The sequence below is a fragment of the Streptomyces sp. NPDC002835 genome (assembly GCF_053591995.1).
The window spans coordinates 1-55,587 of sequence record NZ_JBSFUW010000042.1; the positions used below are offsets into that span (position 1 = coordinate 1).

The 55,587-nt window shown below is 72.5% G+C and carries 55 protein-coding genes and 1 riboswitch (1 of these 56 only partly in view); of the genes, 28 read left to right on the top strand and 27 right to left on the bottom strand.

Annotation, left to right across the window (positions count from 1 at the left end):
- Nucleotides 1-105: 105 nt before the first annotated feature.
- Nucleotides 106-717, top strand: coding sequence for a YdcF family protein (locus ACWD01_RS31490; protein ID WP_451166596.1), 612 nt, complete (start codon nucleotides 106-108; stop codon nucleotides 715-717).
- Here ACWD01_RS31490 and ACWD01_RS31495 read toward each other — a convergent pair.
- Nucleotides 704-1,744, bottom strand: coding sequence for a saccharopine dehydrogenase family protein (locus ACWD01_RS31495; RefSeq protein ID WP_451166597.1), 1,041 nt, complete (start codon nucleotides 1,742-1,744; stop codon nucleotides 704-706). The genes ACWD01_RS31490 and ACWD01_RS31495 overlap by 14 nt on opposite strands.
- Before the next feature lie 108 nt (nucleotides 1,745-1,852).
- On the opposite strand from ACWD01_RS31495, the gene ACWD01_RS31500 reads away from it, so the two are divergent.
- Entirely contained in the window at nucleotides 1,853-2,803 is a 951-nt protein-coding gene (locus ACWD01_RS31500) for a helix-turn-helix domain-containing protein (protein ID WP_451166598.1), read from the top strand.
- A gap of 166 nt (nucleotides 2,804-2,969) precedes the next feature.
- Nucleotides 2,970-3,716 (top strand): TVP38/TMEM64 family protein, encoded by a 747-nt coding sequence (locus ACWD01_RS31505; RefSeq protein ID WP_451166600.1) that lies wholly within the window; start codon nucleotides 2,970-2,972, stop codon nucleotides 3,714-3,716.
- Nucleotides 3,717-3,749: 33 nt separating this feature from the next.
- On the opposite strand, the gene ACWD01_RS31510 is transcribed toward ACWD01_RS31505, so the two are convergent.
- From ACWD01_RS31510 to ACWD01_RS31520, 3 genes are all read right to left on the bottom strand, one after another.
- Nucleotides 3,750-4,025 (bottom strand): anti-sigma factor family protein, encoded by a 276-nt coding sequence (locus ACWD01_RS31510; RefSeq protein WP_451166602.1) that lies wholly within the window; start codon nucleotides 4,023-4,025, stop codon nucleotides 3,750-3,752.
- A gap of 53 nt (nucleotides 4,026-4,078) precedes the next feature.
- Nucleotides 4,079-4,636, bottom strand: coding sequence for an RNA polymerase sigma factor (locus ACWD01_RS31515; RefSeq protein ID WP_451166603.1), 558 nt, complete (start codon nucleotides 4,634-4,636; stop codon nucleotides 4,079-4,081).
- Between the two features lie 136 nt (nucleotides 4,637-4,772).
- Nucleotides 4,773-5,528: a class I SAM-dependent methyltransferase gene (locus tag ACWD01_RS31520; RefSeq protein WP_451166605.1), complete on the bottom strand. Its 756-nt coding sequence runs from the start codon at nucleotides 5,526-5,528 to the stop codon at nucleotides 4,773-4,775.
- 169 nt (nucleotides 5,529-5,697) lie between these two features.
- On the opposite strand from ACWD01_RS31520, the gene ACWD01_RS31525 reads away from it, so the two are divergent.
- Entirely contained in the window at nucleotides 5,698-5,916 is a 219-nt protein-coding gene (locus tag ACWD01_RS31525; protein ID WP_451166607.1) for an anti-sigma factor family protein, read from the top strand.
- Nucleotides 5,917-6,083: 167 nt separating this feature from the next.
- Here ACWD01_RS31525 and ACWD01_RS31530 read toward each other — a convergent pair whose 3' ends face one another.
- On the bottom strand, nucleotides 6,084-7,178 hold the full coding sequence (locus ACWD01_RS31530; RefSeq protein ID WP_451166609.1) for a methyltransferase domain-containing protein: 1,095 nt from the start codon (nucleotides 7,176-7,178) through the stop codon (nucleotides 6,084-6,086).
- Between the two features lie 274 nt (nucleotides 7,179-7,452).
- On the opposite strand from ACWD01_RS31530, the gene ACWD01_RS31535 reads away from it, so the two are divergent.
- From ACWD01_RS31535 to ACWD01_RS31565, 7 genes are all read left to right on the top strand, one after another.
- Complete coding sequence (locus ACWD01_RS31535; RefSeq protein WP_451166610.1) at nucleotides 7,453-8,871, top strand: dihydrolipoyl dehydrogenase family protein; 1,419 nt, start codon at nucleotides 7,453-7,455, stop codon at nucleotides 8,869-8,871.
- Nucleotides 8,872-8,915: 44 nt separating this feature from the next.
- Complete coding sequence (locus ACWD01_RS31540; protein ID WP_451166612.1) at nucleotides 8,916-10,364, top strand: radical SAM domain-containing protein; 1,449 nt, start codon at nucleotides 8,916-8,918, stop codon at nucleotides 10,362-10,364.
- A gap of 4 nt (nucleotides 10,365-10,368) precedes the next feature.
- Nucleotides 10,369-11,157 (top strand): MTAP family purine nucleoside phosphorylase, encoded by a 789-nt coding sequence (locus tag ACWD01_RS31545; protein ID WP_451166613.1) that lies wholly within the window; start codon nucleotides 10,369-10,371, stop codon nucleotides 11,155-11,157.
- Between the two features lie 115 nt (nucleotides 11,158-11,272).
- On the top strand, nucleotides 11,273-12,004 hold the full coding sequence (locus ACWD01_RS31550; RefSeq protein ID WP_451166615.1) for a TIGR04283 family arsenosugar biosynthesis glycosyltransferase: 732 nt from the start codon (nucleotides 11,273-11,275) through the stop codon (nucleotides 12,002-12,004).
- Nucleotides 12,005-12,044: 40 nt separating this feature from the next.
- Nucleotides 12,045-13,748: a radical SAM protein gene (locus ACWD01_RS31555; RefSeq protein ID WP_451166617.1), complete on the top strand. Its 1,704-nt coding sequence runs from the start codon at nucleotides 12,045-12,047 to the stop codon at nucleotides 13,746-13,748.
- Nucleotides 13,749-13,771: 23 nt separating this feature from the next.
- Complete coding sequence (locus ACWD01_RS31560; protein ID WP_451166619.1) at nucleotides 13,772-14,941, top strand: hypothetical protein; 1,170 nt, start codon at nucleotides 13,772-13,774, stop codon at nucleotides 14,939-14,941.
- Between the two features lie 248 nt (nucleotides 14,942-15,189).
- Entirely contained in the window at nucleotides 15,190-17,085 is a 1,896-nt protein-coding gene (locus tag ACWD01_RS31565; protein WP_451166621.1) for an ATP-binding cassette domain-containing protein, read from the top strand.
- A 48-nt stretch (nucleotides 17,086-17,133) separates the two neighbouring features.
- Here ACWD01_RS31565 and nhaA read toward each other — a convergent pair whose 3' ends face one another.
- Complete coding sequence (gene nhaA, locus ACWD01_RS31570; protein ID WP_451166623.1) at nucleotides 17,134-18,456, bottom strand: Na+/H+ antiporter NhaA; 1,323 nt, start codon at nucleotides 18,454-18,456, stop codon at nucleotides 17,134-17,136.
- 333 nt (nucleotides 18,457-18,789) lie between these two features.
- Between nhaA and ACWD01_RS31575 the strand changes: the two genes are divergently transcribed.
- The 6 genes from ACWD01_RS31575 (at nucleotide 18,790) to ACWD01_RS31600 (ending at nucleotide 24,671) form a co-directional block, all read left to right on the top strand.
- On the top strand, nucleotides 18,790-19,278 hold the full coding sequence (locus tag ACWD01_RS31575; protein WP_451166624.1) for a hypothetical protein: 489 nt from the start codon (nucleotides 18,790-18,792) through the stop codon (nucleotides 19,276-19,278).
- Between the two features lie 335 nt (nucleotides 19,279-19,613).
- The gene (locus ACWD01_RS31580) at nucleotides 19,614-20,315 is read left to right on the top strand and encodes an urease subunit gamma (RefSeq protein WP_451166625.1); all 702 of its coding nucleotides are present in this window, start codon (nucleotides 19,614-19,616) and stop codon (nucleotides 20,313-20,315) included.
- 5 nt (nucleotides 20,316-20,320) lie between these two features.
- Nucleotides 20,321-22,264, top strand: a complete 1,944-nt coding sequence (ureC, locus tag ACWD01_RS31585) for an urease subunit alpha (RefSeq protein ID WP_451166680.1) — start codon at nucleotides 20,321-20,323, stop codon at nucleotides 22,262-22,264.
- A 19-nt stretch (nucleotides 22,265-22,283) separates the two neighbouring features.
- Complete coding sequence (locus ACWD01_RS31590) at nucleotides 22,284-22,958, top strand: urease accessory protein UreF (protein ID WP_451166627.1); 675 nt, start codon at nucleotides 22,284-22,286, stop codon at nucleotides 22,956-22,958.
- 199 nt (nucleotides 22,959-23,157) lie between these two features.
- The gene (gene ureG / locus ACWD01_RS31595; protein ID WP_451166629.1) at nucleotides 23,158-23,859 is read left to right on the top strand and encodes an urease accessory protein UreG; all 702 of its coding nucleotides are present in this window, start codon (nucleotides 23,158-23,160) and stop codon (nucleotides 23,857-23,859) included.
- On the top strand, nucleotides 23,856-24,671 hold the full coding sequence (locus ACWD01_RS31600) for an urease accessory protein UreD (RefSeq protein ID WP_451166631.1): 816 nt from the start codon (nucleotides 23,856-23,858) through the stop codon (nucleotides 24,669-24,671). Before ureG ends, ACWD01_RS31600 begins: the two co-directional genes overlap by 4 nt.
- Before the next feature lie 65 nt (nucleotides 24,672-24,736).
- Here the strand turns inward: ACWD01_RS31600 and ACWD01_RS31605 are convergent, their stop codons facing one another.
- Together ACWD01_RS31605 and ACWD01_RS31610 are read right to left on the bottom strand one after the other, a co-directional pair.
- Nucleotides 24,737-25,921 carry a GDSL-type esterase/lipase family protein gene (locus ACWD01_RS31605; protein WP_451166632.1) on the bottom strand — a complete coding sequence of 395 codons (1,185 nt, stop codon included), beginning with the start codon at nucleotides 25,919-25,921 and terminating at the stop codon, nucleotides 24,737-24,739.
- A gap of 157 nt (nucleotides 25,922-26,078) precedes the next feature.
- A complete protein-coding gene (locus tag ACWD01_RS31610; protein ID WP_451166634.1) occupies nucleotides 26,079-26,648 on the bottom strand; it encodes a TetR/AcrR family transcriptional regulator in 570 nt (189 codons plus the stop codon).
- Between the two features lie 154 nt (nucleotides 26,649-26,802).
- On the opposite strand from ACWD01_RS31610, the gene ACWD01_RS31615 reads away from it, so the two are divergent.
- The 3 genes from ACWD01_RS31615 (at nucleotide 26,803) to ACWD01_RS31625 (ending at nucleotide 29,627) form a co-directional block, all read left to right on the top strand.
- Nucleotides 26,803-28,014 (top strand): NAD(P)/FAD-dependent oxidoreductase, encoded by a 1,212-nt coding sequence (locus tag ACWD01_RS31615; RefSeq protein ID WP_451166636.1) that lies wholly within the window; start codon nucleotides 26,803-26,805, stop codon nucleotides 28,012-28,014.
- A 10-nt stretch (nucleotides 28,015-28,024) separates the two neighbouring features.
- Complete coding sequence (locus tag ACWD01_RS31620) at nucleotides 28,025-28,981, top strand: sigma-70 family RNA polymerase sigma factor (protein ID WP_451166638.1); 957 nt, start codon at nucleotides 28,025-28,027, stop codon at nucleotides 28,979-28,981.
- A 157-nt stretch (nucleotides 28,982-29,138) separates the two neighbouring features.
- Nucleotides 29,139-29,627: a Rieske (2Fe-2S) protein gene (locus ACWD01_RS31625; protein ID WP_451166640.1), complete on the top strand. Its 489-nt coding sequence runs from the start codon at nucleotides 29,139-29,141 to the stop codon at nucleotides 29,625-29,627.
- On the opposite strand, the gene ACWD01_RS31630 is transcribed toward ACWD01_RS31625, so the two are convergent.
- Nucleotides 29,614-30,264, bottom strand: coding sequence for a cysteine hydrolase (locus tag ACWD01_RS31630; protein WP_451166642.1), 651 nt, complete (start codon nucleotides 30,262-30,264; stop codon nucleotides 29,614-29,616). The two genes, ACWD01_RS31625 and ACWD01_RS31630, sit on opposite strands and share 14 nt — an antisense overlap.
- Nucleotides 30,265-30,404: 140 nt before the next feature.
- On the opposite strand from ACWD01_RS31630, the gene ACWD01_RS31635 reads away from it, so the two are divergent.
- Nucleotides 30,405-30,872 (top strand): pyridoxamine 5'-phosphate oxidase family protein, encoded by a 468-nt coding sequence (locus ACWD01_RS31635; protein ID WP_451166644.1) that lies wholly within the window; start codon nucleotides 30,405-30,407, stop codon nucleotides 30,870-30,872.
- 17 nt (nucleotides 30,873-30,889) lie between these two features.
- Here the strand turns inward: ACWD01_RS31635 and ACWD01_RS31640 are convergent, their stop codons facing one another.
- The gene (locus ACWD01_RS31640) at nucleotides 30,890-31,792 is read right to left on the bottom strand and encodes a LysR family transcriptional regulator (protein ID WP_451166645.1); all 903 of its coding nucleotides are present in this window, start codon (nucleotides 31,790-31,792) and stop codon (nucleotides 30,890-30,892) included.
- A gap of 73 nt (nucleotides 31,793-31,865) precedes the next feature.
- Between ACWD01_RS31640 and ACWD01_RS31645 the strand changes: the two genes are divergently transcribed.
- Nucleotides 31,866-32,909, top strand: a complete 1,044-nt coding sequence (locus tag ACWD01_RS31645; RefSeq protein ID WP_451166646.1) for a DMT family transporter — start codon at nucleotides 31,866-31,868, stop codon at nucleotides 32,907-32,909.
- On the opposite strand, the gene ACWD01_RS31650 is transcribed toward ACWD01_RS31645, so the two are convergent.
- Nucleotides 32,900-34,231, bottom strand: a complete 1,332-nt coding sequence (locus ACWD01_RS31650) for an aminotransferase class I/II-fold pyridoxal phosphate-dependent enzyme (protein ID WP_451166647.1) — start codon at nucleotides 34,229-34,231, stop codon at nucleotides 32,900-32,902. The genes ACWD01_RS31645 and ACWD01_RS31650 overlap by 10 nt on opposite strands.
- A 35-nt stretch (nucleotides 34,232-34,266) precedes the next feature.
- Between ACWD01_RS31650 and ACWD01_RS31655 the strand changes: the two genes are divergently transcribed.
- A complete protein-coding gene (locus ACWD01_RS31655; protein ID WP_451166648.1) occupies nucleotides 34,267-34,971 on the top strand; it encodes a pyridoxamine 5'-phosphate oxidase family protein in 705 nt (234 codons plus the stop codon).
- Between the two features lie 48 nt (nucleotides 34,972-35,019).
- On the opposite strand, the gene ACWD01_RS31660 is transcribed toward ACWD01_RS31655, so the two are convergent.
- From ACWD01_RS31660 to ACWD01_RS31670, 3 genes are all read right to left on the bottom strand, one after another.
- Nucleotides 35,020-36,009 carry a DMT family transporter gene (locus tag ACWD01_RS31660; protein ID WP_451166681.1) on the bottom strand — a complete coding sequence of 330 codons (990 nt, stop codon included), beginning with the start codon at nucleotides 36,007-36,009 and terminating at the stop codon, nucleotides 35,020-35,022.
- 219 nt (nucleotides 36,010-36,228) lie between these two features.
- Entirely contained in the window at nucleotides 36,229-37,239 is a 1,011-nt protein-coding gene (locus ACWD01_RS31665; protein WP_451166650.1) for an EamA family transporter, read from the bottom strand.
- A 31-nt stretch (nucleotides 37,240-37,270) separates the two neighbouring features.
- On the bottom strand, nucleotides 37,271-37,879 hold the full coding sequence (locus ACWD01_RS31670) for a Clp protease N-terminal domain-containing protein (protein ID WP_451166652.1): 609 nt from the start codon (nucleotides 37,877-37,879) through the stop codon (nucleotides 37,271-37,273).
- A 201-nt stretch (nucleotides 37,880-38,080) separates the two neighbouring features.
- Here ACWD01_RS31670 and ACWD01_RS31675 point away from each other — a divergent pair, with 201 nt between their 5' ends.
- Nucleotides 38,081-38,524: a type II toxin-antitoxin system Rv0910 family toxin gene (locus ACWD01_RS31675; protein ID WP_451166654.1), complete on the top strand. Its 444-nt coding sequence runs from the start codon at nucleotides 38,081-38,083 to the stop codon at nucleotides 38,522-38,524.
- Nucleotides 38,525-38,868: 344 nt separating this feature from the next.
- Here the strand turns inward: ACWD01_RS31675 and ACWD01_RS31680 are convergent, their stop codons facing one another.
- Nucleotides 38,869-39,483, bottom strand: coding sequence for a PadR family transcriptional regulator (locus ACWD01_RS31680; RefSeq protein ID WP_451166655.1), 615 nt, complete (start codon nucleotides 39,481-39,483; stop codon nucleotides 38,869-38,871).
- Between the two features lie 138 nt (nucleotides 39,484-39,621).
- Here ACWD01_RS31680 and ACWD01_RS31685 point away from each other — a divergent pair, with 138 nt between their 5' ends.
- Entirely contained in the window at nucleotides 39,622-40,443 is an 822-nt protein-coding gene (locus ACWD01_RS31685) for a PhzF family phenazine biosynthesis protein (protein WP_451166657.1), read from the top strand.
- Nucleotides 40,444-40,495: 52 nt separating this feature from the next.
- On the opposite strand, the gene ACWD01_RS31690 is transcribed toward ACWD01_RS31685, so the two are convergent.
- From ACWD01_RS31690 to ACWD01_RS31700, 3 genes are all read right to left on the bottom strand, one after another.
- Nucleotides 40,496-41,269, bottom strand: a complete 774-nt coding sequence (locus tag ACWD01_RS31690) for a hypothetical protein (protein ID WP_451166659.1) — start codon at nucleotides 41,267-41,269, stop codon at nucleotides 40,496-40,498.
- Nucleotides 41,270-41,339: 70 nt separating this feature from the next.
- Nucleotides 41,340-42,140: a CPBP family intramembrane glutamic endopeptidase gene (locus ACWD01_RS31695; protein ID WP_451166682.1), complete on the bottom strand. Its 801-nt coding sequence runs from the start codon at nucleotides 42,138-42,140 to the stop codon at nucleotides 41,340-41,342.
- A gap of 77 nt (nucleotides 42,141-42,217) precedes the next feature.
- Entirely contained in the window at nucleotides 42,218-43,729 is a 1,512-nt protein-coding gene (locus ACWD01_RS31700) for a glutamate-cysteine ligase family protein (RefSeq protein ID WP_451166661.1), read from the bottom strand.
- Nucleotides 43,730-44,202: 473 nt separating this feature from the next.
- Between ACWD01_RS31700 and ACWD01_RS31705 the strand changes: the two genes are divergently transcribed.
- Together ACWD01_RS31705 and ACWD01_RS31710 are read left to right on the top strand one after the other, a co-directional pair.
- Entirely contained in the window at nucleotides 44,203-44,805 is a 603-nt protein-coding gene (locus ACWD01_RS31705) for a hypothetical protein (RefSeq protein WP_451166663.1), read from the top strand.
- Nucleotides 44,806-45,131: 326 nt separating this feature from the next.
- Nucleotides 45,132-45,338 (top strand): DUF5999 family protein, encoded by a 207-nt coding sequence (locus tag ACWD01_RS31710; RefSeq protein WP_356897020.1) that lies wholly within the window; start codon nucleotides 45,132-45,134, stop codon nucleotides 45,336-45,338.
- 124 nt (nucleotides 45,339-45,462) lie between these two features.
- Here ACWD01_RS31710 and gcvP read toward each other — a convergent pair whose 3' ends face one another.
- Nucleotides 45,463-48,348: an aminomethyl-transferring glycine dehydrogenase gene (gene gcvP, locus ACWD01_RS31715; protein ID WP_451166665.1), complete on the bottom strand. Its 2,886-nt coding sequence runs from the start codon at nucleotides 48,346-48,348 to the stop codon at nucleotides 45,463-45,465.
- A 180-nt stretch (nucleotides 48,349-48,528) separates the two neighbouring features.
- Nucleotides 48,529-48,626: riboswitch (glycine riboswitch) on the bottom strand.
- A gap of 114 nt (nucleotides 48,627-48,740) precedes the next feature.
- Here gcvP and ACWD01_RS31720 point away from each other — a divergent pair.
- Nucleotides 48,741-49,124 (top strand): PRC-barrel domain-containing protein, encoded by a 384-nt coding sequence (locus ACWD01_RS31720; protein ID WP_451166666.1) that lies wholly within the window; start codon nucleotides 48,741-48,743, stop codon nucleotides 49,122-49,124.
- Between the two features lie 313 nt (nucleotides 49,125-49,437).
- Here ACWD01_RS31720 and ACWD01_RS31725 read toward each other — a convergent pair whose 3' ends face one another.
- The 8 genes from ACWD01_RS31725 to ACWD01_RS31760 all read right to left on the bottom strand — a co-directional run.
- Entirely contained in the window at nucleotides 49,438-51,084 is a 1,647-nt protein-coding gene (locus ACWD01_RS31725; RefSeq protein ID WP_451166668.1) for a DNA polymerase IV, read from the bottom strand.
- A 48-nt stretch (nucleotides 51,085-51,132) separates the two neighbouring features.
- Nucleotides 51,133-51,678 (bottom strand): MerR family transcriptional regulator, encoded by a 546-nt coding sequence (locus ACWD01_RS31730; protein ID WP_451166683.1) that lies wholly within the window; start codon nucleotides 51,676-51,678, stop codon nucleotides 51,133-51,135.
- Nucleotides 51,679-51,931: 253 nt separating this feature from the next.
- Nucleotides 51,932-52,405, bottom strand: a complete 474-nt coding sequence (locus ACWD01_RS31735) for a bifunctional nuclease family protein (RefSeq protein ID WP_389398824.1) — start codon at nucleotides 52,403-52,405, stop codon at nucleotides 51,932-51,934.
- Nucleotides 52,406-52,458: 53 nt separating this feature from the next.
- Complete coding sequence (gene ftsR / locus ACWD01_RS31740) at nucleotides 52,459-53,211, bottom strand: transcriptional regulator FtsR (protein ID WP_451166671.1); 753 nt, start codon at nucleotides 53,209-53,211, stop codon at nucleotides 52,459-52,461.
- A gap of 42 nt (nucleotides 53,212-53,253) precedes the next feature.
- Nucleotides 53,254-54,129: an FHA domain-containing protein gene (locus tag ACWD01_RS31745; RefSeq protein WP_451166684.1), complete on the bottom strand. Its 876-nt coding sequence runs from the start codon at nucleotides 54,127-54,129 to the stop codon at nucleotides 53,254-53,256.
- A gap of 148 nt (nucleotides 54,130-54,277) precedes the next feature.
- Nucleotides 54,278-55,135: a DUF881 domain-containing protein gene (locus ACWD01_RS31750; RefSeq protein WP_451166672.1), complete on the bottom strand. Its 858-nt coding sequence runs from the start codon at nucleotides 55,133-55,135 to the stop codon at nucleotides 54,278-54,280.
- Nucleotides 55,136-55,139: 4 nt separating this feature from the next.
- On the bottom strand, nucleotides 55,140-55,472 hold the full coding sequence (locus tag ACWD01_RS31755; RefSeq protein ID WP_003970459.1) for a small basic family protein: 333 nt from the start codon (nucleotides 55,470-55,472) through the stop codon (nucleotides 55,140-55,142).
- Nucleotides 55,469-55,587 carry the 3' end of a DUF881 domain-containing protein gene (locus tag ACWD01_RS31760; RefSeq protein WP_451166674.1) on the bottom strand. 808 nt of this gene lie beyond the right edge of the window, so 119 of the gene's 927 nt are visible here — the last part of the coding sequence; its start codon lies beyond the right edge, outside the window — the gene reads right to left on this strand; it ends in the stop codon at nucleotides 55,469-55,471. Before ACWD01_RS31760 ends, ACWD01_RS31755 begins: the two co-directional genes overlap by 4 nt.

Here is a 55,587-nt window from a genome sequence, read left to right on the forward strand (position 1 = left end):
CCGAAGGGCTACGGGGGAGTCGGCGACTGACGACAACGCAACGAGGTGCGGCACCAGGGCACGCGAGCCCGGCAAGATCCGAACGAGAGGCCCTAGAGTCGCCGCATGAGACGAAGGACAGGTGCGGCGATGGCCGGGGCGGCGGTCCTGGCCTGGGGCGAGTGGATGAACTGGCGCTGGTCGCGCGCGCTCGTGGGGCACAGTGAGGGCACTGCCGAGGCCGTGGTCGTGCTGGGATTCCGGAATCCGGGAGCGACGGCGAACCTCGTCAACCGCTGGCGAGTACGCGCCGGCATCCGCTCCGTCGCCGCCGACAAGGCGCGTGGTACTCGCGTGATCTTCAGCGGCGGAGCGGTCGGCGGTGGCGCTGCGGAGGCCCGGTTGATGGCCGACTACGCGAAGTCGGTGCTCGGGTTCGACGGCTCTGTGCTTCTCGAGGAGGAGAGCGGGACGACGTGGGAGAACATCACGAACGTGATCCCTCTGCTCGAGGACGTCGACCGCATCAAGATCGCCTCCCAGCCGGCTCATGCGCTCAAGGCCCGTGCTTACGTGCGGCGGCAGCGCCCCGATCTCGCCGAGAGGCTCGTCCGTGCGGACGACTACCGCCCCGGCGAGTGGATCCTCGTCAAACCGCTGCTGGCTCTGTACGGACTGTGGACGCTCCGCGGTCTCCGGGCCGGCGAACGCCAGAGCGGCGTGCTCACACCGCGGTGAGGACCGGGTCCAGGGAGATGTGCGGGGACAGGGCCCGGAGGAAGTCGGGCGCGTCGAACATCTCGCCTGCGGAGGCCACACCGGCCGTCCTGGTCTGCCCGGCGAGGATGCGGTGAACCGCTTCCACCGCGAGCGGCGCGGTGACGGCGTAGATGTCCTGCCCCTTCGCCGTGGCGCGCCGTTCGATGCCGCCGGAGCGCACGAGGACGTCGACGAGGAAGGTCTGCGCGGATCGTCCACGGTCGTCGACCGGGGCCGGCGCCGGTGTCTCCGGGGCGGCCACGTCCTTGCCCGCCTCGACCGTCATATAGGTGCGCACCTCGGGGATGGGCAGGTGGCTGGGGATGGTGACGACATCGGCCATCGTGAACTCCCCCAAGACCGCCCGGGTGCCCATCGGCTCTGGAAACGGCCAGTCCAGGACGGGCAGTTCGTCGGTGTGGTACTCCAACTGCCCCTTCGTGTAGCGGATCCGTCGGCCGTTGCGCCGCTCCTGGACGGCCTTGCCGGCGGCCCGCGTCCCCTCCGTGGGGTGCCAACTGCTCAGCGCGTACGCGATGTGGGCCTCGTCGGCCGTCGTCCAGTCACCCATCGCCGCGGTGGCCAGCAGGTCACCGAGGCCGCCGTAGAAGGCCATCGCGGGGACGACCGCCATTCCCGCGGCCCGGGCGCGGTCCTTGAACTGCGCGAACGTGTCGGCGTTGGCCTCGATCTCGGCCGCCACGTCCACGTACGGGATCCCGGCGCGCAGCGCCGCCTCGATCACGGGGGCGGCGGTCGTGGTGAAGGGCCCTGCGCAGTTGATCACGGCCGACGTGCCGGACAGCGCACGGTCGAGCGAGGCCGCGTCGTCGATCGACGCCGGCCGGGCGTCGAGGCCGGGGTACGCGGCCGCCAGCGCCCGGAGCTTGCCGGCGTCGCGACCGGAGAGAACCGGAACGAACCCGCGCTCCCGAAGCTGTGCCACCACGAACCGCCCGGTGTGCCCGTACGCGCCGAACACCGCGACCGTCTGCCCTGATCCCATGACGTCTCTCCCTGCCCGCTGCCTGGAATGATCTGCTGCGGCCATCCTGACGAGAGCGGGTACCCCTCCGTGAGTGTCCGGAACGACATGCCCCGTACAATTCCGGACATGGGTACTGTCGCGCTGGCCGTCACCGACGGGATGCTGCACTTCGAACTGTCCGTGGCCTGCGAGGTGTTCGGCTTCCCACCGGCGGGAGTGGCCGGACGCTGGTACGACCTCGCGCTGTGCGGGTCGGACGCCGTGCGGGTCGGCCGGTTCCTGCTGGAGCCCGACCGCGGGCTCCACGGGCTGCGGCACGCCGACACCGTGATCGTCCCCGGCTGGGCGGACATCGACGTGGACCCGCCCGCCGACCTGGTCGACGCGGTCCGTGCGGCCTACGAGGCGGGCGCGCGCGTGGCCTCGCTGTGCACGGGCGCGTTCGTGCTGGCCGCCGCCGGTCTGCTGGACGGGAAGCGTGCGACCACGCACTGGGCGCACACCGACGCCCTGGCCGCCCGCCACCCCGAGGTGGAGGTCGACCCGGACGTGCTCTACGTGGACAACGGCAGGGTCTCCACCTCCGCCGGCAAGGCCGCCGCGATGGACCTGTGCCTGCACCTCGTCCGCCTCGACCACGGCTCTTCGACGGCCAACGCCGTCGCCCGCCGCCTGGTCGTGCCACCCCACCGGGCGGGTGGCCAGGCCCAGTTCGTCACCGCGCCGGTGCCCGACCGGGACGACCACCCGCTCGCCACGCTGTTCCCCTGGGCGATCGAAAACCTCCACCGGCCGCTGACCGTGGAGGACCTGGCGCGCCGGGCGCTGATGAGTTCACGCAACCTGGGCCGCCATTTCAGGGCGGCTGCCGGCACCACCCCACTGCAGTGGCTGCTGACTCAACGGATCCGCCGCGCCCAGGAGTTGCTGGAAACCACCGACGAGAGTGTGGAGGCCATCGCGACGGCCACCGGCATGGGCACCGCCACGACCCTGCGCCGGCACTTCAACCGCACGGTCGGCGTGCCCCCGGACACCTACCGCCGTACCTTCCGCTCACGGGCCCTCCCCGGCTGAACGACAGCGCACAACGCCCCGGCACAGGTTCCGGTGCCGGGGCCGGTTGTGGAATGCCCATACGGCCGAGCGGGTTCCCTGCGAGCCGGCCGCGGCAGCCGTACGGGATGCCACACGACACGTGGACGGCAGCAGCGGCGGCCCGTCACATCGAACAGGAGCACACATGGACCAGCCGGCCACCGAACCCACTCCCCTCGACGTGCCGTCCGTCCCACCGGGGCCGCCGGCGCCGGTGCCGTCCCGTGCGTCCACCCGGGGGCCGATGGTCAAACTGGCGGTCCTGGCACTGCTGTTGGCCGGTCTCGGCTGCGCGGTGCTCCTGGGCGGTGGCGGTCTCCTGGAGGACGTACGGCAGTGGGTCGACTCGCTCGGTTTCTGGGGCCCGCTGGTCTTCGCGCTCTGCTACGCCGTGGCGGTGACCGCGCTTCTGCCGGGCTCCGTGCTCACCGCGTCCGCCGGCGCCCTGTTCGGGCTGCCGCTGGGTGCGGCGACCGTGCTGGTCGGAGCCACGGCCGGCGCCGCGCTCTCCTTCGGTCTCGCGCGCCGACTGGGGCGCCCGGCGGTGGCGCGCTTCGCCGGATCGGGACGACTGGCCCGCCTCGACGCGCATCTGGCACGCCGCGGTTTCGTGGCCGTACTGCTGCTGCGCCTGGTGCCGCTGTTCCCGTTCGCCGTCATCAACTACGGGGCCGGGGTGACCGGTGTCCGGTTCCGGCCGTACGTGGCGGCCACCGCCCTGGGCATCGTGCCCGGCACGCTGGTCTACACCGGCCTGGGCGATTCGCTGGGGAGGCCCGAATCGCCCGTGCTGTGGGCGGCGTTGACGGGACTCGTGGTCCTGAGCGCCGGCGGGTGGTGGGCGGCCCGGCGGATCCGGTCCCGCACGCCGTCGGGGAGCCCCGGTCGCTGAGCTTCTCGTGGACGTCGAACGGAAGCGCTGTGGCTAGGCTCCCGTGCGGGGCGGTGGGCCCGGATTTCCGTCCGCGGCGGGCGGGTCGTCCAGGAGCGACGCGCCGAACGCGCGCAGCCGGTCCACGGCCCCGGTGTCCGGTGCGGCCCGTCGGGCCAGGGCCTGGTGGATCTCCTCGTAGACCGATGCCTCGAGGCCGCAGCGGCGGCAGTCCTTCACATGGGCCGCGACCCGGCGGGCGGTGACCTCGTCGATCTCGCCGTCGAGGTAGGACTGCAGCAGCCGGCCGGCGCGCAGGCACGCTGTCATCTGTCGCAGCATCCGGCGTTCGGCCGTCGAGCGCCGCCACCATGGGTGCCTGGTCACATCACACCTCGTTTCGGTGCCAGTCCGGCAGCGGCCAGCCGAGTCCGGATCCGTTTGCGCGCCCGGTGCAGCCGGCTCATCACGGTGCCTTCCGGCACGTCCAGCAGCCGGGCGGCCTCCGCGTACGTGAGGCCGTCCACGTCCACCAACTGCACCACCTGGCGGTGCTTGTCCGGCAGTGCGCGCAGGGCCTCGTCGACCACCTCGTCGAACGCCTCCCCGACCACGATCTCCTCCGCCGACCCGCCGGCGCCCGTGGAGCTGAGCCGGTCCAGGTCGGCGTCGGGATCGTCCAGGAGGTGCGGACAGCGACGGCGGTGACGGTTGATCTCGGCCCGCCGCATGATCGTCAGCAGCCAGGCACGGGGGTGTCTCCCGTCGAAACGGTCGACGGCCCGGTACGCGCGCAGCAGCGTGTCCTGCACCAGGTCCTCGGCGTCGGCGGGCTGCACGGTGAGCGTCATCGCCACCCGCAGCAGCACCTCCACCTCGGGCAGCACATAGGCGGCGAACGCCTTGCCACGAGGGTCGGCCGCATCCGGCGACGCGGTCACTTCTTCTTCCACGCGGCGGAAACCCGCCGACGGGACGAAAACATTCCATGCTCCCGGTTTCGCCGGCCGGCGGCGTCCTTGCGGGCGTGCTCGCGGGCGTGCTCACCGACAGCGGGGCGTACAGGCAGGGGCACGGTCACCGCTCCGTCGTCGCGAGGACGCGGCGCAGCGGCAGGGGCAGGGTGCGTTCGTCACCGACCCACTCGGCGAGTGCCCGCTTGGCGGCGTCCGCGCGTCCGGGGCGCAGCCCGGGCAGGTAGAGGCCGTCGACGAGGACGGCCGCGTCCTCCGGCGTCTTCAGTACGAGGGTGAAGACCCGGCGTTCGTCGGCCAGGACGGTGAATCCCGCCTGTCGCAGCACCTTGGCGACGGAGTCCTTGGCCCGCGGGTTGGGCCAGGGCTGGCGTGCCACGCCCAGTGTGCGCATGACCTTGGCCCAGCCCAGCAGCCCCGACGGGTCGAGCCCCGGACGGGAGGGCACGAGGGCCGCGAGCGTCCCGCCGGGGCGCAGCACCCGCCTGACCTCGCCGAGCACCCGCGGCAGCGGGGTGAGCACCGGCAGGCACATCGACGCGCAGACGGCGCCCACGCTCGCCGACGGCAGCGGGAGGGCGTCGGCCGTCGCCCGGACGAGCGGCCCGCGGCCGAGCCGGGCGGCCGCGGCCAGTTCGCCCTGCGAGGAGTCGATGCCGACCCAGTCGGCGTCCGGCAGCAGGGGGCGCAGCGGCGCCGTGCCGCAGGCCAGGTCGAGTACGGTGCCGGTCGCCGAGCGCAGCGGCTCGGCCAGCCAGACGTGCGGGGAGGCGTCGGCCCGCTCGAAGAACCGCTCGGTGATGCCGGGACGGTCGTCGTGGTAGGCGGCGAGATAGCGGCGCCACTCGTACTCGTCCAACGCGATGGCTCCTCGTGGTGGGTGATCGTGCGGGGTGCTCGGCGGCGATCGGAATGTACCGTCCCGCGTCCCGGGTTTCCGGTCCATGAAGAGGCAGCGCGTCCCCGGGTCACGCCAATTGTGGGCGGAAGGCCGGGAGAGACTACGGCACCTGCGGTTCTGCGGTGCGGTGGAGGCATTCGCCGACGGGGAGCTCACCGGGCGCCGTCAGGTGCGTGTGGCCGCGCACATCGCCTGCTGCCGGGCGTGCAGCGGCTCCCTGCAGACGTTGCGGTTGATCAAGGCCTCGCTGCGGCGCAGCCCGCGGCGCACGCCGGAATCGCTCGCCTCCGTCCGCGTGCGCCGCTTCGCCCGGCGGCTCGCCGCGCCGCCGCGTCCCGGGCCGTGAACCGCCGGGGCCGGTAGCGGTGTTGGGGCCGTGGTCGCCGGGCCGGTACCGGCGGTGCGGCCTGTGCCGGCCCGGCGGTCGCAGCCCGGTCCCGGCACGGCCCGGGGCAGCACGGCCCCGCCCGGTCCAGCGGTCGAGGCCCGGGAGCCGGTCCCGCCCGGCCCGGTTCAGCAGCAGGCGGCCGCCGAGGCCGAGGCGCCGGTCGCCGTGGCGCCGGCGGGTGCGCAGGGGAACAGGCCGAAGTGCGTCTCCTTGGCGCCGGTCACGGTGAAGTGCGGGGCGTAGCGCGTCCGTTCCAGCATGTCGGCGGTGTTGCCGCAGACCAGCACCGGCCTGCCGGTGTGGAAGCGGTGGTGGTCGTCGAGGTCGAAGGCGTGCGGGTGCTCGGTGATCGTGCCCCGGTAGACGGCGATCTGCCCGTAGTCCTCGCAGCGGTCCTCCAGCGGCAGCTTGAAGGCGCGGACGGTGCGTGAGGTGAAGGCGGCGAAGCCGATCTTCCGCTCGATCTCCGGGCTGCTCAGTGTGATGGGCGTGGTGGCGACCGTACGGGCGTCCGCGCAGCCGGACGCCTGCATCAGCCGGCGGAAGTCCTCCGTGTAGAGGGCGCCGGCGAGGCATTCGCCGACCAGCTCCGGGTCGTCCATGAGCGCGGCGGGCAGGCGGCGGTCGGCGAAGACGTCGGAGAAGTACAGCTCGCCGCCGGGCTTGAGGACCCGGAAGATCTCCCGGAAGACCCGCGGCTTGTCCGGGGAGAGGTTCAGCACGCAGTTGGAGACGACCAGGTCGACGGAGCCGTCCGCGACCCCGGCGGCGGCCAGGTCCTCGATGTAGCCCTGGTGGAACTCCGTGTTGGCGTACCCGAAACGCTCCGCGTGCCAGTCCTGGTGGCGGCGGGCCACGGCCAGTTGTTCCTCCGTCATGTCGACGCCGACGACCCGGCCCTCGGCGCCGACGAGCTGGGACAGGACGAACGCGTCGCGCCCGCTGCCGCAGCCCAGGTCGAGGACGGTGATGCCGTCGACGGCGGCCGGGATCGGGGAACCGCAGCCGTAGAAGCGGTCCTGGACCTCGTCGTGCACCCGGGTGAGGGCGTCGGCGATGTGGGCCGGCGGCGGCTCGGCGATGCAGCAGGCGGAGGTCTTCAGGTCCTGTGAGGACGACAGCACCGTGCCGTAGTACTCCTTGACGGCGTCCGTCACGGAACCCGCGGTGGTCGAAGAGCGCGCAGTGGTCGTGGAGCCGGTCGGGACATCGGTCGTCATGTTCTCCCCTGTGGCAGGCGACGGACGGGTCACGGCGGCGTGTGCCGTCGTGCGCCGGGAACCCGCCGCGGCGCGGACGGCATTCCGTTGTGCCGGACCTTGTGCCGGACCGCCGGACCCTTGTGCCGGACCCTTGTGCCCGACACGCCAGACCGGGAGTGGGCCTCCCCGTGCCGCACGGCGTGTCGAATGAGTCGTGCCCGGAGGGAAGGCAGCGGCCGCCCCGGCGGGTTTCCTTGCCGCAGCGGAACAAGAGAGGCGAGTGAGGCGGCCGATGAGCAGGGGACAGCCCGCGCGGAGCGACGCGACGTACGACCTGGTGGTGATCGGCGGCGGCAGCGCCGGCCTGACCGCAGCCCGGACCGCCGGCCGTCTCGGCGCCCGCGTGCTGCTGGTCGAGCGGGACCGGCTGGGCGGTGACTGCCTGTGGACCGGGTGCGTGCCCTCCAAGGCGCTGCTGCATGTGGCCGCCGAGGTACAGGCCGCGCGCGGGGTGGGGCGGTACGGGCTGCGGGCGCCGCACGGTCCGGCGGACCTGGCGGCCGCCATGGCGCACGTCAGGCAGGCGATCGGGGCGATCGAGCCGCACGACTCGGTCGAGTCCCTGCACGCCTTCGGTGTCGAGGTGGCCCACGGGGCCGCCGTCTTCACCGGACCGCGGACGCTGCGGGTGGAGGCCGAGCGCGAGGTGGCGTTCCGGTACGCGGTGATCGCCACCGGCTCGGCCCCCTCCCTGGTCCCCGTCCCGGGTCTCGCCGAGGCCGGCCCCCTGACCAGCGACACCGTGTGGGGCCTGACCGCGCTGCCGGGGCGGCTGGTGGTGCTGGGCGGCGGGGCCATCGGCTGCGAACTGGGGCAGGCCTTCGCCCGGCTCGGCTCCGAGGTCACCCTCGTGGAGGCCGCGGACCGGTTGCTGCCGCGCGAGGAACCCCGTGCCTCCACTCTCGTGGAGGAGCGGCTGACGGCCGAGGGGGTGACGGTACGCACGGGCTACCGGGCCGCGAAGGTCGACGGCGGCGCCGTGCACGGCCCGGGCGACCCCCTGCCGTACGACGCGCTCCTGGCCGTCACCGGCCGCCGTGCGAACACCGGCGGCCTCGGACTGGAGGCCGCCGGCGTGGAGCTGACCGAGGGTGGCGACGTCCGGGTGGACGACCGGTTGCGCACCGCCAATCCGCGGGTCTACGCGGCCGGGGACGTCACCGGCCGCTCCGCCTTCACGCACCTGGGCGGGGTGCAGGGCGGGGCCGCCGCCGCGGACGCGCTGCTGGGCGCGCGGCGCCGGATCGACTACGCCGCGGTGCCCTGGGTGACGTACACCGACCCGGAGGTGGCCCGCGTGGGCCTGACCTCCGCCGAGGGGGCCCGCACCCTCACCGTGGACCACGACCGGGTCGACCGGGCCGTCGCCGACGGCCGCGTGGACGGCTTCACCCGCCTGGTGCTGGACGGCCGCGGCCGGATCGCCGGCGCGACCGTGGTCGCCCCGCGCGCCGGGGAGACCATCGCGCACCTGGCGACGGCGGTGCGGCTCGGCTGGACGCCGTCGCAGTACGCCAGAACCGTGCACCCGTACCCCAGTTACACCGACGGGCCCTGGCACACGGCCCTCACGGACGTGTACGCCCGCCTCGCCCGGGCCCGCCCGCTGACCGGCGCGCTGCTGGGGCTGCACAGGAAGGTCCGGCCGTGATCCTCCGCCGCTCCTCGTACGAACCGGAAACGGAGATGTGACCGATGGGAATCCTGGCGCGGCTGCGGGCCCTGGACCGGGCGACCCGGCCCTACGACCCCGAGTTCGTGGCCGCGATGGCACGCCGGTGGGCCGAACTGCCCGACGTCGTCAAGACGCCCGGACAGATCCTCGGGCGGCACGGGGTGGGCTGTGAAGGCACGCACGGTGTCTTCCCCCGGTGCAACCTGAAGTGCACGCCCTGCTACCACTCGCGGGACGCGAACCAGGTCCGGGTCGACGGCCCGCACACCCGTCGGCAAGTGGCCGCGCAGATGGGCCTGTTGCGCAGGCTGCGCGGCCCGCGCGCCCACGCCCAGCTCATCGGCGGCGAGGTGAGCCTGCTCCCGCCGGACGAGCACGCCGCCGCCCTGGAGATCATGCGCGCCGAGGGCCGGGAGCCGATGAGCTTCACGCACGGCGACTTCGACTACGACCACCTGGAGCGGCTCGCCCTCGGCGAGGACGGTCGGCGGCGCTTTCGCCGGCTGTCGTTCGCCGCGCATTTCGACCGGTTCATGTACGGCAGGCGCGGCATCGAGCGCCCGCCCGACGAGCGGTCGCTGAACCCGTACCGGCAGCGGTTCGCCGCCATGTTCGCGCGACTGCGGCGGGAACACGGGGTGCGGTACTTCCTCGCGCACAACATGACCGTCACGCCCGGCAATCTGGACGAGGTCGCCGGTGTCGTCCGGGACTGCCACGCCATGGGGTACGGCATGTTCTCCTTCCAGCCCGCCGCGTTCCTCGGCGACGAGCGCCGCTGGAAGGAGTCGTACCGCGAGGCGACCCCGGAAGCGGTGTGGGCGGAGATCGGGCGCGGCGCCGGCCGCACCCTCGGATACCGGGTCTTCGAGAACGGCGACGTGCGCTGCAACCGCACCGCCTACGGCTTCTACGTCGGCCGGCGCTGGTATCCGTTCCTGGAGGAGGATGATCCGCGCGATCTGGCCGTGCGCGACGCCTTCTTCCGGTACTTCGGCAAGGTGAGTTTCACCGGCACGCCGCCCGCCCTGCTCGCGGCGAAGCTGGCCCGTGTCGTGGCCCGCCACCCCTCGACCGTGGTGGTCGCGGTGTGCTGGCTGGCCCGTACCGCCGGCCGGGTCGGGGTGGGGCGGCTGCTGCGGCACCGCTGCCGTGTCCGGCCGGTCACCTTTGTGATGCATCAGTTCATGGACGCCGAAGTCGTCGCCCCCGCCTGGGAGATGATGCGGCGCGGCGAGCGGGCGACGGAGCCCCGGCTGCTCGAGGCGCAGGAGCGGCTGGCCGCCTGCCACTACGCGATGGCGCACCCTGAGGAGGGCATGGTGGTGCCCGCGTGTGTGCAGCACGCGGTGCTCGACCCGGCCGAGAACGCCGAACTGCGCACGCTGCTCCCGCTCGTCGAAGTCCGAACGACCGTAGGTACAACCGTTCATTCATCCGTCCGCCGTCCCGGCCCACAGGAGAGATAACCCCATGCGCATAGGAGTCATCACCGGCTCAGGCAGCTACGACTGGCCGCACCTGGAGGACGCGGCCCAGCGCACCGTCACGACCGAGTACGGGCAGGTGACCGTCACCGAGGGCCGTCTGAAGGGCGCCGAACTGGTTCAGCTGTCCCGGCACGGCGCCGGTCACCACCGGCTGTCCCACCAGGTCGACCACCGGGCGAATCTCGCGGCCCTGCTCGCCTGCGAGGTCGACGCGCTGGTGTCGTTCACGGTGTGCGGCGCGGTCGATCCGGCCGCCGCGCCCGGTTCGCTGGTGGTCTTCGACGACCTGTACTTTCCCGGCAACCGGCTGCCCGACGGCTCCGCCTGCACCTGGTACGACACCCCCGGCGCCGCCGGACGCGGCCACTGGATCTTCGACCGGCCGTTCAGCGAGCCGCTGCGCCAGGCGCTGATCGCCGCCGCCGCACACACCGGAGCACCCGTGGTCACCCGGGGCGTGTACGGGCATGTGGACGGCCCCCGTTTCAACAGCCGCCCGGAGATCGCGGCCCTGGCGGCGGCGGGCGTCACCGCCGTCAGCCAGACGGCCGGCCCGGAGGTGGTGCTGTCCGGGGAGGCCGAACTGCCGATGGCCCTGGTCGGTTTCGTCACCGACCACGCCAACGGGGTCGCACCCGAACCGGAGCCGGTCGAGGCGCTGTTGGCCCGGATGGCCGCGAGCAAGGACACCTTCGCCGCCCTGGCCGCCCACGCCCTGCCCGGGCTGGGCCCCGTGGCCCCGGTCGGCACCGTCTACCGGTTCGGCTCATGAGTCCTCGCCGTACGCCTTCGGCCACCGCTGAGGCGCCCCGGTCGCACCCCGTGCTCGCTCCCGCTCCGGCGGTGCCGCCCGGGAGCGCCGCGCCGCTCCGGCCCGCGGAGGCGCTGTGAGCAAGGTGTCGATCGTCGTCCCGGTCCTGAACGAGGAAGCCACCGTGCAGGCCGCGTTGAGCCGCCTGTGCCGGGACTTCCACGACTGCGAGCTGATCGTCGTCGACGGCGGCTCCACCGACGCCACCGTCGAACTCGCCGCCGCCCACGCCACGGTGGTCCACAGCGCACGCGGCCGGGCGAAGCAGATGAACGAAGGCGCCCGGCACGCCCGCGGCGACGTGCTCTGGTTCGTCCACGCCGACACCACCGTCGACCCGGCGGCGCTCGGCCAGATCCGCGCCTGCCTGGCCGACCCGGCGGTGGTCGGCGGCGGGCTGACCATCCGCTTCGACCGCCGCACACCCGGCCTGAACTATCTGGCGTGGTCCTCGAACGCCAGGGCCCGCCGGCTGCACCACATCTTCGGCGACCAGGCCATGTTCGCCCGCCGCGGCGTCTTCGACGAGCTGGGCGGCTTCCCCGACCTGGCCCTCATGGAGGATCTGGAGATGTCCCGGCGGCTGCACCGGCGGGGCGAACTGCGCCTGCTGCCCGCCACGTCGACGGCCTCCTCGCGCCGGTTCACCGCCCACGGCACCTGGCGCATGATCGCCTTCATGCAGTACCTGAAGCTGCTGTACTTCGCGGGCGTCGACACCGAGACCATCCGCGACCGCTATGCCGCCGGCCCCGGGCTCCTCGGCCGCGGGCGGGCGACGCGCGGCGCCCGCGCCGAACGGTCCTGACACCCCTGCCCGTTCCCTCTGGAGACTGGAGACCATCGCTGTGCGCATCGCAGTATGCGGAGGCCCCTACGGCAACCCGTACGCCCTGCAGGCGTTCGTCGACGACGCGCGCGCCCGGGGCGCCGAGCGGCTGTTCTGCCTGGGCGACCTCGGCGGCTTCGGCGCCGACGTGGACGCCCTGTGGCCGATCCTGACGGACAACGGCGTCGAGTGCGTCGCGGGCAACTACGACGTGGCGATCGCCCGCGGCGACGCCGACTGCGGCTGCGGCTACCGCGACCCGAAGGACAACGAGTACGCCCAGATCGTCTACGACCACACGCTCGCCACCACGGGCCGCGACTTCGCCGCCTGGATGGGGACCCTGCCCACCGAGCGCCGGGAGACGATCGACGGCGTGGACGTGCACATGGTGCACGGCTCGACGCTGGCCCTGAACGACTTCTGGTGGGAGTCGCTGCCGGAGGACGAGCACCGGCTGCGCACCGCGGCGTCCGGCGCCGACGTGGTGCTGTGCACCCACAGCGGCCTGCCCTGGCAGCGGCGCATCGGCGACACGCTGGCCGTCAACGTCGGCGTGGTCGGCAAACCGGCCAACGACGGCCGCCGCGAGGTCTGGTACGCGATCCTCGACCTGGCCGACGGGCGCGTCGAGGCCGAACTCGTACCGCTCGCCTACGACTGGCGGGCGCAGGCGCGCTCGATGCGGGCCGCCGGGCTGCCCGAGGTGTTCGTCGAGACGGTGGAGACCGGCTGGTGGACCACCTGCCTGGAGGTCCTGCCGCCGCGCGAACGCTCCCGGGGCCGCTATCACCTCTACCGCTCCACGCTGCCGTCCGGCTTCCGGCCCGCCGACGAGGGCTGGGGCGAGACCACGCCCCGGGCCCTTGAGGACCCGGGGCCCGACGGTCCAAGTGGTGCCCACAGGCCGGTGGTTCCACTGTTCGGCACCCCGTACTTCCCGTCCCGGCTGTGGATCTACACCAACTTCCACTGCAACCTGGCCTGCGACTACTGCGCCGTCGCGTCCTCCCCGAAGGCCGCGCCCCGGACCCTGACCACCGACGCCTTCCGGGCCCGCGTGGACGAGGCCGTGGACGCCGGGTTCACCGACCTGTACCTCACCGGCGGTGAGCCCTTCCTCCACCCGGAGATCGTGAGCCTGCTCGACCACGCCACCACGCGGCTGCCGACCGTCGTCATGACCAACGCGATGCTGCTGCGCGGCCGCCGGGCCGCCGGGCTGGCGGACCTCGCCGACCGCAAGCTCACTGTCCAGACGTCCCTGGACGGCGCCACCGCCGCCGCCCACGACGCGCACCGCGGCGACGGCTCCTGGCGGCGCACCATGGACGGCATCCGCCAACTGATCGACCTCGGTCTGCCGCCGCGCGTCGCCCTCACCGAGACGCCCGAGAACACGCACGAGGTCCCCGCGGTCGCCGAACTGCTGGCCGGACTCGGGCTGCCCGCAGACCACTTCGCCGTACGCCCGCTGCTGCGCCGCGGCTTCTCGGAGACCGGGGTGGAGATCGGTGAGGACTCCAGCATCCCGGAGCTGACCGTCACCGCCGGCGGGCTGCACTGGCACCCCGCCGGAGCCGACCTGGGCACCAGCCCGGACATGCATCTCGCCCCCGCCGGAACTTCGCTCGTCACGGGCCAACAGCTCGTGACCGAGCGGTTCTTCGCCGCCCGTCTCGCCGACGGCAGCCTGCCCCGCCCCGTCCACTGCGCCATGTGACCCGTACGGCAAAGGAGTTCACCATGCAGCACCACGTCGCGATCCTCGGCTCCGGTCCCGTCGGCCTCGACGCCGCACTCGCCTGCGCCGCCGCCGGGCGGACCTTCACCGTCTACGAGGCCGGGGACACGGTCGCCGCCCATGTGCGCGCCTGGGGCCATGTGCGCCTGTTCACCCCGTGGGACCTCAACGTGTCCCACCGGATGCGCGCCCTGCTGCGGCACGCCCCGACCGGCCAGGACTGCCCCACCGGGGCGGAGCTGGCGGACCGTCTGCTGGATCCGGTCGCCGCACTGCCCGTGCTCGCCGACCGGATACGGCTGCGGACCCGTGTCGTCGGCGTCGCCCGCACAGGCCTGCTGAAGCACGAGCAGATCGGCTCTGGCGCCCGCGCCGCGGCCCCCTTCACGCTCCTCCTCGACGGGCCAGACGGTGAGGAGACGGCGGAGGCGGACCTCGTCCTGGACTGCACCGGCACCTACGCGGTCCCCAACACCCTGGGCGCCGGCGGCATCCCGGCCCGCGGGGAGCGGGCCCTCGCCCACCGGATCACCCGTACGCTCCCCGCCGTCGAGGACCGGGTGCGCTGGGCCGGCACGGTCCTGCTCGTGGGCGCCGGGAAGTCCGCGCAGACCGCCGCGCGCGACCTCGCAGCGCTGCCCGGCACCCGGGTCGAGTGGGTCGTGCGCAGCGCCGCGCCCGACTGGGGAGCCGTGCCCGACGACACACTGCCCGGCCGCCGGCACCTCGTCGAGACCTCCCGGGCGTTCGCCGGCGGCGCCCATGGCAACGTCACGGTCCACACCGGCGCCCAGGTCCAGGCCCTCGCCTCCGACGGGGGCCGCGTCCACGTCACCCTGGCCACCGCGGACGGTCCGGGGGAGGTCGTCTGCGATCACGTCGTGTCGCTGACCGGCTACGTCGGGGACGCCTCCCTCTACCGGCAGTTGCAGGTCCACGAGTGCTACGCCACGGCCGCCCCCATGAACCTCTCCGCCACCCTGCTCGGCTCGGCGGGCGGCAACTGCCTCGCCCAGCCCGCCGTCGGCGTCGACGCCCTGCGCAACCCGGAGCCGCACTTCTTCATCCTCGGCGCCAAGTCCTACGGTCGCCTCAACACCTTCCTGCTGCGCACCGGTTACGAACAGGTCGACGCGGTCACCGGCGCGTACGTCCCGGCCCTGGCGGTCTGAGCAAAGCCTCCCCGCGCCAGGGCGACGGCGGCTGTCGGGAAATCCCGTGCGTCCCATGCGTCACGGGCACCGGCGTTTCGGCCAACCCCGAGCGCCCGACGGCGGCCTCAGCACTGCGACCGCGTGTTCGACCCCTTGCGTCGCAAGGGGTCGAGCGCGTCCGGAAGCAGGCGTGTTCGATTCCTCCGGCAGGTCGTTGAGCCGTGCACCGCCGAGCCGTCCGGGTGCGGTGACGACCCCAGGGAGGGATGCAGGTGACTGAGACCGACACCTCGACTGCGAACGCGAAGACCCCTCCCCCGCCACCCCCGGCCACCATCACCTTCGAGGGCGAATACGGCAGGAATCCGCTGGCGGAGGCCGGTTTCGGGGCGATGTGCAGGCGGCTGCCCTCCGTGCTCGGGCACACCGCGCGGATGGCCTGGGCCGTCGACAGACCCGGCGTCGTCCTGCTCCTCGTGTGCCAGCTCCTCACCGGCGCCGCGGCCGCCCTCGTCCTCGCGTTCACCGCGCAGGCCATGACGCACGTCCTCGGCACCGGCACCGTGTCGGCACGCCTGCACGCCGCACTGCCCGCGCTGCTCGTGGTGACGGCCGCCGCGGGCCTCGGCCGGATCAGCAGCGCCCTGTCCTCGTACGCGGACGGGCGCATCACGCCGCTGCTGACGACCGAGGCGGACCTCGCGCTCGTCTCCGCCGTGTGCCGCGTCGAGGCCTCCGCGTACGGGGAGGACGGATTCGCCGACCGGCAGGAGGCCGCCGAGGTCGGCGTCACCCGCACCCGGCTGATGGTGCAGGACGCCCAGCGGTTCATGGCCGCCCTGGTCCGCATGGGCGCCGCGAGCAGCGTCGTCACGGCGCTGCACTGGATGCTGCTGCCGGTGCTCCTGCTGGCCGTGATCCCCGCCGGCGTCGGCGCCGTCCTGTCCGCCCGCGTGGACTACGAGACCCACTACCTCAACGTCGGCGACCGCAACGTCCGCTCCATGATGCGCTGGTGGGCCACCTACTCACGCTACGGGGACGAGGTCCGCGCCAACGGCATGACCGGCTACCTCGTGTACTGGTACCGCGCCCTGTCCGACCGCATCGACCGGCGCACGCTCACCGCCGCGCCCCGGATGCTGCGCATCGTGCTGGCGACGAGCGCCCTGGGCGGGGTGTTCCTGCTGGGCACCTGGGCCACGCTGGCGTGGCTGGCGACGACCGGCCGCGTCGCCCTGCCGGTCGCGGCCACCGCGGTGGTCGCCGTCCAGAGCACGCTGGCCGCCCTGTCGCAGTTCGTCGTCCACGGCGCGGCGATGTTCCACACGTCGCTGTATCTGGCGGACATGCGCTCCTTCCTGGACATGGCCGGCGAGCGCGCCCCCGCGCGCGGCGGGCTGACCGTCCCGGACCGGGTGGACGAGATCCGGCTCGACGAGGTCGTGTACCAGTACCCGGGCAAGGACGAACCCGCCGTCGACGGCGTCTCGCTCACCCTGCGCCGCGGCGAGATCCTGGCCGTCGTCGGCGAGAACGGCTCGGGCAAGTCCACGCTGGCCAAGCTGATCACCGGCATCGTCCTCGCCGACAAGGGCCGCGTCCTGTGGGACGGCACCGACCTGGCCGGGGCCGACCCCGACGCCGTGTGGAAGCGGACCGCCCTCGTCCCGCAGAACTTCGCCTGCTGGCCGCTGCGCGCACGCGAGAACATCACCCTCGGCCAGCCCAGGACGTACGACGACGGTCCGGTGTGGGAGGCCGTAGACGCCGTCGGCATGCGCGAGGCCGTCGAGAAGCTGCCTCACGAGCTCGACACCCTCCTCGCCAAGGAGCTGTGGGGCGGCGCCGAGCTGTCCGGCGGCCAGTGGCAGCGCCTCGCCTGCGCACGCGCGCTGTACCGGCGGACCCCACTGCTGATCCTGGACGAGCCCACCTCGCAGATGGACCCCCGCGGGGAGCACCGGATCTTCCTGGAGGTCAGGCGCATCGCCGCCGAACGCATCACCGTCGTCGTCACCCACCAGCTCGAGAACACGCGCCTGGCCGACCGCATCGTCGTCATGAGCGAGGGGCGTGTGATCGAGCAGGGCGGATACGAGGAGCTGACCGGCGCGGGCGGTCTGTTCGCCGAACTCGTCGCGCTGGCCAAGGACCGGTAGGGCCCGAGGGGATCGTGCGATTGCCCCCACCTGTGAGCGGCGGCCGGGTCAGTGGTCGCCGTCCTCGGTGGGCCCGCGCTCGTAGACGTCCGGGATGGCGTTGGCGTTCTCGTCGGCGTTCTCCTCCTCCCACAGCCGGCGGTAGATGCCGTTCCTGCGCTTGAGCAGCAGTGCGGCGAGGCCGGCGGCGATCAGTGAGCCGACCAGGACGGCGGCCTTGACGTGCTCGGTGAGCGCCGGATCGGTGAAGGCGAGGTCGCCGATCAGCAGGGCCACGGTGAAGCCGATACCGGCCAGGGCCGCGAGGGCGAAGACGTCCGCCCAGGCCAGGTCCGGGTTGAGCCGGGCCCTCGTGAAGCGCGCCGCCAGCCAGGTCCCGGCGAAGACGCCGACCGTCTTGCCGACGACCAGGCCGAGGACCACGCCCAGCGGCTCGGGGTCGGAGAACACCTTGCCGAGGGCGGAGCCCGAGACGCTCACCCCGGCGGCGAAGAGCGCGAAGAGGGGGACGGCGACGCCCGCCGAGATCGGCCGCAGCAGGTGCACGGTGCGTTCCGCGGGCGACGCGGCCTCCCGGGGACGGCCGCGGGTGCCGCCGTCGTGCGCGGCGCGCAGCAGCATGCCCATGGCCACCCCGGCCACGGTCGCGTGCACGCCGCTGTTGTACATCAGCGCCCAGACGGCCAGGCCGAGCGGCACGTACCACCACCAGCCGCGTACCCGCAGCCGCTGCAGCGCGTAGAAGAGCACGAGTCCGGCGACGGAGCCGCCGAGGGCCACGAGGTTCAGCTCGGAGGTGAAGAACACCGCGATGATCAGGATCGCGCCGAGGTCGTCGACGACAGCGAGGGTGAGCAGGAAGGCTCGCAGCGCGGACGGCAGGTGAGTGCTGAGGACGGCCAGCACGGCGAGCGCGAACGCGATGTCGGTGGCCATCGGCACGGCCCAGCCCGCGGGCGAACCGCTGCCCGCCCCGACGGTGAGGAGATAGACGGCGGCGGGCACGATCATTCCGCACGCGGCGGCGACCACGGGCAGCGCGGCCCGCGCGGGATTCCGCAGCTCGCCCAGGACCAGTTCCCGCTTGAGTTCGATCCCGGCGACGAGGAAGAAGACGGTGAGCAGGCCGTCGGCGGTCCAGTGCTGGAGCGAGAGGTCCAGGCCGAGCGCGGGGATGCCGAAGTGCACGCTCCGCAGCGATTCGTAGGCGTCGGCCCAGGGTGTGTTGGCCCAGACCAGCGCGATCGCGGCGGCCACGAGGAGTACGACCCCGCCGACCGTCTCGGTTCTGAGGGCCTGCGCGACGGCTTTGCGTTCGGGCCAGGGCAGCAGGTCGAGGAAGACGGATCGCTCGCGCGGGGCAGCGCACACGACGGGAACCTCCGGGGCGTCGGCACTCGGGCACTCGGGCCCTTGATCGCCGACCAGACTTCCCGGCACACCGCGCGCCCGTGCGACGCGTTCCCCTCACCCTATCCCTCCGTCCTCCTCGCGGCCCGGCGCCGCGATGGCTCCCGTGGGCCTGCGTGCGCGGGGCTGCTCCCGAGTTCGGCTGCCGCGCGCTGCCGGACGCGGCTAAGCTGCGTTCAGCGAAGCCCTGCCACTCCCCCGTTGGCGGGGCTTCGCACTGTGCCCGCGTCGCCGTACGTCGGAGGGGCCGGCCGCCCCGGCGCCCCGCCGAGCGGCGCGGCTAGGCTCCCGCCCATGAACGAAGATCACGACGCCGAGCCGGTCTTCGTCCGCTCCAAGTGGGGGACGAGCCGCTTTGTGTACAACCCGAACAACCCCGTGGGGATGGCTCTCATCATCGGATCCCTGCTGTTCGCGGGCGGTGGCATGTACGCCCTCCACGACAGTTCGTCATGGAGCGAGGGCGAACTGCAAGACGCGGTCCACTCGGCCGCCGAGAGCCTCGAGGCGCGAGCGCAGCAGGTGGGCGGGTTCCGGGGCAGCTACAAGGAGTTGATAGCCGACGCCATCGAGAACAGCGGCGAGGGCCCCGAGTTCGGGATGGTGACCGTCTCGCCGCAGAGCGAGTGGGAGGAGACCACGTCGGCGGACCTGTTCGAGGTCACCACCGACGACGTCGACGCCGCGTACTGCCTGCACGTCACACCGACCGAGCCCGAGTCCGACACCTACACGTCCGTGACCCTCGCCCTCGGGGTGGAGGTGGAAGCCGGCGGGTGCTGACCCGCCGGAGCGTGCGGCCGGGGTTCCGGGGCGGGTCGGGTCGGGTCAGTGGGGGCGGGTGGCGCGGTGACCTCGGATTCCGGCCCCGGCGTCAAGTAGCGGTTCCGGCCGCCACTCGTCCGGGTGTGGATCTTGGCTATCCCGTTTCCGGCTTCGCTCAGTGATCAAACTGACTGTGCGAGGTGGGGGTTGACCAGCCACGGATACCGGATCGTGCCGACCGGGCGGGAGCGGAGCCGCGAGGTTCGTCCTGTCGGCGGCACGGTGCACGGCGACACCCCAGCGCATGGGCCCGGGACAGCAGTCCGGGGCTGGACCGAGCACAGGGTAGGGCTATGCACCTGACTCCGCACGAACAAGAACGCCTGATGATGCATGTGGCGGCGGACGTCGCCGAGAAGCGGCGGGCCCGGGGGGTGCGGCTCAACTACCCCGAGACGATGGCGCTGTTGATCGCGCACGTCCTCGAAGGCGCCCGGGACGGCCGGACCGTCGCCGAGCTCATGTCGTCCGGGCGGAAGGTGCTCACCCGGGAGGAGGTCATGGAAGGCGTCCCGGAGATGATCGAGAACGTCCAGGTGGAGGCCACCTTCCCGGACGGCACGAAGCTGGTGACCATCCACGGTCCCTTCCCTGAAGTGGGCGGGGACGAGGAGCCGGCGGTCTGGCCGGGGAAGGTGGACCACTCCACCCTCGAGCAGGACAGGGTCGTCGTCTTCAACGAGGACCGGGAGATCACGGAGTTGACGGTCAGGAACCCGACCGACCGTCCCGTCCAGGTCGGTTCCCACTACCACTTCGCCGAGGCCAACGACGGGCTGGCGTTCGACCGCGAGGCGGCCTGGGGCAAGCGTCTGAACGTCCCCGCCGGCAGCTCCGTACGCTTCGAGCCCGGCATCACCGAAGAGGTCGAGCTCGTGCCCATCGAAGGCAGGCGCGTGGTCCACGGTCTGCGCGGCAAGGTCAAGGGTCTGCCCGAGAAGATCAAGGGCTCGCTCGACGACACCAGGGGTTCGTTCGGCAAGGAGCGGGTGTGACGTCCATGAGCGACTGCCCCGACTGCTCCTGCTGCCAGGAGACCCCCGGGCCCTTCGACCCGCTGACCCGCCCCGCGTACACGGACCGGTTCGGGCCGACGACCCGGGACCGCATCCGGCTCGCCGACACGGCGCTGCAGATCAGGATCGAGGACGACTGGGTGGGCGGTCCCGGGCGCAGCGGGAACGAGATGGTCTTCGGCGGCGGCAAGGTGATCCGCGAGTCGATGGGCCAGTCCGTCGCGCCGCGCGATCCGGGCAGGACCGACAAGGCGGCCGGCAGCCGTGTCGAGCCGCCCGACACCGTGATCACGGGCGTCGTCGTCCTGGACCACTGGGGCGTCGTCAAGGCCGATGTCGCCATCCGTGACGGCGACATCGTCGCGCTGGGCAAGGCATACAACCCGGAGACGATGGACCCGCTGCACAGGGCGGCCGGCCGTCACAACGGCATCGGCCCCGCCCCCACCGACTTCGTCGTCGGTCCGGACACCGAGGTCATCGCGGGCGCGGGCAGAATCCTCACCGCCGGCGGGATCGACACGCACGTCCACTTCGTCTGCCCCGGCCAGGTCGACGAGGCGCTGGCCGCCGGTGTCACCACCCTCATCGGCGGCGGCACCGGGCCGGCGGAGGGCAGCACCGCCACGACCGTGACGCCCGGCTCCTGGCACATCAACCGCACGTTCGAGGCACTGGACGCCTTCCCCGTCAACGTCGGGCTGCTGGGCAAGGGCGCCACGATGTCCGAGAAGTCCATGTACGACCAGGTGGACGCGGGCATCATCGGCTTCAAGATCCACGAGGACTGGGGCGCCACCCCGGCCGTCATCAGGAAGTGCCTGGAGGTCTGCAAGAAGACCGGCGTACAGCTCGCGCTCCACGCCGACTCGCTCAACGAGGCCGGTTTCGTCCAGGACACCATCGACGCCATCGACGGCTGCTCCATCCACGTCTTCCACGTCGAGGGCGCCGGCGGCGGCCACGCCCCCGACATGATCAAGATGGTGAGCGAGCCGAACGTCCTGCCCGCCTCCACCAATCCCACCCGGCCGCTGACCGTCAACACGGTCAAGGAGCACTTCGACATGGTGATGGTCTGCCATCACCTCAACCCGAAGGTCGAGGAGGACCTGGCCTTCGCGGACTCCCGGATCCGGCCCTCCACCATGGCCGCGGAGGACATCCTGCACGACCTCGGCGCCATTTCGATCATGTCCTCGGACGCCCAGGCCATGGGCCGCATCGGCGAAATGATCATGCGCACCTGGCAGACGGCACATGTCATGAAGGTACGCCGGGGCCTGCTCGAGGAAGACCGGCCGGCGGACGATCCGAAGCCGAAGGGCAAGAAGGCGAAGGACACGGCCCCGGAGGAGAAGCCGCTGCCCGCCGACAACAGGCGCGCCCGCCGGTACGTCGCGAAGTACACCATCAACCCGGCCGTCGCCCAGGGGATCGACTCCGTCGTCGGCTCGGTGGAGACCGGCAAGCTGGCCGATCTGGTGCTGTGGGAGCCGAAGTTCTTCGGGGTCAGGCCGCACATCGTGATCAAGGGCGGACAGATCGCGTACGCGCAGGTGGGCGACGCCAACGCCTCGATCCCCACCCCGCAGCCGGTCCTGCCGCGCCCCATGTGGGGCGCCACGGGCCTGGCGCCCGGCTCCATCTCCTTCAACTTCGTCACCCAGCGGGCGATCGACAACGGCCTGTCGAAGAGGAGCGGGCTGACCAAGCGCTTCAGGGCGATCACCAGCACCCGCGGCGTCTTCAAGAAGCACATGAAGGAGAACGGGGCCACCCCGGACGTCACGATCGATCCGGACACCTACGAGGTCATCGCCGGGGGCGCGAAGGTGACGGACGTGACGACCTATGTGCAGGACCAGATCGTCGACCGTGCCTTCGCCTCCGAACTCCCCATGGCCCAGCGCTACTTCCTCTTCTAGGCATCGCGAAGGAGCACCGATGAACCGGGCCGCGCTGTTCGTCCTGGCCGACGGCCGGTTCCCCGCCGGAGGGCACGCGCACTCCGGCGGGGCCGAAGCGGCCGTGGCCGCCGGCCTCGTCAAGGACGCGGATTCGCTGGAGGACTTCTGCCGCGGCCGGCTGCACACCGCGGGCCTGGTCGCGGCGGCACTGGCCGCCGCGGCCGCCGGCGGCCACGATCCGCTGGCCCTGGACGAGGCCGCCGACGCCCGCACCCCGGTGCAGGCGCTGCGTACCGTCGCACGCAGGCTCGGGCGCCAGATGATGCGTGCCGCCCGCGCCACCTGGCCCTCGGCAGAGCTGGACGGCCTGGCCGCGGCCAGGCCGCAGGGCGCGCACCAGCCCGTGGTGCTGGGCCTCGCGGCCCGGTCGGCGGGCCTGGCGCCGCTGGACGGAGCGTATGCGGCGGCGTACGAGTCGATCAGCGGGCCCGCCACGGCGACGGTCCGGCTGCTGGGCCTGGACCCGTTCGAGGCCACCGCCGTGCTCGCCCGCCTGGCCCCCGACCTCGACCGGACCGCCACCGCGGCCGCCGCCGCGGCACGGCGGGTCCCCGAGGACGGGACCGGCGCACTGCCCGCCGCCTCCGCGCCGCTGCTCGACATCACGGCGGAGCAGCACGCCGCCTGGCCGGTACGCCTGTTCGCCTCATGAGCGGCCCCACCGCCTGAGCGGTCCGCCGCGTCGCGAGCTGTCCGCCGCATCGTGAACGCCCGCCGCGTCGCGAGCTGTCCGCCACGTCGCGAGCTGTCCGCCGCCTCGCGAACGGCCCGCCACCTCGCGAGTGGCCGCTGTCTCATGAGCGGCCAGCACCACAAGACCACCCACCACAGCACCGCACACGGGAGTCCGTATGCATCTCGACCATGACCTCGACGAGAAGTTCCCCCAACGGCACACCCACAGCGCCGCCGGCCCGACGCGGCCCGACGGCAGCCGGCGAGCCCTGCGGATCGGCCTGGGCGGGCCGGTCGGCTCGGGCAAGACCGCCACCGTCGCCGCCCTCTGCCGGGCCCTGCGCGACGAGCTGTCCATCGCGGTCGTCACCAACGACATCTACACCCGCGAGGACGCCGACTTCCTGCTGCGCGAAGCCGTCCTGCCGCCCGAGCGCATCAGGGCCGTCGAGACCGGCGCCTGTCCGCACACCGCCATCCGCGACGACATCTCCGCCAACCTCGAGGCCGTCGAGGACCTGGAGGACGAGCTCGGCCCGCTCGACCTGATCCTGGTGGAGTCCGGTGGCGACAACCTCACCGCCACCTTCTCCCGGGGCCTCGTCGACGCGCAGGTCTTCGTCATCGACGTCGCCGGCGGCGACGACATCCCGCGCAAGGGCGGCCCCGGCGTCACCACCGCCGATCTCCTCGTCGTCAACAAGACCGACCTCGCGCCGTACGTCGGCTCCGACCTGGACGGCATGGCCCGCGACGCGAAGGCCCAACGCGGCGAACTTCCCGTCGCCTTCACCTCCCTCACGAGCGAGGGCGGTGTGAAACCGGTGGCCGACTGGGTCCGCGGACGCCTCACCGACCGGACCGCGGGGCCCGCATGACACTCACCACCCCACCGGCGGCACCGGCCGCCCGGCGGACCGCCGAAGGCGTACGGGCGACCGCGCGCATCACGGCGGTCGCCAGGGGCGGCAATACCACGCTGCCCGTCCTCGACGGCGACGGGCCCTTCGAACTGCGGCGCCTGCGCTCACGGGGGACCGAGGCGCGGGTGTGTGTCGTCGGCGCCATGAGCGCCCCGCTCGGCGGCGACCGGCTGTGCATCGAGGCCACCGCAGGGCCGGGCGCGACGCTGCACGTCACGTCCGCCGCCGCGACGCTGGCCCTGCGCGGCCCGACCCCCGAACACGCCGTGTACGACGTGCGGTTGACCGTCGGGGACGACGCGGAGCTCCACTGGCTGCCCAAGCCGTTGATCTGCGCCGCCGGCAGCAACTTGCGGCAGTCCTGGACCGTGGACCTGGCCCCCACGGCGCGGCTCGTCCTGCGGGAGGAACAGATCCTCGGACGCACCGGGGAACCACCGGGCCATGTGACCACGCGTCTCACCGTGCGACGCGGCGGGCGCACCCTGCTCGACCAGGAGGCCGAGTACGGGCCGGGCGCACCGGGCTGGGCGGGCCCGGCCGTCCTCTCCCGCAACCGTGCGACGGGGCAGCTCCTCGTCGTCGACCCGGCGTTCGAGGAGCAACCCGCCGAAGTCCGGCTGCTGGGCAGGGCACCGGAAGACGGTCTCGCGGTGCTGTCACCCCTGGCCGGTCCCGCCTCGCTGGTCACCGCCGTCGCCCCGGACGGCCTCGCGCTGCGCCGGCTTCTCGACTCCCTGCGCGGCAGCGCGCGCGGTACGGGCTGAACCGGCGGGGACCACGTCGCCCGGCCGCGCCCACCACGTCGCCCGGCCGCGCCCACCGCATCGCTTCAGGCGCGGCCGTCCGCGAACGCGCCGTTCGCGGTGAAGGCCAGCCCGGCGAAGCGTTCGCCGATGCGGCGGTGGGTGGCGGCGTCCGGGTGGAACTGGTCGGGCAGCGGCAGCTCGGCGAAGTCCGCCTCGCCGTAGAGGTCGCGGCCGTCGAGGTAGTGCAGGTTCGGGTCCTGGGCCGCCCGCTGGGCCACGATCCGGGCCAGCTCGTCCCGGATGACGTTCAGGGTCAGTTTGCCGCTCGCGCGTTCCGCCGGGTCGCCCGTGGCCCGGAACCGCAGCCGCCCGGCGCTGAGGGAGCTCATGTCCGCGGCGCTGGGGCCCGGGGTGTCCTCGTGGATGGGGCACAGGATGGGCGAGACGACGAGCAGCGGTGCGGTGGGGTGGCCGTCGCGGACGGTGTCGAGGAAGCCGTGGACGGCCGGGGTGAAGGCGCGCAGGCGCATCACGTCGGTGTTGACCAGGTTGATGCCGATCTTGACGCTGATCAGGTCGGCGGGGGTGTCCCGGAGCACGCGCGCCGTGAACGGGTCGAGCAGGGCGCTGCCGCCGAACCCGAGGTTCACCAGGTCGACGCCGCCGAGGGAGGCGGCGAGGGCGGGCCAGGTGGTCGTGGGACTCGCGGCGTCGGAGCCGTGGCTGATCGAACTGCCGTGGTGCAGCCAGACGTTGCGGCCCCGGTCCGTCGCGGGCTCGACGGGGGCGTCGGTGCGCAGCGCGACGAGTTCGGTGGTCTCGTTGTGCGGCAGCCAGATCTCGACGTCCTTGGGGCCGGCGGGCAGGCCGGCGAAGCGGAGGGTGCCGGGCGGGCCGGGCCGGTGCTCGGCGGTGCCCGCGGCCATGTCGATGGTCAGCGTGTTGCCGCCGGGCACACCGGCCCGACCGGCCGGGCGGCCGTCGACGAGCAGGTCGTACACGCCGTCCGGACGGGCCGGGGCGCCCACGTAGACCCGCTTGGTCGGCAGGGCGTCCAGTTCGACGGCGGTGGCCCGGGTACGGAACACCAGGCGGACGCCGGAGGGCTGGGCCTCGGCCATGACCAGTTGCGCGTCGGCGCACTGGGCGCGGGCCCGGGCCGGCAGCCGGTGCGGCAGCACGCCGTGCTCGGTGCGCTCCACTTCGATGGCGCCGCGCAGGAGTTCGGCGGTGACGGGCGTGGTGATCCAGTTGCCGTTGGGGTGCATGGTCGTCTCAACCTGTTGATCGGACTTTCGGCGGTCGGTCCGGCGAGGTGCGCGCGCTCGGGCGTCGCCCCTTGACCGGTGCGGGCGGTCTGCCGGGACGTGCTCGGGCGTCGCCCTCATGGCCGGTGCTCGCGCAGGCCGTACGCCGCGGCCCCGGTCACGCCTGGGGCCAGTTGCGCAGCAGGGCGTCGAGGGCGTCCAGGGTCCGTGACCACGTCTCCTGTGTGTCGGGGGCGCTGTGGCTGAAGGCGCCGCCCATCTCCAGGCTGACGTAGCCGTGGAAGACGCTGCCCAGCAGCCGGACCGCATGGGTCTGGTCCGGCTCCGCCAGGTCGTATCCGCGCAGCACCGCCCGGGTCATCTGTGCGTGTCTGCCACCGGCACTGGCGGCCGCCGCCTCCGGGGTGAGCCGCAGCTGGGCCGCGGCGTAACGGCCCGGGTGCTCGTGCGCGTAGTCGCGGTAGACGTCGGCCAAGGCCGTCAGGGCGTCCTTGCCGGCGCGTCCGGCGAGCGCGGCGGCGGCCCGGTCGGCGAGTTCCTCCAGGGCGAGCAGGGCGATCCTGGTCCTGAGGTCCTGGGAGTTCTTCACATGCGAGTACAGACTCGCGACCTTGACGTCGAAGCGCCTGGCGACCGCCGAGACGGTCACCTGGTCGAAGCCGACCTCGTCGGCCAGCTCCGCGCCTGCTCGCGCCAGTCGTTCCGTGGTCAGCCCTGCGCGCACCATGACACCCATTAGGCAACAGCCTAAGACCTTTAGGCAAATCGCGCCGGAACACGCCCACACCATCCGTGACTCACATCACACACGGTTCCTGTCAGCAATCGGGACGCTGCTCCGCTCAATTCACGAAGAGCGAGCGAACCGACAGGAGCTGCACATGAAGCACCGCATCGTCGTCCTCGGCGCCGGCTATGCCGGGGCCTACGTGGCCGGGAACCTGACCCGCCGGCTGTCCCCGGAGGACATCGAGATCACCGTGGTCAACGCCGAGCCGGACTTCGTCGAGCGGCTGCGGCTGCACCAGCTCGCGGCCGGCCGGGAGATCGAGGCTCAAAGGCTCGTGGACGTCTTCGCGGGCACGGCAATACAGCTGCGCCTGGCCCGGGTCACCGCCGTCGACCCCGAGCGCCGGGTCGTCGCAGTGGCCGACGCCGACGGCGGCGGCGAACTCGGCTACGACACCCTGCTCTACGCGCTCGGCAGCCACGTCGCCGACCAAGGCGTCCCCGGCGTGGCCGAGCACGCCTTCAACGTCGCCGGCCGGCCCTCGGCACTACGCCTGCGGGAGCGCCTGGACAGCCTGGACAAGCAGGACGGGCCGGACGGCGGCAGGAGCGTGCTGGTCGTCGGCGACGGGCTGACCGGCATCGAGACCGCCACCGAGATCGCGGAAGCCCGGCCCGGCCTGTCGGTGACGCTGGTCGCCCGCGGCGAGCTGGGCGCCCCGCTCTCCCCCGGAGCCCGCGACCACCTGCGCCGGGCCTGCGACCGGTTGGGCATGACCGTCCTCGAGCACACCGCCGTCGAAGCCGTCGAGGCGAAGCGGGTGCTGTGCGCCGACGGCAGCGTCCTGGCGTCCGACGCGACCGTGTGGACGGCCGGCTTCGCGGTCGACACCATCGCCGCCGCCGCCGGGCTGGAGGTCACCGAGAACGGTCGGATCGTCGTCGACCGCACCATGCGGTCGGTCTCGCACCCGGACGTCTACGCGGTCGGCGACAGCGCCCACGCCATCGGCGACAACGGCCGGCCGCTGCCGATGTCCTGCGCCTCGGCCGGCTACACCGCCATGCAGGCCACGGGCGCGATCGTGGGACGCCTGACCGGCCGCAAGATCCCCAACACCAAGCTGGAGTACGTGGGCAACCACATCAGCCTCGGCCGGCGGGACGGGATCCTGCAGATGGTCGACGAGGAGGCGCGGGCGAAGCCGAAGTACCTGGGCGGCCGGAAGGCCGCGCGGATCAAGGCGGGCATCCTGAAGTTGTCGCTGTGGACCACCAATCACCCGACCTTCTGTGTGCCCAAGCGCAAGCTCCGTGTGGCGGCCGCGCCGAATGCCTCCACCGTGAACCGCGTTGCCGCCTAGGGTGGTCCGTGTGGACGGCACCGACATCGATCGCTTCGACACCAGTCGGTTCGAGGCCAGCCGGAACCGGCTGGCCTCGCTGGCGTACCGGCTGCTGGGCTCCGCCACGGACGCCGAGGACGCCGTGCAGGACGCGTTCCTGCACTGGCAGGCCGCCGACCGGCAGTTGATCAAAGTGCCGGAGGCGTGGCTGACGAAGGTCGTCACCAACCTGTGCCTCGACCGGCTCCGCTCGGCACAGGCCCGCCGCGAGCGCACCGCCGGCGCCTGGCTGCCCGAACCGCTCCTCGACGGCGACCCGATGCTCGGCCCCGCCGACACGTTCGAGCAGCGCGAATCGGTCTCCCTGGCCGTGCTGACTCTGATGGAGCGCCTCTCGCCCCTGGAGCGGGCCGTCTACATCCTGCGCGAGGCGTTCTCCTACGGCCACGCCGAGATCGCCGAGATCCTCGACATCACCGAGTCCGCGAGCCAGCAGCATCTGCACCGCGCCCGGCACCGCGTCACCGCCGCGCGCCGCCGCGGCGTCGGCGAAGCGGACGCGGCGTCCGCCCGCAGGATCGTCGAGGAATTCCTCGCCGCCGCCTCCTCCGGCCGCACCGAACGGCTGGTGTCGTTGCTGACCGACGACGCGATCGCGATCTCCGACGGCGCCGGCCTGGCCAAGACGCTGCTGCGGTACGACACTCCGCAGCGCATCGCCGCCATCGCACGGGCCGGCTTCAAGTCCACACCCGCCAAGCAGCGACTCGCCGGCGGCCCGTCCGCCGTCCACTACGCGGTCGTCAACGGCGCCCCCGCCATCCTCTTCATACCCGGTGAACAGGTCGTCGGCGCCGTGACGTTCGACCTCGCGGGCGGCAGGATCGCGACCGTGCGCGGCATCGCCGCCCCCGCCCGTCTCCTCCGCCTCACCGAAGCCTGGCGGCAGCACGAACCGGACGCGCCGCTCATCACCCAGTGGTGACCCCGACCCGACGCCGACCGGGGCAGGGCGGCCCGACCCGCGCGCGGGGTCGTCCGTCCCGTGGGAATTCCGTGGAACCTTGAACGCCGCGGTCCGGGCGCGCGTACCACTTCACGAACCGGCCGGCACGAGGCCGGACAGTGGAGAGGGAGCCAGCATGACCGGATCCAAGGGGACCGCTCGCACCGTGGCGCGCCGCACCGTCGTCGCAGCCGTGGGCGGGGCCGGTCTCACCGCCGCCCTGACCGCGTGCGGCGGCTCGGACGACACGGTGCAGACCGGGTCGCAGCCACCGGCCGGCGGCGAGAGCGGCGGCGAGGCCGGCGCGGCTGCCTCGGGCGGCGGTGACACGGGCGGCGCCGGCGGCACGGTGCTCGCCAAGACCGCGGACATCCCGGCGGGCGGCGGCAAGGTCATCGGGGACGTGGTAATCACCCAGCCGGTCGCGGGCGAGTTCAAGGCCTTCTCGTCCAAGTGCACGCACCAGGGCTGCGCGGTCAAGGACATCTCGAACGGCACCATCAACTGCCCCTGTCACAACAGCCAGTTCGACGCGTCCGACGGCAGCGTCAAGGCGGGTCCTGCGACGGCGCCGCTGCCGCCCACCCAGATCACCGTCGAGGGGGACTCGATCAAGCTCGCGTGATCCTGCCTGGCCCTTTCCAGCAGGACACCACCTCGTCGGTCGTGGTGATGCCGGCCACCAGCGACAGGGTGTTGCGGATCATCGCGGGGGTGTACTCGGCGGGCACTCCCGCGATGGCGTCCGCGACGACGACCGCCGTGTAGCCGAGGTTCACCGTGTCGAAGACGGCGGCCGGCACCGCCACATTGGCCGAGACGCCGGTGACGACGAGGGTGCGGCAGCCGAGGTTGCGCAGGATCGGGTCGACGCCGGTGCCGGCGAGCGGCGAGAGCCCGTGCAGCCTGCGGACGACGAGGTCCTCCGGCGCGACCTCGATCGGCGGTGCGACGCGTACGGCCGCGGAACCGGTGTGCTGCTGCACGGGCAGCCGTTCGGCGGCCCTGAACAGCCGCGCGTTCCGGTTGGACCCCCGGCCGTCGGGGCGCCGCTCGGCCACCGCGTGCAGCACCTGTACGCCCGCCTCATGGGCGGCGTCGACCAGCCGTGCGACGTTGCGGAGCGCGCCCGACGCGCCCGCCTGGGCGGCGAGTTCCGGCAGGGCGCTGTCCTTGCCGACGACGCCCTGCTGGCATTCGACGGTCAGCAGGACGGTGGTGGGCACCTCGAGCTGTTCCAGCAGTTGTTGGCGGGACGGCATGGTGCCCCCTCGATGTCGTGTCCGGCCCGGTGCGGGAGGCGCGCGACGGTAGCCTCCATTGCGTACCGGGGGAAGAGCGTCCATGCTGTTCCGGCACGAGTTCTGACAGCGAGTCAGGGACAGCGCCGGAAGGACCGCAGATGACCGCCACCCAGCGCCGGGGCCGCCGCATCATGATGACTCCCGGCGAGCTCGACGCGTTCCTCACCGAGCAGCGGACCTGCCGGGTGGCCACCGTGTCCCCCGACGGGCGTCCGCACGTGAGCGCCCTGTGGTTCGCCTGGGACGGCACGTCCCTGTGGCTCTACTCCCTCACCCGCAGCCGCCGCTGGGCCGACCTGCGCCGCGATCCGCGTGTCGCCGTGGTCGTCGACGACGGCGAGGAGTACGGGGAGTTGCGCGGCGCCGAGCTGTCCGGCACGGCCGTGTTCGTCGGCGAGGCGCCGCGCACGGGCGAGGACTGTCCCGAACTGGCCGTGCCGGAGGCGCTGTTCGCCGCCAAGAACTTCGGCCTCGACGCGATGCCGCACGACGGCCGGCACGCCTGGCTGCGGCTGACCCCCGACACGGTCGCGTCCTGGGACTTCCGCAAACTGCCGGCGCTCTGATCCGATCGACCCTGCCGTCAGCCCTGCTGCTCCGCCGCGCTGCGCAGCGCCTCCACCGCCGCCCTGATGGACGGCCTGCGGTCGGCGTCCGTGCGCCACACCGCGTGGACGTGCCGGCGCATCCGCTGCCGTACGGGAACGAGCGCGACGCCCTCCGGGACCGCCCCCCGCCCGAGCCGTGGCGCGACGCAGACGCCGAGACCGGCGGCGATCAGGGCGAGTTGGGTGTGATGCTCGCCCGCCAGGTGCGTGATCCGCGGCTCGAAGCCCTTGGAGCGGAGGGTGAACACGAGCCACTCGTGGCAGAACTCGCCTTCCGGCCAGGACACCCACTCGTCGTCGGCGAACTCCTCCAGGTCGACCTCCGCGCGGCCCGCGAGGGGGTGGTCCGCGGGCATGGCGACGTCGGGGACGTCGTCGAGCAGATGCGCCTGCGCCAGTCCGCCGGGCACGGGCAGCCGCTTGTTGCTCCAGTCGAGCACCACGGCGAGGTCGAGGTCGCCCCTGATGACCTCCCTGACCGCCGCCTCCGGTTCCAACTCCGTGGAGAGCACCCGCAGTTCGGCGTGATCGCGGCGCAGGGAGGACAGCGCGGCCGGGAACAGCCCGCGGGCCGCGGTCGGGAACGCGGCGATCCTGACCTCGCCCACCACCTGTCCGCGCCGGGCCTCTATCTCGGACTGCGCGAGCTCGACCTGGGAGAGGATGCGCGCGGCATGGTCGGCGAGGAGCCGGCCGGTGTCGGTGAGGCGCACGCCGCGCCCGTTCTTCGCCAGCAGTTGCTGGCCGACCTCGCGCTCCAGTTTCGCCATCTGCTGGGAGACGGCCGAGGTGGTGACGTGCAGCCCGTCGGCGGCGGCGCTGACCGAGCCGTGCCGGGCCAGGGCGTCCAGAGTGCGCAGCCGCTCCAAGTTCAACATGTAAGCAACACTAAGCGATGCGGTCGAGAAATTCTCGCTTGTCCTAAGAAGTGGGACGGTTCATCGTGTTGCCATGAGCACCGCAGCCACTGGGGCCGACGAAGCCCGCACCCTCACCTCCCCCGCCTCCCCGGCCGACCCGAACTCCGACCACGGCGAGCCCGCGCTCGCCGCCCCTCCGCGCCGGCGGGCCGTCGACTGGCGCATCCGGTTCGCGCTGCTCTCGGCGGTCTGGGGCTTCAGCTTCCTGCTCATCAAGGTCGGCACGGGGGCGTACGCGCCGTTCCAAGTCACCTTCGGCCGCCTCTTCTTCGGGACGGCGGTGCTCGCCGTCGCCATGGCGTTCCGCCGTGAGCGGCTACCGAGGGGCCTGCGCACCTGGGGCCACCTCACCGTCGCCGCCTTCCTGCTCAACGCGCTGCCGTTCTCGCTGTTCGCCTACGCCGAGCTCACCATCCCGTCGACCCTCGCGGGCATCTGCAACGCCACCTCGCCGCTGTGGGGCATGGCGCTCTCCCTGGTCGCGCTGTCGGAGGACCGGCCCACCCGGCGCCGGGTCGCGGGGCTCGGCATCGGGTTCCTCGGGGTGCTCACCGTCCTCGGCGCCTGGCAGGGCTTCTCCGGACTGGACTTCGGCGGTACGGCCATGGCGCTGCTCGCCTCGCTCAGCTACCCGATCGGCTGGATCTACGTACGCCGCACCCTGGCCGGTTCCAGCAACTCGCACCTGTCGCTGACCGGGGCGCAGCTCGGCGTGGCGACTCTCCAACTTGCGGTCGTGACACCTCTGTTCACGACGCTGCCGACCTCGTTCCCGCTGGTGCCACTGCTCGCGGTGATCGCGCTAGGGGCACTGGGCACGGGGCTGGCCCTGCTCATCCAGTACGGGCTGGTCGCCGAGGTCGGACCGACGACCGGCCAGATGGTCACGTACTTCATCCCGGTCATCGCCACGGCGGCGGGCGTGCTGGTACTCGGCGAGCACCTGGGCTGGAACACGCCGGTGGGCGCACTGATCGTCCTGGTGGGCGCGGCACTGACCCAGAGCCGGCCCAAGCAGCCCACGGCAAAGACGGCAACGACACCGGCCCCCGCCCCGGCCCCCGCTCAGCCGTAGCTGCGGACCGGCATCGGGCCGACCGCCGAGGCGACCGCTTCGGCGAGCGGCTCGATGTCGGCCCGCGTCAGCTGCGACACGGTCAGCCGGACGCCGGGGGGCGACGCCATACGGAAGCGCGCGCCCGGGGCCACCGCCCAGCCGGCGTGGAGCAGTCGCGCCACGGCCCCGGTCTCGTCCTGGACGGGCACCCACACGTTCATGCCGCTGCGGCCGCGGGCCTCGACGCCGCGCCGGGCCAGCGCGTCCATCAGGGCGTCGCGCCGCTCGCCGTACGCGCGGGCGACGGCGACGGGATCGACGGCGCCGGAGGCCCACAGATGCGCGACGGTGTGCTGCAGCAGCCGGCTGACCCAGCCGGGGCCCAGCCCGAGCCGGCCCTGTACGCGGTCGACGGTGACGCTGTCGCCCGTCAGGACGGCGACCCGCAGATCCGGCCCGTACGCCTTGGCCACCGAGCGCACGAACGCCCAGCTCTCGGTCACCCCCGCGAGGGGGAACAGCGGGGCGTCGACGATGGCGTGACCGTGGTCGTCCTCGATGAGCAGCGTGCGGGGGAACCGGCCGAGCACGGCTCGCAGTTGACCGGCCCGGTGGCTGCTCAGCACCGCGCCGGTCGGGTTCTGCGCCCGGTCGGTGACGACGACGGCGCGGGCGCCGGCGGTCAGCGCCCGCTCCATCTCGCCGGGCAGCGGGCCCTCCTCGTCGAGTGCGAGGGGCAGTGGCCTGAGCCCGAGCGCCGAGACCAGGTCGAGCAGGCTCCCCCAGCCCGGGTCCTCGACGGCGACCGCGTCGCCCGGCCGCAGGTGCGCGGCGAGGACCCGTTCGATCGCGTCGAGCGCTCCGGACGTGGCGGCGAGGGGCCCGGCGGGGACCCCGTCGGCGTCCATGGCGGCGCGCGCGAGGCGTACGAACTCGGCGTCCAGCGACTCCTTCCCGTACAGGCCGGGCTCCTTCGCGTGCCGCTCGGCCGCGTACGCGAGCGCCTCGCCCAGCGGGGGCAGGAGCGCGATGTCGGGGTTGCCCTCCCCCAGGTCCCGCACGCCCGGGGGCGCGTCGACCCGGATGGATCCGCGCGCCGTACTGGCCGGGCGGGGGCGCACCCGGCTGCCCCTGCGGCCCGCCGTCTCGATCACTCCGCGCTCGCGCAGGGTGCGGTAGGCGGCGGCGACGGTGTTCGGATTGACGCCCAGCTCGGTCGCCAACTCCCGCATCGGAGGCAGCAGTTGGCCCGGCTCGAGCTCCCCCGACCCGACTGCCCGCTCCACACTCGCGGCGATTTCCGATGCGCGCCGCCCAACGATCCGATATTCTCCTAGCACAAAACTTATTATGCACTAGTGCAATGGAGCTGGCAATGTCCCGGACCACGGAACCTCAGACCGCGGAAGACGAGACCACGGAGTCTCTCACCGCCGAAGCCTCGTACGAGCCGACCGAGCGGACCATCCCCACCCGCTCCCGGGAGCGCGCGTCCTACGACCGTGAACTGGTGCACTCGATACTCGACACCGCCCACCTCTGCCACCTCGGCTTCGTGCGCGACGGCGCGCCGGTCGTCCTGCCCACGCTCTTCGCCCGCGTCGGCGAGCGGCTGTACGTCCACGGGTCGACGGGCTCGCGGCCCCTGCGGATGGCGGGCGAGGCCGACCCGGGGCTGCCCGTGTGCCTGACGGTGACCCATGTCGACGGTCTGGTGCTGGCGCGCTCGGCCTTCCACCACTCGATCAACTACCGCTCGGTGGTGGTCCACGGCTCCGCACGGCAGGTGACGGACGCCGAGGAGAAGCGCACGGCGCTGGACGCGCTGGTCGACCACGCGATCCCCGGCCGCGCCGCGGACTCCCGCCCCGCCAACGCCAAGGAGCTGGCGGCGACGGCCGTGCTCCGGCTGGATCTGGCCGAGGTCTCCGCCAAGACCCGCACCGGCGGCCCGAACGACGACCCGGAGGACCTGTCGCTCCCCCACTGGGCCGGTGTCGTCCCCGTGGCCGTCACGTCGGGCGCCCCTGTCCCGGCCACCGACCTCGGGCCGGCCGTCCCGCTGCCCGCCTACCTCTGAACCCACCGGCCCGCCCCAGGACTCGGCGCCCGGGGCGGGCCATGGGCGTCAGGCCGGGACCGGCAGCCGCCTGCGGGCGGCCGCACCCCGCGCCTCCGCCGCGGCGAGCCCGGCGACCGCCGTCAGCAGAAGCAGCGTCCCGGCCACCGTGGCCGCCGTCAGCCGCTCGCCCAGCAGCGTCACCGCGATGACCGCGGCGCTCACCGGCTCCAGCAGCATGATCACCGAGACGGTCGCGGAACGGACCACGGCCGCGCCCGCGAAGTAGAGGGCGTAGGCCAGCGCGGTCGGCACGGCGGCGACGTACACCAGCAGCCAGACGACCCGCGCCAGGTCCGCCGTGTGCGGCAGCAGGCCCTCGCCGAGCGCCATCGGCAGCAGTCCCACGGACCCGATCGCGAAGGCCCAGGCCGTCGTGGACAGCGAGTCCCCGCCGCCCCCGTCCCGGCCGAGCCACCTCGTGAGCAGCGTGATCGCCGCGTAGCCGGCGGCCGACAGCAGTGCGAGTGCGACGCCCAGCGGCCGCACCTCGCCGCCCTCGCCGCCGAGGACCAGCACACCGAGCCCGGTCAGCGCCCCGGCGACGGCCAGGATCCCGCCGCGGCCCAGCCGCTCGCCCATGGTCAGCCGCGCGCCGACGGCGATGAGTACGGGCCCGGCTCCCAGTGTCACGACGGTGCCCACGGCCAGGCCGGTCGCCTCGACGGCCGCGAAGTAGGCGCTCTGGAAGACGGTCAGCCCCACGCCGGTGGCGACGATGCGCAGAAGCCTGCGCCGTCGCGGCTCGGCGGACGCGGCGGCTCCGCCCCGCCGCCGGGCACGCAGCGCGAGGACGGGGAGGAGGAGCACCAGCCCGCCGACGCACCGCCAGAACGACAGCGCGAGGGGGCCCAGTTCGCTCACCTCGAAGACGAGGGACGCGGCGGCGCCGGCGGTCCCCCAGGCGAACCCGGCGAAGATCAGATAGGTGAGTCCCCGCCCGACGGGGAGACCGGCGGGGAGGCCGGCGGACGTACCGGCCGGCGTGCCGAGCGGCATACCGGCGGACACGTCCGCGGGCATGCCGGCAGCGGCAGTTGAAGAGGAATTCGACACGTGACTTCTCCGTAAGAAGAACGGACGGCTGATTGCTCGAACCGGTCACGCGGGCAGCACCGACCTGCTCGGGGACGACCCGAGCCCGGTCTTCGTGAGAAGAGCGTCCGCCCGCGCTAGGCGGCGGGCGGCGGAAGTACGGTCGAATGCATGATCGTCACCTTACGTGGCACGTTTACCGCCGGACAACTCCCCCGTGCCCACGCCCTCACCGGCCGCCGCGGGCACCGGTTCCGGCCCGCCCGCCGCCACCGGCCCGGACGGCGCCCGAGGTGCCTGGGACTGCGCGATGAAGGCCCCGACGAGGACGACCGCGCCGCCGACGATCTGCGGCGCCGACAGGTGCTCACGCAGCAGCACCCAGGCCAGCACGGTCGCGATGACCGCCTCCAGGCACGCGACGACGCCGGCCACCTGCGGCGACAGCCGGCGTACGGAGACGACACCGGTGACGTACGCGAGCACGGTGGCGATCAGCACGATCCAGCCGAGCAGCAGCGCGGCGGGCACGTCCGTGCCGCCCATGTCGGCGGCGTCGGCCAGCAGCGACCAGTCCAGGCCCCACGGACGGGCCACGACTGTGAGCACCGCGGCACCGATGAGGAGCCCGTAGGCGATGACGCCCATCGGGTCGGGGACGTCGTCGCTGTCGCCGCCCTGGGCTGACAGTACGAAGTAGCCCACCTGGCAGCAGGCGGCGCCGAGGGCCAGCAGTAGCCCGAGCAGGTCGAAGCTGAGTCCCGCCCAGACCTCGACGACACACGCGAGACCCGCGACGGCGAGGACGACGCCGACGGCCGCGGCCCGTGTCACCGGGCGGCGCTGGACGAACCGGACCCAGCCGAGCACGAGCGCGGGCGCCAGGTACTCGATGAGCAGCGCGACCCCGACCGGGATGCGCGAGATCGCCGCGAAGTAGCAGGCCTGCACACCGGCCACGGCCAGCAGCCCGAACCCGGCCAGCAGCGCGGGCCTGCGCCGCAGCAGGGTGCGGTGGCGCCAGGCCACCGGAGCCATGACGAGGGCGGCTCCCGCGACCCGGAGCCATACGACATGGAGGGGGTCGAGTCCCGCCTCGATCAGCGGCTTGGCCGCAACGCCTGATCCACCGAACGCGACGGCCGACCCCAGGGCAAGTCCCAGGCCGGCGCTCTTTCCCTGAGACACCTGCATCGGCACATGATGTCAGGACCGGTCAGTACCGTCACCCCGGTGACACATGTCGAGACACGTCCGCGATCCGCGCACCCAGCAGCGACGTGTCGACACCCGCGCGCCGCAGCACCTCGGCGGCCCGGCACTCCGGATCGGCCGCGACGCAGGCCAGCACGTCGATCCCCGCCGCCCTGCCCCTGCCGCACCGCCGCGCCCGGTCGAGCGCGCCCGTCATGACGGCCGCGGCGCAGGGCGACCAGCCCGGCGCGTCGGGCAGGGAGACGGCGGGCCGGCGACGCCCGTCGGGTACGGGGGCGGGCAGGTGTCCCGTACGGCCGCCCTCGCGCACGATGGGCAGCGCACCCGAGTCCTCGACGGAGCCCTGCCAGGCGAGGCCGTAGCCGATACTCCGCTGCACGAGGTACCCGAGGACCCGCGCGACCTGCGCCGGGCCGCCGAACACCGCTCTGACGTCGGGGTCCTGTTCCATCAGCGAGTGCAGCAGATGCGCGGTGTCGATCTGCCGGTCGCCGTCGCGCAGCGCTCTTCTGCGCGCGCCCGTGACCACCGCGGCCAACCCGTCGGTGAGTACGGTCTCGATGTCGGGGCGAGCGGGGGCGGGCTGCTGCCGGGGCAGCCGGAAGGCAGGGCTTTGCACATCTCCCACCCCATCAGACGTCCACGGGCCCGGCGTCCACGCGGGGAAGCATTCGCCCTCCGACCGGAGTCGGGCACACCCGGGCGTTTCCTCCTCCTTACGGATGAGACCACCTCGAACTGACGAGCCGTCAGTATTGAATGTTCCGGCACCCACCGCTACGGTCCGCGGCACCGGAACCCGATACGAAGGGGTGGTCGCATGGCAGAAGTCAGCGCGGAGGCACGCATCGAGGCGCCGGCCGCGAAGGTCTGGGCCCAGCTCACCGACTTCGCCTCGTACGGGCGCTGGAACACCACCCACACCAACTTCCCGCAGGGCGGCCCCGAGCCGCTGGAGACGGGCGCCACCTTCGCGGAGAACATGAAGTTGATGGGCTTCCCGGCCGAGGTGACCTGGACGGTGGAGGAGCTGGAGCCGGAGCGGGTGCTGGCCATCAGGGGCAAGGGGCCGATGTCCGTCACCGTGGGCACCCGCTACTCGCTGGTCCCGGCCGAGGGCACGACGGCCGACGGCGCGACCGATGTGCGGATCGACGGGGAGTTCACCGGCGCGGCGGTGTCGCTGATGGCGGCGAAGCTCAGGGACTCGGCGACCGCGGCGCTCAACGAGTCGCTCCGCAGGCTCGGCGGCCTCGTGTCCTGACCTAGGGCCTCTCGTTCGGAGCTTGCCGGGCTCGCGTGCCCTGGCACCGCACCTCGCTGCGTTGTCGTCAGTCGCCGACTCCCCCGTAGCCCTTCGGGCACGGGAGGTGCCCCCACCGCGTGGACTCTCCCCCTGCCTTCGGCGGGGGGACCCCCATCCTCCGCCTTGCAAGGCGTCCCCTCGGCCCTGGCGGGCCTGGGGAGACCCCATGCACCAGACCCCGCTCACCGATCCGGCCTGATCCAAACGAAAGACCCTCGCGCACGGCGGCACACCGGCCCCGGCACGGAAGAAGGGCCCCGCGTGACCGCGGGGCCCTTCGCGCCGCAGAGCCGAGGCTGAACTCAGTGCTCGTCGGCGAGGATCAGATACAGCTTCTTCCGGGCCTCGTTGATGACGGCGACGGCCTTCTGCCGCTGCTCGGCGTCGCCGGTCTTCCAGACCTGGCCGAACGCCTCCATCAGACCGAAGCCGGCCTGCCTGATCTCGTTGACCTTCTCCCAGTCGACGCCGCGCCCGACCTCCTCCCAGGGAGCCTCCGGCCCCGACTCGGCCTCGGCACGCCCGGTGTCGGTCAGCGTGAACAGCTTCTTGCCGCCCTCGCTCTCCGGGACGATCAGGCCCTCGTCCTCCAGCAACTGAAGGGTCGGGTAGACGGAGCCCGGGCTGGGCTTCCAGGCCCCGCCGCTGCGCTCGTCGATCTCCTGGATCATCTCGTAGCCGTGCATCGGGCGGTCCCTCAGCAGCGCCAGGATCGAGGCGCGCACGTCACCGCGCCGCGCCCTGCCCCGGCCTCCACCGCGCCCGCGGCCGCCACCGAAGGGCCCGCCGAACGGCGGCCCCCACGGCCCGAACGCGGCCCGCCGGCCCTCGTGCTCGCCGCGACCGTGATGGCCGGGCCCGCAGTGTCCATGACCGCGGCCGTGGTCGTGTTCCGGTCCGTTTCCATATGAACGCATCGCTACGCTCCTTCCATCGTTGATCAGTCGCGATACCTCAACGATATATCGGGAAGGATCGGCCGACAAGCCCCATCGGGTCCAGCGACCCGGAATTGGCCTTGGCCTGCGGCTTCACGGAGGCTCTACGGTCACGCCATGCGGATTCGAATCGTCGACGCCTTCACCGACCGCCCCTTCGCCGGAAACCCCGCCGGGGTCCTGCTGCTGGACTCCGCCGGCTTCCCCGCCGACTCCTGGCTCCAGCGGGTTGCCGCGGAGCTGAACCTCTCCGAGACCGCCTTCGCCCACCCGCTGCCCGCCGGCGGCGACGCGGACTGGGCGCTGCGCTGGTTCACCCCCGCCACCGAGGTCGACATGTGCGGCCACGCCACCCTGGCCACGGCCCATGTCCTGCACACCACAGGCACGGCGACCGGCACCGTGCGCTTCGCCGCCCGCTGCGGAACCCTCATCACCACCGCGCACGAGGACGGCACGCTGACCCTGGACTTCCCGACCGCCCCGCTGACGCCGGTCGAGGCCCCGGGCGGCGTGGCGAAGGCGCTCGGCGCGAAGGTCCTGTCCGCCCACGACACCGGCCCCCACATCGGGGACCTCCTGGTCGAGCTGCCCGACGAAGCCTCCGTACGCGGCCTGAGCCCCGACTTCGCCGCCCTGGTGGAGCACTCGGAGCGCGGCATCATCGCGACCGCCGCCGCGGCGGACCCCGAGGCCGGCTACGACTTCGTGTCCCGCGGCTTCTTCCCCCGGGTCGGCATCGACGAGGACCCGGTCACGGGCAGCGCCCACACGGCCCTCGCCCCCTTCTGGTCGGCCCGCCTCGGCCGCGACGACCTCACCGGCCTCCAGGCCTCCGCCCGTTCCGGCCTGGTCCGCACCGCCCTGCGCGGCGACCGCACCCTCCTCACGGGCCGCGCGGTCACGGTCATCGACGGCGAACTCCTCACTACGCCCTGACCCACCACGAGCCCCAGCGCCGAGCCACAGCGACCAGGTCGTACGCCAAGCGTCAGGACACCAGCTGCGACATCACGGCGACCGGCAGCGACGGGTTGGCGGCCGCCGCTTCCACCACCTGCCGGTCGGCGTCGGCGAGCAGGCCCACAATGACCGGCGGCGGCAGTGCCGGATGCCCGGCGGCCACTCGCCTCGCCCGTGCGTCGCCCAGGCAGGCGAGCAGCGCCGGGGCCGTCGCGTTGCGGTGCCCGGCGACCTCCCGAAGCACTTTCCGCACCGGGGGTTCGCGCCGGGCCAGGTCCTCCAGCAGCCCGGGAGTCGCCTCCGGGTTGGCTGCCACCGCGCCGACGACCTGGGCCCCGTACCGGTCGGCCATGGCGCGCAGCCGCGCTTCGGCGAGACCCGGGTGCGCGGCGACGGCCCCGACCACTCTCGCGTCGGCGTCGGTGGCCAGCGCGTCGCGGATCTCCACCACATCGGACGGGAGGCCGGGGCAGGCAGCCAGTTCCTCCCGGCGGCCGACGACCGGATCCGTCGCGAACAGCCGCGCCCACTCCGGGTTTCCGGCCCGCTCCCGGAGCAGGGCGAGGGCACCCTCCGGCTGTGCCGTGGGGTCGATGTCGGCGGCGGTCAACCGGCCCTCGTTCGCGAGGCGCCCGGCGCTCTCCTCGACACGCGAGGCCAGGGCGACCGCCTGCGCACGGCTGAGGTCCGCGCGACCGGCGAGTTCCGCGGCGATGCCGTCGTCCGCGACCGCGATAAGCCGGTCCACCAGCTCGGGCGGCAGGGCCGGATTGGCGGCGAGTCCGCACAGCGCATGGTTCACGCAGAGCATCCTGCACGGACACCGGCCGGCGTGCCCGAGGATTTCCGCATCATCGGGCTGCCGGTGGCGCTCACGGCGTCGGCAGCCAGCCCACCTTCCCGGCCAGCAGCCCGTAGCCGACGAAGGCGACGATGTCGAGCAGGGCGTGCGCCGCCACCAGCGGCCCCACGCGGCCCCAGCGCCGGTAGAGCAGGACGAAGACGACGCCCATGACCATGTTGCCGATGAAGCCGCCGATGCCCTGGTAGAGGTGGTACGAGCCGCGCAGCACTGAACTCGCGGCGAGCGCGGCCATCGGGGTCCAGCCCAACTGGTCGAGTCTGCGCAGCAGGTAGCCGACGACGATGACCTCTTCCAGCACCGAGTTCTGGAGGGCCGAGAGGATCAGCACCGGGTACTTCCACCACACGTCGGGCAGCGACTCGGGCACCACGGTGAGGTTGAAGCCCGAGGCGCGCGCCACGAGGTAGAATGCCAGCCCCGCGCTGCCGATGCCGGTGGCCACCAGCGCGCCGCGCCCCAGGTCCGGCCACGGGCAGGTCCGGTCGAAACCGATGGCCCGGAGACCGGCCCGCTCACGGATCAGCAGATGCGCCACGAGCGCCACCGGGACCAGCGCCGTCGCGATCCCGAAGAGCTGCCAGGCGAGGTCGAGCCACGGCCGCCCCGGCGCGAAGGACCCGTTGAGCGTCGCCGCCTGGTCCTTCAGCCCGCCGGGCCTGGTCAGTGATCCGATGAAGCTGATCAGCGCGGAGACAGCGCTGGCGCCGAGCGACAGCGCGAGTACGAGTACCGTCTCCTGCCGCAGAATCCCGCGCGGTACCGCCTCCCGCACACAGGGTCCGGCCCCGTCTCCCGCCTGCGCCTGCACACCAGCCTCCAGTTGTTCCACCGCGTCGGACGTCACAGCTTGCCCGACGAACCTACGGCGGAATCAGCCAGGTCCTCTCAGGACCGGGCCCCCGGGAAGCCCACCGGCCAGGTGTGCACGGGCTGCCCCTCGCGCATCAGCTCGCAGTAGCGGCGGGCCATGGCCGCCAGCGCCGCCTCCCGCTCGAGGCCCGCCTCGCGGGCGCGGTGGTAGGTGTCCGCCTGCCAGGAGGCGCCGTTCATCCGGCGGCGGCAGCGCCCCTCGATCACGCCCAGATACAGATCCCGGTCGGCTGCCGCCACGTTCCACGCGTCGAGGCCCGCCGCGGCCAGCGGCAGCAGCTCGTCACGGACGAGTTTCACGACGGGGACCTGTGTGACGCCGCCGCGGCCGGGGCGCGGCCACCGGAGTTCGGCGTCGATGCCGTACCGGCACGCGGCCTCGAAATTCTCGGCGGCCGCGGCGAAGGGGAGCCGCTTCCACACCGGCCGGGCTTCCTCGGCGAGCGCCCGGACCAGGCCGTAGTAGAACGCGGCGTTGGCGATCACGTCGGTCACCGTCGGGCCGGCGGGCAGCACCCGGTTCTCCACACGCAGGTGCGGAACGCCGTCGACTACCTCGTACACCGGGCGGTTCCAGCGGTAGATGGTGCCGTTGTGCAGGACCAGCTCCCTCAGCCGCGGCACTCCGCCGTCCTCGAGCACCCGCAGCGGTTCCTCGTCGTCGCAGAAGGGGAGCAGCGCGGGGAAGTAACGGATGTTCTCCTCGAAGAGGTCGTACGCGGAGTCGATCCAGCGCTCGCCGAACCAGGTCCGCGGCCGTACCCCCTGCGCCTGCAGTTCGGGCGGGCGCGTGTCGGTGGCCTGCAGGAAGAGCGGCGGCCGCGACTCGCGCCACAGCTCCTTGCCGAAGAGGAACGGCGAGTTGGCACCGAGGGCCACCTGCACCGCGGCCACCGCCTGCGCGGCGTTCCACACGTCCGCGAACCGGCCGGGGGTGACCTGGAGATGCAACTGCACCGAGGTGCAGGCCGCTTCCGGCGCTATCGACGACGATGTGCACGTCAGCCGCTCCACGCCCTCGATGTCGAGGGTGAAAGCCTCGCCGCGGGCCGCCACGATCTGGTCGTTGAGCAGCACATAGCGGTCGACGTCGGAGAGATTGGCCGCGGAGACCAGGTCCTCCTGCGCGAGGGTCGGAAGAATTCCGATCATCACGATCCCGGAACCGGTCTCCTGCGCTTTCCGGTCGGCATATCCCAGCCCGGTATGCAACTCCTCCGCGAGCTGGTCGAGCACCCGGCCGCCCAATCGGTGCGGGACGATGTTCACTTCCAGATTGAACATTCCCAGCTCGGTCTGGAAATCCGGACTCGCGATACGGGAGAGAACTTCGGCATTCATCATCCGCGGCATGCCGTCCTGGCCGGCGAGATTCAGCTCTATCTCCAGCCCCATCAGATTCCTGGGCCGGTCGAACCTCTTCTCGTCCAGCAGCCGCCCCAGGCCCGCCAGGCACTGCTGCAGCTTCCTTCGGTACTGTTGCCGGTCGGACAGGTCGAACCCGTCAGACTCGACCTTCTCCCCCATCGGAGCGTCCCTCCTCGAGTGGGCACCACGCGGCGTCGACCGCTCACGTCACGGACGATAATGCCCAGACTCATTGATCCATAACGTCCCCGCGGAGGCTCTGCTGCGGGTAGGCTGGAGTCAGTACCCCACCGGCACATTCCTCCGGCATGACGCAGCGGGCATTTTCCGGTATCTGAGCCGTGAAAAGCACCGTCCGGATTCGGCCTACCGCACCGGAGTCCAAACCGCAGGCCGCAGCCCCGAAGGGGATGAAAAGCCGTCCAGGGAGCGTACAGAACGGACCGGTTTCCGCCTTGTCGGAAATACCCACGACGGCTAGCGGAAACACTAAGTGAACACGTGTCGTATAAACTCCGCGAGGGCAGAGAGTTGGCATCCGGTGTCTTCCGGCCGCTCACCGTCCCGCACGCTGACAGTGCCGTCCGCACCTTCACGCATCACCGTGTCTCCTGAGTGAGAGGCGACCCACCATGCCGCTGCATGTCCTCCCGGCCCCCGCGCCTGCCTTGCGCAGCGTCCTCGCAGCACTCGGTTCACCCACGGCCGTGTCCGAGGCCCGTACCCCCGCTCTGCGGTCCGTCCAGGGACCGCTGAGCGCCGAACTGCCGCTGCCCGTCCATGTGCTGGACCGGATAGCCCCGAGCGGCGCCACCCCGCTCACCCGGCTCACCGGCTGGCGCTTCCTGATCCGCAGCGGCGATCGCGCCGTGGCCGCCGCGGACACGATGCTCACGCCCGACGGCTGGGCCTTCTCCCATTTCTTCGAGGGCCCCTATCTCGACTCGACCGAACGCGCCCTGCGCCAGGCCGAGTCCATGGGATCGCCCTTCCAGCCGCGGCTGCTGTCCGTACCCGAGCTCTACATGCTCACCCTCTGGCTGCACCGCGACCCGGAGGCCGCCCCGGAGGCCGACGCGGCCGCCGGCACGCCGCAGCCGTCCGACGTCCTGGTGCCCCTGGCTCCCGCGCCGCCGGGCATAGCGGCCCACCGGCCGCACCGGGTCGCCGAACTGCTGCCCCTCCTGACGCTGCGCCTGGCGCCGCCCCGGCTGCTCGACTCGCCGGCCGCCTGACCGCAGGGCCCGCCGATCCGGCGGGAAGAACGGCCCGGTACGCCCCGCGACCGCCCGGTCGCGGGGCGTACCAGCGCATCGGTACCGGCCCGTTGTGACTAGTCACCCCAGGCCACTGAGAACCACCCGAAAGGACCGGCCCCATGAGCTGAACCGTCCGCGCGGGTGATGCGTCATCAATCTATAGAAAGAGCTGCCGTGAAATGCCTGCGGAGCGACGCCCGCAGGGGAACACTGGGACCGAACCGAGAGATACGGGGGGGGCGGCCATGAACACCTCATCGAGCCGCACGACACTCACCACAACGCAGCGAAAGAACCTACCCATGTGCCAGCACCAGCCAGCCTGTCCCACCTCCGACTCAGCAGACCGTGAGGCGGCGCGCCTCGTGGCCCACCATCCGGAACAGGGCTGGAGCCTGCTGTGCAACGGCGTCCTTCTCTTCGAGGACACCGGCGAACTGCTGCCCGACGGCCAGATCATCGCCCCGCGCCGGCCGCGCGCCGCGGGCCCGCTGATGACGGCCGCCTAGGAACCGCCCGAAGCAGCACGGCGGTCGCACCACAGCCGTCCGCAGCACAGCCCGTACGACGAAGGGGCCGGCCCGGAGATCCCTCTCCGCACCGGCCCCCGACGCATCCCCCGTGCGGCACGCGTCAGTTGTCGTAGTCCTCCAGCGGCGGGCAGGAGCACACGAGGTTGCGGTCGCCGAAGGCGCCGTCGATACGGCGCACCGGCGGCCAGTACTTGTCGGCGGCGCTCACCCCGGCCGGGAAGACGGCCTCCTCGCGGCTGTAGCCGTGGTCCCAGTCACCGCCGAGCGCGGCGGCCGTGTGGGGGGCGTTGCGCAGCGGGTTGTCGTCCGCGGACCACTCGCCCGACGCGACCTTCTCGATCTCGGCGCGGATCGCAATCATCGTGTCGCAGAACCGGTCGAGTTCGTTCAGGTCCTCGCTCTCGGTGGGCTCGATCATCAGCGTTCCGGCCACCGGGAAGGACATGGTCGGCGCGTGGAAGCCGTAGTCGATCAGGCGCTTGGCGATGTCGTCGACGCTGACGCCGGTCGCCTTGGAGAGCGGTCGCAGGTCGACGATGCACTCGTGGGCGACCAGCCCGGCCGGACCGGTGTAGAGCACCGGGTAGTGCGGCTCGAGACGCTTGGCGATGTAGTTGGCTGCGAGCACGGCGACCTGGGTGGCGCGCTTGAGGCCCTCGCCGCCCATCAGCCGCACATACGCCCAGGAGATCGGCAGAATGCCCGCGGAGCCCCAGGGGGCGGCGGAGATCGGACCGACGCCCGTCTCCGGACCCGCGGTCGGCTGCAGCGGGTGGTTCGGCAGGTAGGGCGCGAGGTGGGCGCGCACGCCGACCGGGCCGACGCCGGGGCCGCCGCCGCCGTGCGGGATGCAGAAGGTCTTGTGCAGGTTCAGGTGCGAGACGTCGCCGCCAAACCGGCCGGGCTTGGCCAGACCGACCAGGGCGTTGAGGTTGGCCCCGTCGACGTACACCTGGCCGCCGGCGTCGTGCACCTGGGCGCAGATGTCGGCGACGTGCTCCTCGAACACCCCGTGCGTCGACGGGTAGGTGATCATCAGCACGGAGAGCTCGTCGCGGTACTGCTCGATCTTGGCGCGTAGGTCCTCGACGTCGATCTCACCGTCGTCGGCGGTCTTCACGACGACGACCTTCATGCCGGCCATCACGGCGCTGGCGGCGTTGGTGCCGTGCGCGGAGGACGGGATGAGGCAGACGGTCCGCTGGTCGTCCCCGTTGGCCCGGTGGTACGCGCGCACCGCGAGCAGACCGGCCAGCTCGCCCTGGGAGCCGGCGTTGGGCTGGATGGAGACCTTGTCGTAGCCGGTGACCTCGGCCAGCCGCTCCTCGAGCTCCTGGATCAGGGTCAGATAGCCCTGGGCCTGCTCCACCGGGGCGAAGGGGTGGATCTGGCCGAACTCCGGCCAGGTGACCGGCTCCATCTCGGTCGTCGCGTTCAGCTTCATCGTGCAGGAGCCGAGCGGGATCATGCCGCGGTCCAGCGCGTAGTCGCGGTCGGCGAGCCTGCGCAGGTAGCGGAGCATCGCGGTCTCGGAGCGGTGCTGGTGGAAGACGGGATGCGTGAGGTACTCGTCGTCGCGCAGCAGGGCCGCGGGCAGCGCCTCCGCGCCCGACGCGTCCAGGGCCTCGATGTCGCCCTCGACGCCGAAGGCGGCCCAGACGGCCGCGAGCTGGGCACGGCCGGTGGTCTCGTCGCAGGCGGCGGAGACGTGGTCCGCGTCGACGAGACGCAGGTTGACCCCGCCCTCCCGCGCGGAGGCGACGACGTCGGCGGCCCTGCCGGGCACCCGGGCGGTGACGGTGTCGAAGTACGAGCCGTGCACGACCTCGACGCCGCCGGCCCGCAGGCCCTCGGCGAGGATCGCGGCGTAACGGTGGGTGCGCCGGGCGATGGTCCGCAGCCCCTCGGGGCCGTGGTAGACCGCGTACATGCCGGCCATCACGGCGAGCAGCACCTGCGCGGTGCAGATGTTGCTGGTGGCCTTCTCGCGGCGGATGTGCTGCTCACGGGTCTGCAGCGCCAGCCGGTAGGCCCGGTTGCCGTCCGCGTCGACGGAGACGCCGACGAGGCGGCCGGGCAGGCTGCGGGCGAACTTGTCGCGCACGGCCATGTAACCGGCGTGCGGGCCGCCGAAGCCCATCGGGACGCCGAAGCGCTGGGTGGTGCCGACCGCGATGTCCGCGCCGAGCTCACCGGGCGAGGTGAGCAGCGTGAGAGCGAGCAGGTCGGCGGCGACGGTGACGATCGCGCCGAGCTCGTGCGCCTGCTCGATGACCGGCTTGAGGTCCCGTACGGCGCCCGAGGCGCCCGGGTACTGCAGCAGCACACCGAACACGCCGCGCTCGGCGATCTCGGCGGGGATGCCGTCGCTCAGGTCCGCGGTGACGACCTCGACACCGGTCGGCTCGGCGCGGGTCTCGATCACGGCGACGGTCTGCGGCATGGTGTCGGCGTCGATCAGGAAGACGCCGTTCTTGACCTTGCCGACGCGGCGGGCCAGCGACATGGCCTCCGCGGCCGCGGTGCCCTCGTCGAGGAGCGAGGCACCGGAGGTGGGCAGCCCGGTGAGGTCGGCGACGACGGTCTGGAAGTTCAGCAGGGCCTCGAGCCGCCCCTGCGAGATCTCGGGCTGGTACGGCGTGTACGCCGTGTACCAGGCCGGGTTCTCCATCACGTTGCGCAGGATGACCGGCGGCGTGAACGTCCCGTAGTAGCCCAGGCCGATCATGGGCGCGAGCACCTGGTTGCGGTCCGCCAGTATGCGCAGCTCGGCCAGGACCTCGGCCTCGGTGCGGGCGCCGGGGAGGTCGAGGGCCTCGGCGCTCTTGATGACGTCCGGCACGGCGGCGGCGGTCAGCTCGTCGAGCGAGCCGTAACCCACTTGGGCGAGCATCTTGGCCTGGGCACCGGCGTCGGGCCCGATGTGCCGCTGCTCGAACGGGATCCCCTGCTCCAGCCGGGAGAGCGGAATGCGGTTGGCGGTCATGGTGGGAGGCCTCCTGGTCTTCGCGACCTGCGAGGGGCATCACGGCGCGGATGCCCGGACGGCCTCCCCCTCTGTCATCTCGACCTGAGAGCTTCACCGGGCGTCGCTCAGCGACCTCCCGGCTTTCACCGTCGGTGAGAGCGGATGCCGTCCGACGCCCGCCCTGCTTTCCAGAGTGACCTCGTCCGTGCGGTACAGGTGCCTGAGAGATTCCGGGGAGGATTTGCTCCTTCGGCGCCTCCGGAATTCTCACCGGAGGACTCTCCCGCACAGGGTCAGCAGCCGCTTGCCAGGGTACCAGCGCGGCCCGCTCGCAATCGCTCGAGTGGCCGACACCCGGGATGTGGCCTTTTGTAGTCGTTGGGGAGCAGTTGCGACCAATTGGAGGGACCGTGCAGACCGACATCGATCCGCGCAGCCTGATAGGCCGCAAGGCGTTCGACCGCAACGGCACCAAGATCGGGACCGTTGACGAGGTGTATCTGGACGACGCCACGGGAGTCCCCGAATGGGCGGCCGTGCGGACCGGCCTCTTCAGCCGGGACGCGTTCGTCCCGCTCGAGCCGAGCGAACTCGTCGACAACACCCTTCGCGTCCCGTACGAACGCGCACTGATCAAGGACGCCCCCGATTTCGGCGTGGGCCGTCATCTCTCGCCCGAGCAGGAACTCCAGCTCTACCACCACTACGGCCTCGACCTCTCCGGCCCTCCCCCGTCCCCGGCCCCCACCTCCGGCGACCGCTCCTTCGGCCGCGTCGCGGGCCAGGAGGACTGACCCCCGGGACGCGGCCCCACCCTCACACTCTTCCCGGCCCCGGCACGCGAGGTTGCACGCCGGGGCCGCGCGACGTGTGTGGGTCGTCCCGCCCAGGCTCGGGCAGGCGGCCGATCAGGCCCGCACGGTCCGCGTCGCCCCGCCCCGGGCAACGACGGGTCAGGCCTGGGACCGCCCGCCCGCAGGGTGGACCGCCTGGGCCCGAGGCCGCCGAACCGGCAGGGCCCGAGTGGCCACCGGGGCACCGCCACCTGGCCCCGGCCCCGCGGAGCTCCACGCCGTCCAGGGATTGCCCGCCCCGGGCAACGGCCGGTCAGGCCCGCACCGCCCGCCCGCACGGCGGGCCACCCGGACCCCAGGCCGCCATCGGGTCCCCACCCAGTTCTCCGGGGTCCCCGGGTGTGTGCGCCGGATCGGGGCGGGGCGGTGTGTCGGCCCCGGGCCCTGTACGGGGCTCGACGGAGATCTCGGCGGCGGAGGCGGGTCCGCCCTCGGCCCCGGCGTCGCCTCCAGGCGCTGCCCCGCGCCCAGCCGAATCAGGCGCCGCCCCGACGACCGCCGTCTCCCCCGCCGAGCCACCCGCACCCGGCTCCACCAGCGGCAGTGGATCCGCGGCCTCCAACTGCTCGTCCTCCACCCGGAACGTCCGCACCCGCCCCGGTGGCGACCACGGTTCCTCGAAACGCACGGTGACCCGGCCGACGCCGCTGCCCTGGACCCAGCCCGGTCCGTACAGCGCGTGGCGCACGTCCTGGCCGGCGGCCCAGCGACGCTCCGTCGGCTCCTCCCGGCTGACCGGGTCGAGGCCTTGGGTCTCGTGCGGCTCGGCCGGCGGGGCGGCGCCGGACGGGGCCGGGTCCTCCTCGGAGGCCGCGGCAGAACCGGACGCCGCCGCCTGCGCGAAGAGGTCCTCCTGGGTGTAGTCCGCGAGCCCGGTGACGCCCACCCCCAGCAGACGTACCCCGCCCGTGGTGTCCACCGACTCCAGCAGCCGCCCCGCGGCCTCCCGCACCACCGCGGGGTCGTCCGTCGGCCCGCGGAGCGTCTCCGAGCGCGTCAGCGTCGAGAAGTCGTAGCGCCGGACCTTGAGCACGATGGTGCGGCCGGAGTGGCCGCTCGCCCGCAGCCTCTGCACGCACCGCTCGGCGAGCCGCTCCACCTCGATCCGCACCCGGACCCGGTCGTGCAGGTCGACGTCGAACGTGTCCTCCACCGACACGGACTTCGCGTCCCGCTCGGCCACCACCGGCCGGTCGTCGTGCCCGAGCGCCATGCGGAACAGGGACGTCCCGTGTGCCCGGCCGAGCAGCCGCACCAGCTCGTCCTCGCCCGCCTCCGCCAGGTCCGCGACCGTCGTCATACCGGCCCGCCGCAGATGCTCTCCGGTGGCGGGCCCCACTCCGGGCAGGATCCGGACCGGCATCGGGCCGAGCAGCTCACGCTCGGTGCCGGGCTCGATCAGGGTCAGGCCGTCCGGCTTGGCCTGTTCGGAGGCAATCTTGGCGATCATCTTGGAGCCCGCGAGACCGACCGATCCGGTCAGGCCCGTGACCGCTCGTATGTCGGCGCGCAGCCGCTCACCGGTCGCGCGGGCGGACACGGTGTCGTCGGCGGCTCCGCCGGCCTCCAGATCGACGAAGGCCTCGTCGAGACTCAGCGGCTCCACCAGCGGCGAGAGCCGCCCGAGCAGCTCCATGACCTGCTCGCTCACCGAGCGGTAGAGGGAGAAGCGCGGCACGAGATACGCCGCGTTCGGAGCGAGTCGCCGGGCCTGCGCCATCGGCATGGCGGAGTGCACGCCGAACCGTCTCGCCTCGTAGGACGCGGTGGCCACCACACCCCGCGGACCGAGTCCGCCGACGACCACGGGCTTTCCGCGCAGCGAAGGCTTCGCCGCCTGCTCGGCGGCGGCGAAGAAGGCATCCATGTCGAGATGCAGGATCGTCGGCGCGGTTCTCACATCTCCGATGCTCCCGCACACCACTGACAATCGGGAGCTCCGGGCACGTCAGACGGCCCGGTCGCGTCTGCGTCTCGCGAGTTCGTCGGCGGGGTTGTGGCCGACCAGGGTCTCCCCGGTGTCGACACGCTCGCCGTGCAGCTGGGAGAGCGCCGCCTCGACGTCCCGCCACACGACACCGACGGCGATGCCGAACACGCCCTGTCCACCTTGGAGCAGCCCGACCACTTCGTCGGGCGAGGAGCACTCGTAGACCGTCGCCCCGTCGCTCATCAGCGTCATTCGCTCGAGGTCTCTGAACCCGCGGGCTCGCAGGTGCTGGACGGCCGCGCGGATGTTCTGGAGCGCCACGCCGGTGTCCAGGAAGCGCTTGACGATCTTGAGTACGACCACGTCGCGAAAGCTGTAGAGCCGCTGGGTGCCGGAGCCGTACGCCGACCGGACGCTCGGCTCCACCAGACCCGTGCGCGCCCAGTAGTCGAGCTGCCGGTAGGTGATGCCCGCGGCCGCGCATGCGGTCGGTCCGCGATAGCCGATGGTGTCGGTGGAGGGCACGGCCGCGCCGTCGTGCAGCGGATACGGCCCGCTTTCCACCGGACCGGGTCCGGGGCCGCCCCCAGCCGTACTGTCGCCGCTGCTTCTCACGCCGACCTCCGTCCTTGACCTGCCACCTCGAAGGTAGGGAGTCACCAGGGGTGCGTCAACGATCGCCACACTCGGCACGCCGAGTGATAATCACCCTGAGAGTGGTTTCTCGTGCCCCGATCCCGGGAAAGGCTACTCGAATGCGCTGACGCGGAAGTGCCGAGCGGCGCCCTCCGCCGGAACCGTCACCGGTCCGCAACCCTCACTGGTTGCTCGAGCCGAAGTCCTCGGGCGAGATCTGGTCGAGGAACTCGCGGAACTTCTCCACCTCGTCCTCCTGCTCGTCCGGGATCGCGATGCCGGCGTCGTCCAGCACCCCGTCACTGCCGAAGATCGGCGTGCCGGTGCGCAGGGCCAGCGCTATCGCGTCGGACGGCCTGGCGCTCACCTCGACCCCGCTGGCGAAGACCAGCTCCGCGTAGAAGACGCCCTCGCGCAGGTCGGTGATGCGGACCTGGGTGAGCTCCTGGCCCACCGCCTCCAGCACGTCCTTGAAGAGGTCGTGGGTCAGCGGCCTGGCCGGTGCCATGCCCTGCTGTGCGAAGGCGATGGCGGTCGCCTCCCCGGGGCCGATCCAGATGGGGAGGTACCGATCGCCTCCCACTTCACGCAGAAGCACGATCGGTTGGTTCGAGGGCATTTCGACCCGGACACCCACAACGTCGAGCTCGTTCACACAGCAACCCTAGGACGTGCGCGACCGGTTTGGGTAGTCGGGTTGGTCCAAGATCAGGGGACCCGCACTCCGAGGGCGGTCCGCACCAGCGCCGCGTGCAGCCTCACGGACAGGGTCACCAGCTCTCTGGTGGTCGCCTCGGCATGCGCTCTGGTCTGCGGATTACGGTGCCGGCGCAGCGGCGCGACCAGCTGCTCCACGAGCCCGGCCTCCCGCTCGGCGGACGCCTTCATGGCACGAAGGTGCCTCGGTTCGAGACCGAATCTTCCCAGCTCCGCGACGAGCCGGGCGACGGTGGCGGCCTCGGCGTCGTAGGAACCGCTCCCGTCCGGCGCCAGCAGGCCGTACGACTCCCACTCGACGAGCTGCTCCTCGGTGACCTCGGCGGCGGCCAGCAGGGCCGCACGGCTGATCCGGCCCGCGGTCGGCCGGTCGGCCTCCGGCTCCCAGCCCGCGTCGACGGGCTCCTGCTGTTCCCGGTACGCCCCCTGCACGGGCAGCGGGACGCTCTCGCCCCGCTCCAGGGCGTCCAGCTGCTCGCGGATCACCTTCAGCGGGAGGTAGTGGTCACGCTGCATCCGCAGCACAAGCGCGAGCCGCTCCACGTCCTGGGGGCTGAACTTGCGGTACCCGGAGGGCGTACGGCTCGGTTCGACCAGCCCCTCCGCCTCCAGGAAGCGGATCTTGGAGATCGTCACTTCGGGAAACTCTTCGCGCAGGTGCCCGAGCACCGCGCCGATGCTCATCGGGCGGTCACCCGCGGCGGCGGCGCCGTGACCGGCGCCGCCCGTCGGTGTTCGCAGCATGTACCTTCCCTGGGTGTCCCCCGGGTGGAGCCTGGGGGAGGATCACGCGCCCCGCTGGCTCCCGTAGAAGACCAGCCGGTACTTGCCGATCTGTACCTCGTCGCCGTTGGCCAGGACCACGGAGTCGATCCGCTCCCTGTTCACGTACGTGCCGTTGAGGCTGCCGACGTCCGAGACGGTGAAACCGCCGTTCACGTCCCGGCGGAACTCCACGTGCCGGCGCGAGACCGTGACGTCGTCGAGGAAGATGTCGCTCTGCGGGTGGCGGCCGGCCGTCGTCAGGTCGCTGTCCAGGAGGAAGCGGCTGCCGGAGTTCGGTCCCCGGCGGACGACCAGCAGCGCCGAACCGGGCGGCAGGGCCTCGACTGCGGCCTGGGCCTCCGGCGAGAGCGAGGGGACGGCGGTCTGGCCCGTCACCTCGGAGTCGTAGGCCTCGATACCGGAGATGGAGATGGTCGAGGTCGTCTCCGACGCGCGCTCGGCGGGTGCTCCGCCCCGCAGCGGCGCACCGCAGTTGGAGCAGAACCGGCCGGCCTCGGTGTTCCGGTGGCCGCACCTCGTACAAACCGGCAAACCCGCCATGGACGGATCCTCCTGCCGCGGCTGCCCCGCGTGGGGATTGGTCGCATACGGGTCGGAGGCGAACCCTCCACCCGTACTTGAGGTTGATGGTTCCCCGAAACCTATGCCTCCGGCACCGGCAGGGTCAACAGACGACGCGCCCTGTCCGCCCGAATTGTCCCCACCGGGGACCTCGTCGCGGAACAGCGGACGCTCGCCCGGCTGGTCCTCGCTCTGGCCATGACGCGGCGCGCGATGGCGGGCGTCGCCGTCCTCGCGTGCACTCTTGCCGAACCACTTCGCAAACAACTTCACGGGCGTTTCCCCTTGACCGAAATAGACCCGCCCGTGGGGCAGGACGAACCCTCAACCAACACACCTGCCGACCCGGACACCCTCACAACGTCCGTATCCACCAGACAGTTTCCACCACGCACCACATGTCGGATGCGCCGACCCCCGGCAATCGTCTGCCCCGGCCCCACAGTCCCCATGTTCCCCCGCTTCACTGCGGTGACGACCGAGCGTAGTCAGGCCGTTCCGCCGGTCGCAAGGCGTCGACAATGATCCTGTCCGAGCGCTCCACGGTGGCCGTGGCCTGCTCCTTCTCCAACGTCTGCACCACACCGCCCGGGATGTTCAGGGCCGGCTCCAGGTCCTGCGGTTCACCGATGACCTCGAAGGTGTACGGCGCGTTGATCCGCTTGCCGTCGACCTCTATGTCACCGGCGGTCCCCGAGAAGAAGGTGCTCGCGACGACCCGGGTGCCGTTGACCTGGATCGCCTCCGCCCCGGCCGCGCGCAGCTCCTGGATCGTGTCGAGGAGCTTGTCCGAGTCCACGGTCCGCGCCGGGTCCCGGATCGTCAGCGTGATGCCGGGCCCCTGAGCGGCGACGGTGCCGGCCAGGATGCCGAGCTGCTGCTCCTTCTCCTGCGTCTGCTTCCGCGCCTCTTCGGCCTGGTCGGAACTGTTCTCGAGCTCGGTGCGCTGGTCCTCGAGACGCTGCTTCTCGTCCTCGAGCCGCTGGGTGCGGTTGTCGAGTTCGTCGAGGATGCGGACCAGGTCCTCCTGGCGGGCGCCGCGCAGCGCGCTCTCGTCGCTGTTGGACCGGACCTGGATGGCCAGACCGAGCCCCAGGACGAACAGCAGTACCGCGACGATCAGTTGGGCTCGCGTGACCCGCGGCGGCCACACCGCCGCGGCCAGCCGCTGCCGGCCGGTGAGCGGCCCGTCGTCCGACGGTCCTGGCTGCTGCGTGTGGAGCTCCTGTGCGTCGGACTCCCGCGTACCGGCGGCCGGCTGCGCCTCCGGCAGGGGCTGTGCCTGCCGCGGCTCGTCCTTCGGATTCTCTTCGCTGTTCATGCGGTCACGCCCGGAAGACGTGCCTGCGGATGGCCGCGGCGTTGGAGAAGATCCGGATACCGAGAACGACGACCACACCGGTGGACAACTGCGCGCCGACACCCAGCTTGTCCCCCAGGAACACGATCAGCGCGGCCACCACGACGTTCGACAGGAACGAGACGACGAAGACCTTGTCGACGAAGATCCCGTCGAGCATGGCCCGCAGGCCGCCGAAGACGGCGTCGAGTGCGGCGACGACCGCGATGGGCAGGTAGGGCTCGACCACCGCCGGCACCTCGGGCCGGACCAACAGGCCGACCACGACTCCCACGACGAGGCCCAGTACGGCGATCACGTTGTGCCCTTCTCTGTTTCGGCCGTGCCCGGTCCGTCGCCCTGCCCGGCGCCGGCCGTCTCCGGCTCTGCTGTTCGTACGATCAAGCTCGGGGCCGCGGGCAGCGTCACCGTCT

Bases quoted from the DNA above. Each gene is read 5' to 3' on its own strand.
- ACWD01_RS31625 (WP_451166640.1), top strand. From the start codon at position 29,139: ATGACCGGATCCAAGGGGACCGCTCGCACCGTGGCGCGCCGCACCGTC.
- ACWD01_RS31700 (WP_451166661.1), bottom strand. From the start codon at position 43,729: ATGGGGGAGAAGGTCGAGTCTGACGGGTTCGACCTGTCCGACCGGCAA.
- ureC (WP_451166680.1), top strand. From the start codon at position 20,321: ATGAGCGACTGCCCCGACTGCTCCTGCTGCCAGGAGACCCCCGGGCCC.
- ACWD01_RS31710 (WP_356897020.1), top strand. From the start codon at position 45,132: ATGTGCCAGCACCAGCCAGCCTGTCCCACCTCCGACTCAGCAGACCGT.
- ACWD01_RS31535 (WP_451166610.1), top strand. From the start codon at position 7,453: ATGAGCAGGGGACAGCCCGCGCGGAGCGACGCGACGTACGACCTGGTG.
- ACWD01_RS31530 (WP_451166609.1), bottom strand. From the start codon at position 7,178: ATGACGACCGATGTCCCGACCGGCTCCACGACCACTGCGCGCTCTTCG.
- ACWD01_RS31580 (WP_451166625.1), top strand. From the start codon at position 19,614: ATGCACCTGACTCCGCACGAACAAGAACGCCTGATGATGCATGTGGCG.
- ACWD01_RS31635 (WP_451166644.1), top strand. From the start codon at position 30,405: ATGACCGCCACCCAGCGCCGGGGCCGCCGCATCATGATGACTCCCGGC.
- ACWD01_RS31490 (WP_451166596.1), top strand. From the start codon at position 106: ATGAGACGAAGGACAGGTGCGGCGATGGCCGGGGCGGCGGTCCTGGCC.
- ACWD01_RS31705 (WP_451166663.1), top strand. From the start codon at position 44,203: ATGCCGCTGCATGTCCTCCCGGCCCCCGCGCCTGCCTTGCGCAGCGTC.
- ACWD01_RS31645 (WP_451166646.1), top strand. From the start codon at position 31,866: ATGAGCACCGCAGCCACTGGGGCCGACGAAGCCCGCACCCTCACCTCC.
- ACWD01_RS31505 (WP_451166600.1), top strand. From the start codon at position 2,970: ATGGACCAGCCGGCCACCGAACCCACTCCCCTCGACGTGCCGTCCGTC.
- ACWD01_RS31615 (WP_451166636.1), top strand. From the start codon at position 26,803: ATGAAGCACCGCATCGTCGTCCTCGGCGCCGGCTATGCCGGGGCCTAC.
- ACWD01_RS31600 (WP_451166631.1), top strand. From the start codon at position 23,856: ATGACACTCACCACCCCACCGGCGGCACCGGCCGCCCGGCGGACCGCC.
- ACWD01_RS31750 (WP_451166672.1), bottom strand. From the start codon at position 55,135: ATGAACAGCGAAGAGAATCCGAAGGACGAGCCGCGGCAGGCACAGCCC.
- ACWD01_RS31685 (WP_451166657.1), top strand. From the start codon at position 39,622: ATGCGGATTCGAATCGTCGACGCCTTCACCGACCGCCCCTTCGCCGGA.
- ACWD01_RS31500 (WP_451166598.1), top strand. From the start codon at position 1,853: ATGGGTACTGTCGCGCTGGCCGTCACCGACGGGATGCTGCACTTCGAA.
- ACWD01_RS31680 (WP_451166655.1), bottom strand. From the start codon at position 39,483: ATGCGTTCATATGGAAACGGACCGGAACACGACCACGGCCGCGGTCAT.
- ACWD01_RS31665 (WP_451166650.1), bottom strand. From the start codon at position 37,239: ATGCAGGTGTCTCAGGGAAAGAGCGCCGGCCTGGGACTTGCCCTGGGG.
- ACWD01_RS31545 (WP_451166613.1), top strand. From the start codon at position 10,369: ATGCGCATAGGAGTCATCACCGGCTCAGGCAGCTACGACTGGCCGCAC.
- ureG (WP_451166629.1), top strand. From the start codon at position 23,158: ATGCATCTCGACCATGACCTCGACGAGAAGTTCCCCCAACGGCACACC.
- ACWD01_RS31510 (WP_451166602.1), bottom strand. From the start codon at position 4,025: ATGACAGCGTGCCTGCGCGCCGGCCGGCTGCTGCAGTCCTACCTCGAC.
- ACWD01_RS31540 (WP_451166612.1), top strand. From the start codon at position 8,916: ATGGGAATCCTGGCGCGGCTGCGGGCCCTGGACCGGGCGACCCGGCCC.
- ACWD01_RS31630 (WP_451166642.1), bottom strand. From the start codon at position 30,264: ATGCCGTCCCGCCAACAACTGCTGGAACAGCTCGAGGTGCCCACCACC.
- ACWD01_RS31640 (WP_451166645.1), bottom strand. From the start codon at position 31,792: ATGTTGAACTTGGAGCGGCTGCGCACTCTGGACGCCCTGGCCCGGCAC.
- gcvP (WP_451166665.1), bottom strand. From the start codon at position 48,348: ATGACCGCCAACCGCATTCCGCTCTCCCGGCTGGAGCAGGGGATCCCG.
- ACWD01_RS31560 (WP_451166619.1), top strand. From the start codon at position 13,772: ATGCAGCACCACGTCGCGATCCTCGGCTCCGGTCCCGTCGGCCTCGAC.
- ACWD01_RS31655 (WP_451166648.1), top strand. From the start codon at position 34,267: ATGTCCCGGACCACGGAACCTCAGACCGCGGAAGACGAGACCACGGAG.
- ACWD01_RS31495 (WP_451166597.1), bottom strand. From the start codon at position 1,744: ATGGGATCAGGGCAGACGGTCGCGGTGTTCGGCGCGTACGGGCACACC.
- ACWD01_RS31565 (WP_451166621.1), top strand. From the start codon at position 15,190: ATGCAGGTGACTGAGACCGACACCTCGACTGCGAACGCGAAGACCCCT.
- ACWD01_RS31590 (WP_451166627.1), top strand. From the start codon at position 22,284: ATGAACCGGGCCGCGCTGTTCGTCCTGGCCGACGGCCGGTTCCCCGCC.
- ACWD01_RS31605 (WP_451166632.1), bottom strand. From the start codon at position 25,921: ATGCACCCCAACGGCAACTGGATCACCACGCCCGTCACCGCCGAACTC.
- ACWD01_RS31575 (WP_451166624.1), top strand. From the start codon at position 18,790: ATGAACGAAGATCACGACGCCGAGCCGGTCTTCGTCCGCTCCAAGTGG.
- ftsR (WP_451166671.1), bottom strand. From the start codon at position 53,211: ATGCTGCGAACACCGACGGGCGGCGCCGGTCACGGCGCCGCCGCCGCG.
- ACWD01_RS31660 (WP_451166681.1), bottom strand. From the start codon at position 36,009: ATGCCGCTCGGCACGCCGGCCGGTACGTCCGCCGGCCTCCCCGCCGGT.
- ACWD01_RS31675 (WP_451166654.1), top strand. From the start codon at position 38,081: ATGGCAGAAGTCAGCGCGGAGGCACGCATCGAGGCGCCGGCCGCGAAG.
- ACWD01_RS31610 (WP_451166634.1), bottom strand. From the start codon at position 26,648: ATGGTGCGCGCAGGGCTGACCACGGAACGACTGGCGCGAGCAGGCGCG.